Annotated in this window: 51 protein-coding genes, 4 tRNA genes and 1 pseudogene (1 of these 56 cut by a window edge); 17 read left to right on the plus strand and 39 right to left on the minus strand. The window is 61.7% G+C overall.

The window, feature by feature from the left end; translation table 11 throughout:
- The 5 genes and pseudogenes from DBR44_RS19480 to DBR44_RS08140 all read left to right on the plus strand — a co-directional run.
- A partial coding sequence (locus DBR44_RS19480) for a hypothetical protein (RefSeq protein ID WP_199730999.1) occupies positions 1–450 on the plus strand: 450 nt, incomplete at its 5' end.
- A gap of 3 nt (positions 451–453) precedes the next feature.
- Complete coding sequence (locus tag DBR44_RS08130) at positions 454–969, plus strand: hypothetical protein (RefSeq protein WP_124643590.1); 516 nt, start codon at positions 454–456, stop codon at positions 967–969.
- Between the two features lie 119 nt (positions 970–1,088).
- Positions 1,089–1,205: pseudogene (locus tag DBR44_RS20070) on the plus strand (RHS repeat domain-containing protein); the annotation flags it as partial.
- A gap of 3 nt (positions 1,206–1,208) precedes the next feature.
- Positions 1,209–1,673, plus strand: coding sequence for an RHS repeat domain-containing protein (locus DBR44_RS08135; protein WP_148090020.1), 465 nt, complete (start codon positions 1,209–1,211; stop codon positions 1,671–1,673).
- A gap of 106 nt (positions 1,674–1,779) precedes the next feature.
- Positions 1,780–3,102: a hypothetical protein gene (locus tag DBR44_RS08140; RefSeq protein ID WP_124643591.1), complete on the plus strand. Its 1,323-nt coding sequence runs from the start codon at positions 1,780–1,782 to the stop codon at positions 3,100–3,102.
- A 347-nt stretch (positions 3,103–3,449) separates the two neighbouring features.
- On the opposite strand, the gene DBR44_RS08145 is transcribed toward DBR44_RS08140, so the two are convergent.
- Together DBR44_RS08145 and DBR44_RS08150 are read right to left on the minus strand one after the other, a co-directional pair.
- Positions 3,450–4,058, minus strand: coding sequence for a response regulator transcription factor (locus DBR44_RS08145; protein WP_124643592.1), 609 nt, complete (start codon positions 4,056–4,058; stop codon positions 3,450–3,452).
- A complete protein-coding gene (locus tag DBR44_RS08150; protein ID WP_124643593.1) occupies positions 4,055–6,700 on the minus strand; it encodes a PAS domain S-box protein in 2,646 nt (881 codons plus the stop codon). The genes DBR44_RS08145 and DBR44_RS08150 overlap by 4 nt, the downstream gene beginning before the upstream one ends.
- Positions 6,701–6,909: 209 nt before the next feature.
- Here DBR44_RS08150 and DBR44_RS08155 point away from each other — a divergent pair, with 209 nt between their 5' ends.
- Positions 6,910–8,091, plus strand: a complete 1,182-nt coding sequence (locus tag DBR44_RS08155; protein ID WP_124643594.1) for an ABC transporter substrate-binding protein — start codon at positions 6,910–6,912, stop codon at positions 8,089–8,091.
- Between the two features lie 70 nt (positions 8,092–8,161).
- On the opposite strand, the gene DBR44_RS08160 is transcribed toward DBR44_RS08155, so the two are convergent.
- The 3 genes from DBR44_RS08160 to DBR44_RS08170 all read right to left on the minus strand — a co-directional run bounded on the left by DBR44_RS08160 (position 8,162) and on the right by DBR44_RS08170 (position 11,503).
- The gene (locus tag DBR44_RS08160) at positions 8,162–9,487 is read right to left on the minus strand and encodes a PAS domain-containing methyl-accepting chemotaxis protein (protein ID WP_124643595.1); all 1,326 of its coding nucleotides are present in this window, start codon (positions 9,485–9,487) and stop codon (positions 8,162–8,164) included.
- Between the two features lie 221 nt (positions 9,488–9,708).
- A complete protein-coding gene (locus DBR44_RS08165) occupies positions 9,709–10,584 on the minus strand; it encodes a pirin family protein (RefSeq protein ID WP_124643596.1) in 876 nt (291 codons plus the stop codon).
- Between the two features lie 64 nt (positions 10,585–10,648).
- Positions 10,649–11,503, minus strand: a complete 855-nt coding sequence (locus DBR44_RS08170) for a pirin family protein (protein ID WP_124643597.1) — start codon at positions 11,501–11,503, stop codon at positions 10,649–10,651.
- A gap of 124 nt (positions 11,504–11,627) precedes the next feature.
- On the opposite strand from DBR44_RS08170, the gene DBR44_RS08175 reads away from it, so the two are divergent.
- Positions 11,628–12,560 (plus strand): LysR family transcriptional regulator, encoded by a 933-nt coding sequence (locus tag DBR44_RS08175; RefSeq protein WP_124643598.1) that lies wholly within the window; start codon positions 11,628–11,630, stop codon positions 12,558–12,560.
- Between the two features lie 45 nt (positions 12,561–12,605).
- On the opposite strand, the gene DBR44_RS08180 is transcribed toward DBR44_RS08175, so the two are convergent.
- From DBR44_RS08180 to DBR44_RS08200, 5 genes are all read right to left on the minus strand, one after another.
- Positions 12,606–13,277, minus strand: coding sequence for a GntR family transcriptional regulator (locus tag DBR44_RS08180; RefSeq protein WP_124643599.1), 672 nt, complete (start codon positions 13,275–13,277; stop codon positions 12,606–12,608).
- A gap of 166 nt (positions 13,278–13,443) precedes the next feature.
- Positions 13,444–13,519: transfer RNA gene (locus DBR44_RS08185), tRNA-His, on the minus strand.
- A 49-nt stretch (positions 13,520–13,568) separates the two neighbouring features.
- Positions 13,569–13,644: transfer RNA gene (locus DBR44_RS08190), tRNA-His, on the minus strand.
- A 35-nt stretch (positions 13,645–13,679) separates the two neighbouring features.
- Positions 13,680–13,756 (minus strand) — tRNA-Arg (locus DBR44_RS08195).
- A gap of 19 nt (positions 13,757–13,775) precedes the next feature.
- Positions 13,776–13,852: transfer RNA gene (locus DBR44_RS08200), tRNA-Pro, on the minus strand.
- Positions 13,853–14,113: 261 nt separating this feature from the next.
- Between DBR44_RS08200 and folD the strand changes: the two genes are divergently transcribed.
- The 3 genes from folD (at position 14,114) to DBR44_RS08215 (ending at position 16,593) form a co-directional block, all read left to right on the plus strand.
- A complete protein-coding gene (folD, locus tag DBR44_RS08205) occupies positions 14,114–14,965 on the plus strand; it encodes a bifunctional methylenetetrahydrofolate dehydrogenase/methenyltetrahydrofolate cyclohydrolase FolD (protein WP_124643600.1) in 852 nt (283 codons plus the stop codon).
- A gap of 152 nt (positions 14,966–15,117) precedes the next feature.
- Positions 15,118–15,981 carry a formyltetrahydrofolate deformylase gene (gene purU / locus DBR44_RS08210; protein WP_124643601.1) on the plus strand — a complete coding sequence of 288 codons (864 nt, stop codon included), beginning with the start codon at positions 15,118–15,120 and terminating at the stop codon, positions 15,979–15,981.
- 9 nt (positions 15,982–15,990) lie between these two features.
- Positions 15,991–16,593, plus strand: a complete 603-nt coding sequence (locus DBR44_RS08215; RefSeq protein ID WP_199731000.1) for a hypothetical protein — start codon at positions 15,991–15,993, stop codon at positions 16,591–16,593.
- Positions 16,594–16,729: 136 nt separating this feature from the next.
- On the opposite strand, the gene DBR44_RS08220 is transcribed toward DBR44_RS08215, so the two are convergent.
- The 3 genes from DBR44_RS08220 to DBR44_RS08230 are packed head-to-tail and all read right to left on the minus strand — an operon-like array spanning position 16,730 to position 20,701.
- The gene (locus DBR44_RS08220) at positions 16,730–18,163 is read right to left on the minus strand and encodes an amidase (protein ID WP_124643602.1); all 1,434 of its coding nucleotides are present in this window, start codon (positions 18,161–18,163) and stop codon (positions 16,730–16,732) included.
- Between the two features lie 17 nt (positions 18,164–18,180).
- Positions 18,181–19,584 (minus strand): DUF3138 family protein, encoded by a 1,404-nt coding sequence (locus DBR44_RS08225; protein ID WP_124643603.1) that lies wholly within the window; start codon positions 19,582–19,584, stop codon positions 18,181–18,183.
- 22 nt (positions 19,585–19,606) lie between these two features.
- A complete protein-coding gene (locus tag DBR44_RS08230; RefSeq protein WP_124643604.1) occupies positions 19,607–20,701 on the minus strand; it encodes a polyamine ABC transporter substrate-binding protein in 1,095 nt (364 codons plus the stop codon).
- 107 nt (positions 20,702–20,808) lie between these two features.
- Between DBR44_RS08230 and DBR44_RS08235 the strand changes: the two genes are divergently transcribed.
- Positions 20,809–21,597, plus strand: coding sequence for a helix-turn-helix transcriptional regulator (locus DBR44_RS08235; protein ID WP_158613579.1), 789 nt, complete (start codon positions 20,809–20,811; stop codon positions 21,595–21,597).
- A gap of 17 nt (positions 21,598–21,614) precedes the next feature.
- On the opposite strand, the gene DBR44_RS08240 is transcribed toward DBR44_RS08235, so the two are convergent.
- The 18 genes from DBR44_RS08240 to recA all read right to left on the minus strand — a co-directional run bounded on the left by DBR44_RS08240 (position 21,615) and on the right by recA (position 39,950).
- Positions 21,615–21,968, minus strand: a complete 354-nt coding sequence (locus DBR44_RS08240; RefSeq protein WP_124643606.1) for a co-chaperone YbbN — start codon at positions 21,966–21,968, stop codon at positions 21,615–21,617.
- 8 nt (positions 21,969–21,976) lie between these two features.
- Positions 21,977–22,450: an NUDIX hydrolase gene (locus tag DBR44_RS08245; RefSeq protein WP_059284509.1), complete on the minus strand. Its 474-nt coding sequence runs from the start codon at positions 22,448–22,450 to the stop codon at positions 21,977–21,979.
- A gap of 433 nt (positions 22,451–22,883) precedes the next feature.
- Positions 22,884–23,939: an alginate lyase family protein gene (locus DBR44_RS08250; protein ID WP_124643607.1), complete on the minus strand. Its 1,056-nt coding sequence runs from the start codon at positions 23,937–23,939 to the stop codon at positions 22,884–22,886.
- 161 nt (positions 23,940–24,100) lie between these two features.
- Positions 24,101–24,724 (minus strand): YecA family protein, encoded by a 624-nt coding sequence (locus DBR44_RS08255; RefSeq protein WP_124643608.1) that lies wholly within the window; start codon positions 24,722–24,724, stop codon positions 24,101–24,103.
- A gap of 77 nt (positions 24,725–24,801) precedes the next feature.
- On the minus strand, positions 24,802–25,536 hold the full coding sequence (locus DBR44_RS08260) for a proteasome-type protease (RefSeq protein WP_103523430.1): 735 nt from the start codon (positions 25,534–25,536) through the stop codon (positions 24,802–24,804).
- 47 nt (positions 25,537–25,583) lie between these two features.
- Positions 25,584–26,372: a transglutaminase family protein gene (locus DBR44_RS08265; protein WP_124643609.1), complete on the minus strand. Its 789-nt coding sequence runs from the start codon at positions 26,370–26,372 to the stop codon at positions 25,584–25,586.
- A gap of 27 nt (positions 26,373–26,399) precedes the next feature.
- On the minus strand, positions 26,400–27,332 hold the full coding sequence (locus tag DBR44_RS08270; protein WP_124643610.1) for an alpha-E domain-containing protein: 933 nt from the start codon (positions 27,330–27,332) through the stop codon (positions 26,400–26,402).
- Complete coding sequence (locus DBR44_RS08275) at positions 27,326–28,771, minus strand: circularly permuted type 2 ATP-grasp protein (protein WP_124643611.1); 1,446 nt, start codon at positions 28,769–28,771, stop codon at positions 27,326–27,328. The genes DBR44_RS08270 and DBR44_RS08275 overlap by 7 nt, the downstream gene beginning before the upstream one ends.
- A 378-nt stretch (positions 28,772–29,149) precedes the next feature.
- On the minus strand, positions 29,150–29,512 hold the full coding sequence (locus tag DBR44_RS08280) for a roadblock/LC7 domain-containing protein (RefSeq protein ID WP_059284502.1): 363 nt from the start codon (positions 29,510–29,512) through the stop codon (positions 29,150–29,152).
- A gap of 49 nt (positions 29,513–29,561) precedes the next feature.
- Positions 29,562–30,194: a roadblock/LC7 domain-containing protein gene (locus tag DBR44_RS08285; RefSeq protein WP_124643612.1), complete on the minus strand. Its 633-nt coding sequence runs from the start codon at positions 30,192–30,194 to the stop codon at positions 29,562–29,564.
- 2 nt (positions 30,195–30,196) lie between these two features.
- Complete coding sequence (locus DBR44_RS08290) at positions 30,197–30,739, minus strand: ATP/GTP-binding protein (protein WP_124643613.1); 543 nt, start codon at positions 30,737–30,739, stop codon at positions 30,197–30,199.
- Positions 30,740–30,757: 18 nt separating this feature from the next.
- Positions 30,758–32,194 (minus strand): hypothetical protein, encoded by a 1,437-nt coding sequence (locus DBR44_RS08295; protein ID WP_124643614.1) that lies wholly within the window; start codon positions 32,192–32,194, stop codon positions 30,758–30,760.
- 11 nt (positions 32,195–32,205) lie between these two features.
- Positions 32,206–33,681, minus strand: a complete 1,476-nt coding sequence (locus DBR44_RS08300) for a hypothetical protein (RefSeq protein ID WP_124643615.1) — start codon at positions 33,679–33,681, stop codon at positions 32,206–32,208.
- Positions 33,682–33,693: 12 nt separating this feature from the next.
- Positions 33,694–34,461 (minus strand): MBL fold metallo-hydrolase, encoded by a 768-nt coding sequence (locus DBR44_RS08305; protein ID WP_103523438.1) that lies wholly within the window; start codon positions 34,459–34,461, stop codon positions 33,694–33,696.
- Between the two features lie 291 nt (positions 34,462–34,752).
- Complete coding sequence (locus DBR44_RS08310; RefSeq protein ID WP_124643616.1) at positions 34,753–35,490, minus strand: ABC transporter substrate-binding protein; 738 nt, start codon at positions 35,488–35,490, stop codon at positions 34,753–34,755.
- 188 nt (positions 35,491–35,678) lie between these two features.
- Complete coding sequence (gene alaS / locus DBR44_RS08315) at positions 35,679–38,312, minus strand: alanine--tRNA ligase (protein WP_124644019.1); 2,634 nt, start codon at positions 38,310–38,312, stop codon at positions 35,679–35,681.
- A 112-nt stretch (positions 38,313–38,424) separates the two neighbouring features.
- Positions 38,425–38,886 (minus strand): recombination regulator RecX, encoded by a 462-nt coding sequence (recX, locus tag DBR44_RS08320; RefSeq protein WP_124643617.1) that lies wholly within the window; start codon positions 38,884–38,886, stop codon positions 38,425–38,427.
- A gap of 17 nt (positions 38,887–38,903) precedes the next feature.
- Entirely contained in the window at positions 38,904–39,950 is a 1,047-nt protein-coding gene (gene recA, locus DBR44_RS08325) for a recombinase RecA (RefSeq protein ID WP_124643618.1), read from the minus strand.
- Between the two features lie 160 nt (positions 39,951–40,110).
- On the opposite strand from recA, the gene hrcA reads away from it, so the two are divergent.
- The 6 genes from hrcA to recR all read left to right on the plus strand — a co-directional run bounded on the left by hrcA (position 40,111) and on the right by recR (position 45,725).
- Positions 40,111–41,127 (plus strand): heat-inducible transcriptional repressor HrcA, encoded by a 1,017-nt coding sequence (gene hrcA / locus DBR44_RS08330; RefSeq protein WP_124643619.1) that lies wholly within the window; start codon positions 40,111–40,113, stop codon positions 41,125–41,127.
- A 32-nt stretch (positions 41,128–41,159) separates the two neighbouring features.
- Positions 41,160–42,209 carry a lytic murein transglycosylase B gene (gene mltB / locus DBR44_RS08335; RefSeq protein WP_124643620.1) on the plus strand — a complete coding sequence of 350 codons (1,050 nt, stop codon included), beginning with the start codon at positions 41,160–41,162 and terminating at the stop codon, positions 42,207–42,209.
- A gap of 75 nt (positions 42,210–42,284) precedes the next feature.
- Positions 42,285–44,255 (plus strand): DNA polymerase III subunit gamma/tau, encoded by a 1,971-nt coding sequence (gene dnaX / locus DBR44_RS08340; RefSeq protein WP_124643621.1) that lies wholly within the window; start codon positions 42,285–42,287, stop codon positions 44,253–44,255.
- Position 44,256: 1 nt separating this feature from the next.
- Entirely contained in the window at positions 44,257–44,595 is a 339-nt protein-coding gene (locus DBR44_RS08345; RefSeq protein ID WP_103523444.1) for a YbaB/EbfC family nucleoid-associated protein, read from the plus strand.
- 156 nt (positions 44,596–44,751) lie between these two features.
- Positions 44,752–45,081 (plus strand): GFA family protein, encoded by a 330-nt coding sequence (locus DBR44_RS08350; protein WP_158613580.1) that lies wholly within the window; start codon positions 44,752–44,754, stop codon positions 45,079–45,081.
- 41 nt (positions 45,082–45,122) lie between these two features.
- Positions 45,123–45,725 carry a recombination mediator RecR gene (gene recR, locus DBR44_RS08355; protein WP_124643623.1) on the plus strand — a complete coding sequence of 201 codons (603 nt, stop codon included), beginning with the start codon at positions 45,123–45,125 and terminating at the stop codon, positions 45,723–45,725.
- Positions 45,726–45,734: 9 nt separating this feature from the next.
- Here recR and DBR44_RS08360 read toward each other — a convergent pair whose 3' ends face one another.
- The 8 genes from DBR44_RS08360 to dapE form a co-directional block, all read right to left on the minus strand.
- Positions 45,735–47,111, minus strand: a complete 1,377-nt coding sequence (locus DBR44_RS08360) for a PLP-dependent aminotransferase family protein (protein ID WP_124643624.1) — start codon at positions 47,109–47,111, stop codon at positions 45,735–45,737.
- 27 nt (positions 47,112–47,138) lie between these two features.
- Positions 47,139–48,479 (minus strand): cytochrome c oxidase accessory protein CcoG, encoded by a 1,341-nt coding sequence (ccoG, locus tag DBR44_RS08365; protein WP_124643625.1) that lies wholly within the window; start codon positions 48,477–48,479, stop codon positions 47,139–47,141.
- A 223-nt stretch (positions 48,480–48,702) separates the two neighbouring features.
- On the minus strand, positions 48,703–49,332 hold the full coding sequence (locus DBR44_RS08370; protein ID WP_124643626.1) for a MarC family protein: 630 nt from the start codon (positions 49,330–49,332) through the stop codon (positions 48,703–48,705).
- Positions 49,333–49,431: 99 nt separating this feature from the next.
- On the minus strand, positions 49,432–51,357 hold the full coding sequence (locus DBR44_RS08375) for a cation-translocating P-type ATPase (protein ID WP_124643627.1): 1,926 nt from the start codon (positions 51,355–51,357) through the stop codon (positions 49,432–49,434).
- On the minus strand, positions 51,354–52,394 hold the full coding sequence (locus DBR44_RS08380) for an SPFH domain-containing protein (RefSeq protein ID WP_124643628.1): 1,041 nt from the start codon (positions 52,392–52,394) through the stop codon (positions 51,354–51,356). The genes DBR44_RS08375 and DBR44_RS08380 overlap by 4 nt, the downstream gene beginning before the upstream one ends.
- Positions 52,394–53,374 carry an SPFH domain-containing protein gene (locus tag DBR44_RS08385; RefSeq protein ID WP_199731001.1) on the minus strand — a complete coding sequence of 327 codons (981 nt, stop codon included), beginning with the start codon at positions 53,372–53,374 and terminating at the stop codon, positions 52,394–52,396. The genes DBR44_RS08380 and DBR44_RS08385 overlap by 1 nt, the downstream gene beginning before the upstream one ends.
- A gap of 10 nt (positions 53,375–53,384) precedes the next feature.
- Positions 53,385–55,364 carry an SPFH domain-containing protein gene (locus DBR44_RS08390; protein ID WP_124643630.1) on the minus strand — a complete coding sequence of 660 codons (1,980 nt, stop codon included), beginning with the start codon at positions 55,362–55,364 and terminating at the stop codon, positions 53,385–53,387.
- Positions 55,365–55,710: 346 nt separating this feature from the next.
- On the minus strand, positions 55,711–56,341 hold the 3' portion of the coding sequence (gene dapE, locus DBR44_RS08395; RefSeq protein WP_124643631.1) for a succinyl-diaminopimelate desuccinylase. 500 nt of this gene lie beyond the right edge of the window; the window shows 631 of its 1,131 coding nt (coding positions 501–1,131); its start codon lies beyond the right edge, outside the window; it ends in the stop codon at positions 55,711–55,713.

Genomic DNA, 56,341 nt, shown 5'->3' on the forward strand with positions numbered 1-56,341 from the left:
CCGATTGGGTTGCTGGGTGGGATTAATATTCATAACTATGCGCCGAATCCTGTTGAGCGGATGGATCCGTTTGGTCTAACAAAGAAAAGTAGTGCAACGAAATCGGCGGCATGTAAACAATGCGATGATAATCCATGTGGCAACCTTGGCTCTGCAAAAGCAGCGCGGCGAAAAGCTATGAGGCAAACAGGTGTCCCTGTTGCCTCTCAGCCGAAAGCCTCCAGAAATGTTTTAAACTGGGAGCAATATTTATATGAAGTAAAAGTGCCATCGAATGGTGGGCGTACGACTACGATCGTAGTCTCTCATCATCCTGCGGATAAAGATCATGAATGTCCACACTGGCATGCGGCTCCAGCAAAACTTGATGATAATGGTGAAGTTATATCTAGACAGAATGGTTTGTGGAAGTATGAGGCAGGTGGCCCAGTTGTGCAGCATAAAGGATAGGTTATGAATAAAATCGAAGAGTTAAAAATTAAAAATTTCTGGAAAATAAATATAAAAAAATTTGCATTATCAGTGGGTGGTGGCATTGGTGATGCATTGGGGAGTGTAGAAAAATTAAATGTGAGAGAGGGGGCTGACTGGTTAAGTCGCATCCTTGTTAATAAAAAGGTGATTAAGCCGTTTTTTTTTACTAAGTGGAATTTAGTTAAGCTAGAAATATTGGATGAAATAAAAAAAGAAAAATATTTTCAAGAAGGTTCGATAGTGTCTTTTTCGAACTATCAGAAGCACAAATCTGATGATGGGACAACTTGTTTGGTGTCTGATCTGCCCATTGTGAATAATATTAAAAGTACATTCAACAATGAACTGTATGAAGTGGTTGAGTGTGCGCTGCCATTCTTCGCCTTCAGTAATCCGGATGCATCATCAGGTATAATTGTCACTTGTTGTGCCGCACTACCAACTAAAGAAAATGGCATGTACGATGGGGTTGAGTATGAAGTTTACAAATGGTGATTCGACCTTCAATTTGGTCGATCCCTGACACGTTTAGTGAAACAAAACCAGCCTAGAGCGCAGCAAGCGGAACCGCGAAATCCAACGCATACTGGGTAAGTGGTACCGCCCAGTGGAGCTGCCAGTACCAGTACGATGCCGCCGGCCAGCTCACCGGCATTGCCGACAATCGCAGCGGCCAGATCAACTACCGTTACGATCCGGTAGGCCGCCTGCTGGAGGCCGCCACCCCCAAAGGTGTGGAAAGCTTCCGCTTCGATCCGGCCGGCAACCTGCTGGACAACACCCCGACAGCCGATGGCCATCAGGAAAACAGCCTGCTGGGCAATCTGCTGAGCCACTACGCTGGCCGTCACTACCGCTACGACAGCCGTGGCAATCTCATCGAAAAGCGCGTCAACGGCAGTCTCACCCAGCTGGAGTGGGACGGTTATAACCGCCTGAGCCGGCTGACAGCGCCGGGTGGCGACAGCACCGAATACTACTATGACCCGCTGGGCCGCCGCATCGCCAAGCTCAGTCAGGGCAAGACAACCCTGCACGGCTGGGATGGCGACGTGCTGGCGTTTGCAACCCAAGACGACGCAGTGCATTACCTGTTCGAACCCGGTAGCTTCATCCCGCTGGCGCAGGTGGACACCGACGCCATTCAAGGCGTGAAAGTGCCGGCATGGAATCAGTGCGGAAAGAATGGGATCGGTTAAGTTTTCTGTAGTAGATAAATATAAAGTTTATAATAATGATGTTTTATATATTTATAAATTATAGCGAATAAGTTGGTTTATTTAAATTCTTGTCAATGGATTGTTGATGATGCTATTTGTATTTTTTCGTATTGTGCTTAAATGGTTGGTGATCATAATTATTGGCCTTGTCTTGCTGGTGGTGGGAGCTTATGGGGTTTATAGGATGTTAAGCATGTGGACATACGAAACTGATCTGATGGAGCATGACAAGCCTTATGGTGGTGGTGATATTCGCATTCGCGACAGGCAAGTTGTTGTCTTCAAGCCTATTGGGCCAGAATTTAAATTAAAGCCCACTGCTGAATTAAAAAATCCTGAAGTGGCAGAGTTTACAGAAGAGTGGATGAATCATGTCGATGAAATAGGGAATAGGGCTTCTGTCCGCTTGTTACGGGGCGATATGGATAAAGGAGTTCATCGCATATTTGAAAAGCCCGGTCAAAATGGTACCTGGTGGCTTTCACCTGATTGGAAAACTATTTATGTGAGTACTGACTGGACAAATTACAAGCTACCCAATGGCCCTGATGGTTATGGGCAGCGCTGGCATACACTATGGAAATCAATAGATGGTGGGCAGAGCTGGCAGCAGTTGCAATGGCCAGAACATGTTCAACCAGGCCAGCCCTTGTTCATGCCAGACGGCAAGCGCGGTTACTTGGTTGCCGATGGCATGCGCATATGGCGTACCTTTGATGGGGGGCAGAGTTGGCAGGAAATTACTCTGCCTTCATGGGCGAATCAGCAGCTTACCGGCCATCCGAGTGGAAATGGTTTGTTACCTATGATTAAAGACAGTCGAGCCACTTTTAGCGCTTTCGATCTGGCTGATGATGGGACATTACGGGTGGCATTTTATGTACGCAAGGCAAAACTGGCTGCTGGTATCGGTGATGTGGCTGAAAGTACATTATTGTATCGTATTCCCTTATCTACATCACTAGATGAATTGGCTCGTAAGTGGATGCAGCCAGAGATCGTTCTTCAACAACAATCAGTAATAGATATCAAGACATCACACGATGGCAGCTTGAATCTGATTACGCTATTGGGACAATTAAAATCTGAAAAAATCGCTGAAACCCAACAGCGTCCTGCGGCTTATATTCGATGGAAAGATGGAAAGGAAAACTTCCGCCATCAGTTTGACGAACACGTTGTCCCTGGTGCGCTATTTGTTGGGCCACAAGATCAATTGGTACTTGCCGGGGAAAGTTTAAATGCCGAGCAAACCACTTCTGACTCCATCACCCTGGTCAGTACCGACAGAGGCCTAACCTGGAAAGAAACTAACGATGGCATGGCCTATGCGTGGTACTACGAAGCGGATAAAAATCGTATCTGGAAGTATCAGTACCGCTCTTTATATTGGAGAAAATTTAATTAAAAAATAGTAATTGAATTAGCTTGGCTGGCGTCCTGAGCATGGGCAAAAAACACCCCGCCAGCGGGGCTGGTCGGGGTCTGCAATGTCAGAGCCAGGCTCCGACGGAGGGTTAACTTTCACCCCATGTCATCGCCGTGCGCGAATTGCTGTTGGTCGGGGTCAAGAAAACGACCAGCAGCAGGGTGAACACACATCATACTGATCAGAACTATCTGTTTCTATTAGGGATAGTCCTGATCCATCGCTAAGCTGCGGTTGCGGACAGTGTCGGATTGCACCTGGTCGCGGCGGCCTGCCGTGTGCGGCCAGGCTACTGAGATGGCCGATGGGATGGCCGATGGCAGCGTTCAGCGATGCGCCATCACGGCCTGTACCAGGTCGGCGATGGAGCGCACTTTCATTTTGTCCATCATCTTGCCGCGGTGGGCTTCCACTGTCTTGATGCTGATGCCCAGCTCGTCGGCAATCACCTTGTTCATCTTGCCTTCCACTACCTTGTCCAGTACTTCGCGTTCGCGGCTGGTGAGCGAGGCCAGGCATTCGGCCAGGCGGTCGCGGGCGGCGCTGCTGGCTTGCTGCTGCTGGCTGAGCGATAGTGCGCTGTCGACGGCCGTGAGCAGGGCTTGCTGGTTGAACGGTTTTTCCAGGAAGTCGTGCGCGCCGCGTTTGACGGCCTGCACCGCCATGGGTACATCGCCGTGGCCGGTGATGAAGATGACCGGCCAGGGGTTGTGGCGGGCGCTGAGTTCGTCGAACAGTTCCAGCCCGCTCATGCCGGGCATGCGGATATCGACAATCAGGCAGCCGGCACCCTGTGGTTGGAAGTTTTCCAGCAGGGCTTCGGCACTGGCATGGCAGGAGATGGCGTAGTCGTGGCTTTCCAGCAGGAAAACCAGCGAATCGCGAAAGGCTTCGTCGTCGTCGACGATGTGAACGTGAGGAGAGCTGGCACTCATGTTTCGGACACCGGTAGCGTGAATCGGAAAATACTACCACCACTGGGATTGTCTTCCACCCACAATTGGCCTTCGTGGAATTCGATGATGGTGCGGCAGATGTTCAGGCCCATGCCCATGCCTTCGGCCTTGGTGGTGAAGAAGGCGTCGAACAGGCGTTCTTTCAGGTCTAGCGGCACGCCGTGGCCGTGGTCGCTGATGGCGATTTCGATACGGCGCGGGTTGAGCTGGCGGGCTTCGACATGCAGTACCCGCTCGCTGGCCGGGCAGTCCTGCATGGCTTCGATGCCGTTCTTGATCAGGTTGAGCAGTACTTGCTCCACCAGGATGGGATCGACATACAGGGCAGGCAGTGCCGGGGCCAGTTTCACGTCGATGGTGGCGGCCTGGCGGCGCGCTTCGATGTCGGCAATGGCCAGCGAAGCTTCGATGATGTCGGTGAGCAGGCAGGTTTTGCGGTCTGGCTCGCTCTGTTTGACGAATTCGCGAATGCGCCGCACCACGGTGCCGGCGCGCTCGGCCTGGGCGGTAATCTTTTCCATGACGGGCAGCAGCGTTTCCGGCGTGGCCTTGCCCTGGCGGATGCGTTCGATGCAGCCAGCCTGGTAGTTGGCAATGGCCGATAGTGGCTGGTTCAGCTCGTGTGCCAGGGTGGAGGCCATTTCGCCCATGGTGACCAGGCGCGAGGTGGATTGCAGCTGCTGCATCTGCTGCTGGTAGCGCTCTTCGGCATCGTGCTGCTGGGTGGTGTCGGTGAGAATGGTCATGGACACGATGCGGCCGTTCACCCAGCGTATGCTGCGCCGGCGCATGGAGATCCAGCGGGCTGGCGGGTCCATCCATACTTCCATGTCGACATCGCGGGCGCTGCGCATCAGCTCGACCAGGCGCAGGTCGCAATAGCCCAGCTGGCTGTTGGCCGGCTGGTCCGGGGTAAACCATTGCTGGTAGCGCTGATTGCAGAACAGCAGCTCCAGCGTGGCCGGGTCGACCACCGCCACCGCGGCATCCAGCCCTTCGATGACGGTGACAAAGCGGTCGTGCGAGGCTTCCAGCCGGCGCTGGGCTTCCAGCCGCTCGGTGATGTCGGTCAGCACGGCCATCCAGCCGGTGTGCCGGCCACGGGCGTCGATCAGGGGCGAAGCCAGGATGTGGGCGTCGAATTCTTCGCCGTTCTTGCGCTGCAAGATGGACTGGAAACCTTCGGGCGGAGCATTGCCGGCCAGGGTGTCATCCAGATCGCGCCGATTGCCCTCGCTGAGCGGGCCTTGCCGCCAGTAGGGGTAGGGCGCCCCCTGGCCGATCAGTTCTTGCTCGCTATAGCCGGTGAGGGCGCAGAAGGAAGGGTTGACGTAGCTGATGCGGCCTTGCAGGTCGATGGCGCGGATGCCCACCACCAGCGAGTCTTCCATGGCCTTGCGGAAGGCCGATTCCTGACGCAGTGCCTGTTCGGCCTGCTTTTCGGCGGTGATGTCGCGGCCGGACACATAGGCTACGCCGCTGTCGGCCAGCGGGCTGAGTGCCCAGACAATCCAGCGCACTTCGCCTTGCTTGGTGAGGATGCGTGTCTGCACGAAGCGGTCGGTGCCGCCGGTGTCGAACAGGCGCTCGAAGCTGTCGCGGGTGCCTTCCCTTTCCTCGGGCAGCAGGTAGTTGAGGAAGGAGGTGCCCAGCAATTCGTCGGCGCTATAGCCCAGCCCCTGCTCGAAGGCGGGGTTGAGCTGCAGGATGGTGGTGTCGCGCCGCACCACGCCCAGCATTTCCTGCGACAGCTTGTAGACGCGGTCGCGTTCGCGCTCGGCCTCAACTCGGCCGCGAATATGGCGGTTGAGGCTGAGCAGGCTGAGCAGGGTCAGCAGGGCCATGCCGCCGATCAGCCCCAGTTGCAGCAGGCGGGCCTGGGTCATGGCACCGCGCACCGGGCGGGCGCTGATGCTCAGGCCGGTGCCGGGCAGTTCCAGTTTTTCCGCCGGGCCGCTGCGCAGGCGGTTCTGTGCGTTGCGGGCGATGGTGTTGCCGTCGCGGGTTTGCAGTTCCAACTGGTATTTTTCGCTGAACCAGGCCGGTGGCAGGCGGCGAATGACATTGTCGGCATCGAAAATGGCCACCAGCGTGCCATTGAACTGGCCTGCCTGATACAGCGGGATGTGCAGCTCATAGCGCCAGCTGCCCTTGCCGTGCTGAAACGGCGGGCTATAGGAAAAGCGGCCATTCTGCTGTGCCTGGGTGAAGGCCGGGCGCGACTGGATGCTGCCGCCGGGCGAGAGCGGCCCTTCTTCATAGGGTGCGGTCCAGCGCAGCAGGCCATGGCTGTCGCTGCGCGCCACCGCCAGCATCTCCGGTGTGTTGGCCAGTAATTGCGAGGCCTGGGTCTGGAAGCCGGCTTCGTCGGTTTCGCCGCTGCCCAGGCTGCGTGCCAGATCGGTCAGCTGGGCCAGATTGTCTTCCAGCTTCAGTTGCAGGGTTTGTTCGGCCCACAGAGCATCACGGGCCAGATTGCTTTTTTGCTGTTCTGCCTCGCGGGCGTCCAGCGTCCACAGCATCACCCCCATGGTGAGGAAGAACAGCACGATGGTGGTGTTGGGAAACAGCTGGTACCAGCCACTGCGTTTGCGAAACTCGTAAAAGCGGGGTGTGCGCATAGAGGGCGGGAGCGGGTGGGTGGCGAAGAACCGGGTCGCAGGCGAGCCGGAATGATTTGCTCCAGTTTACGACAAGCAGCGGCAGCTGGCAGTAAGGGTTGGCCCCCGGTTGTGGCCTGCCGGCAAGTCAATGCGCATGGCACTTGAGTCCATGCCCGTGCCGGGGGTAATCTCGCGGCTGGTTTCAGTCAGGCGGGAAGACGGGCAGCATGCGCGGGATCAGCTTAGTGGGTGGGGCTTTATTGTGCCTGGCGTGCAGCCTGGCAGTGGCTGCGGTGCAGCCCATCCGCATTGGTGTGCCCGGGGCCTTTACCGGAGGCTCTGCGCCGATGGGCCTGAGCATGCGTAATGGCATCCGGCTGGCGGCAGCGGAAATCAACCGCAGCGGCGGGCTGCTGGGCCGGCCGATCGAGCTGGTGGAGCGTGACGACGCTGGCTTGCCGGCGCGCGGCCTGAAGGTGGCGCAGCAGCTGCTGACTCAGGACCGGGTGGTGGCGGTGGTGGGCTTCGTCAATACCGGGGTGGCACTGGCTGCCAGCAAGAACTATCAGGATGCGCGGGTGCCGGTGATGCTGGCGGTGGCGACGGCGGCCATTCTGACCCGCCAGTTTCCCTTGCATGGCAATAGCGACAATTTCATTTTCCGGGTGGCTGCCGCCGATGACTTGCAGGCACCGCTGATCGTACGCGAGGCAGTGCAGCGTTCCGGCTATCGCAAGCTGGCCATTTTTGCCGACAACACCAACTACGGTTACCAGGGGCTGATGGAGCTGGAGCGCGCACTGGGGCAGAACGGCCTCAAGCCCAGCTATGTGGCGCGCTTCAATCTGCAGGAGCGGGACATGGCCAATTTCCTGCTGCAGGCACGCAATGCCGGCAGCCAGGCCATTCTGACTTATGCCATCGGCCCGGAACTGGCCGAACTGGCCAACACCATGGCACGCATGGACTGGAAAGTACCCATCATCGGCAGCTGGACGCTATCGATGTCCAACTTCATCGACAATGCCGGCCCCAATGGCGAGGGCGCGCGCATGGTGCAAAGCTATATTCCGGACGAGGACGACACCCCGCGCCGGCGCGATTTTCTCGATGGTTACCAGTGGCTGTTTCACACCCGGCGCATTCCGTCGCCGCCTTCGGCCGCGCAAGGCTATGACGGCATGAAGCTGCTGGCCGAAGCCATCCGCCAGGCCGGTTCGCTGGATGGCGTGGCCATCGTGCGGGCGCTGGAAAACCTCAAACAGCCGGTGTCCGGGGTGATCACCACTTACAAGCAGCCTTTCAGCCAGACGGATCACGAGGCACTGGAGCTGAGCGTGCCGGTGATCGGCAAGGTGGAGCGTGGCCGGGTGGTGTATGCCTACCCGGCCGACAAGCCGCGACGTTAGCACCTGCTTACGCTCTGCGATATTGCGTTGGCTAGAGCGTGAGCAGGCGCTTAAGCGTGGCGCTGCTTGCTCAGGTGTTAACGCCGCGTTCGCTGGCGATTTGCTGGATAGCTGTCACCACGGAATCTGCCCCGCTACGGATCTGGGTGATGATTTCACCCACCTTGCCGACATTGCCGACGCTGGAGCGTGCCTTGACGCCAATCACGCTCATGCTGTCCACTGCTGCGCCGGTGCTGGTCTGGATGGATGACACCATGTGCGAGATTTCCGCGGTGGAGGCGCTGGTGCGCTCCGCCAGCTTGCGCACTTCATCGGCCACCACGGCAAAGCCGCGTCCCATTTCACCGGCGCGTGCGGCTTCGATGGCGGCGTTCAGTGCCAGCAGATTGGTCTGATCCGCGATGTCCTTGATGGTCTGCACAATGCTGCCGATGCGCTCGGAGTTGGTCCCCAGCAGCTGCACATTGTCGCCTGCCTTGCCGATATCTACCGCCATATCTTCGATTTGGTGCACCGCCTGCTGCACGCTGCTGACGCCCTCGTCAGCCCAGTGGCGGGTCTGCTGTGAAGTATTGAAGGCGAACACGGCGCTATCCTGCTCTTGCTGCTGCCGTTTCACAGCCTCGGTGACATCGGTGGCGAACTTGATGATGGAGATCACCTTGCCTTCGGCGTCGAACACCGGATTGTAAGTGGCTTCCAGCCAGCGTTCGCTGCCATCGCGGGTGATACGGACGATGCGGCCGGCAAAGAACTGTCCGCCACGCAGATTGTTCCACAGGCGCTGGTAGCTTTCGCTTTGCACCAGTTCGCTTGCGCACAGCTGACGGTGATTGCGCCCGATCAGCTCTTCCTTGCCATAGCCCATGGTGCTGAGGAAATTGGCGTTGGCGCTGATAATGGTGCCGTCGGGCTGGAATTCGATGACGGCCATCGAGCGGTCGATGGCATTGAGTGCCGCCTGGTTTTTCTGCGCGGCCAATACCTTGTCGGTCACGTCGCAGGCGAACTTGATGAAGCCGATCAGCTTGCCGGCGCCATCGCGCACCGGGTTGTAACTGGCTTCCAGCCAGACCGGCGTGCCATCCTTCTTCAGACGCTTGATCTGGCCGGTAAAGGGCTGGCCGCGCTGCAGGCTTTCCCAGAAGCTGCTGTAGTCGCGGGAGTTGGCGTAGGCGACATCGCAGAAGCTGCGGTGATTCAGGCCAAGCAGTTCTGCCGCACTGGCATACCCCATGGTGCGGGCAAAGTTTTCGTTGGCATGCACCACCTTGCAGTCCAGATCGAAACGGATGATGGCGGTGGAGGCGCTGACGGCATCCAGCAAGCCCTGCAGCTCCTGATTGATGGTGGCCTGAGCTTCCAGCTGTGCATGCAACTTGCGGTTGAACATCGTCTTCTCCGTCGGATAATCCTGCTGGCAGCCGGCAGACGCCGGTAATGGCGTCTGCTGACACTATGGTTGGGCGTTATGGAAAATACTTAAATGTGCTGAGGAAATATCTTCCATATATCAAGATTATTCAACTAATAGCGGTTCGGAATTGCCGGTCAGCGCAGTGCACTGCGGTGTCCCAACCACAGTGCCAGGCTTGAGCTGGCCGGATGACGGCATCAGCGCCGTGGCGGCAAGGGGATGAACTCGGTTTCTCCGGGCACGCTCGCAAAGCGTCCCTGCTGCCAGTCGTCCCTTGCCTGGCGGATGCGCTCCATGCGGCTGGAAACGAAGTTCCAGTCCAGAATGCGGTGGGCATCCGGTGTGGGACCGGCCAGCAAGGCCAGCCGGCTGGCTTGTTCGGCGTGGATGCTGACTTCGCGCGACTCTGCTGCCAGCAGTCCCAGTTCGCCAGCTTGTAATGACTCGCCGCCCTGGCTGATGCTGCCACTGGCAAGATAAATACCGCGCTCGGCAAAGCCTTCGGGAATGGCCAGCTCGGCACCGGCAGCCATCTCGATCACGGCATACAGCGCTTCACCAGGAAAGGCGACCGGCGAGCGGTATCCCCAGGCCTGGCCCAATACCAGCTGCACCTGGCTGCCATTTTCTTGCCATCGCGGCAGGTCGGCGCTGGCATAGTGCATGAAGGCCGGTTCGCACTCTTCCAGATCCAGTGGCAGCGCCAGCCATAATTGCAGGCCTTCCACCGCCTGGCCGCTGCTGCGGATGTCGTCCGGAATGCGCTCTGAATGCACGATGCCACGGCCGGCCACCATCAGGTTGGCTGCGCCTGGCTCAATGCGCTGCATGCTGCCCAGGCTGTCACGGTGCTGCATGGCTCCGCTGAACAGATAGGTGAGGGTGGCCAGGCCAATATGCGGGTGCGGCCGCACGTCATTGCTGCGCTCGCTCAGGTTGAAGTGGGCTGGCCCCATGTGATCCAGAAAAATGAAGGGGCCGATGTGGCGGGCCTGCCCGCTGGGTAGCAGGCGGCGTACCGGAAAGCCGATATCACTGGTTTTGGCGCTGATGCGCGCGCTCCATGTAGTCATCTGTCTACCCTCCGTTCTTCATCAAAAAGCGGGCCAGCCGGTGGGCTGGCCCTGTTATGCCGCGTTAAAAGCGACCGTTGCGGAAGTCGTCGGCAGCGGCTTCCAGTTCTGCACGGGTATTCATCACGAATGGCCCCCACTGCGCAATCGGCTCGTTCAGCGGTTTGCCAGCCAGTAGCAGGAAGCGGGCGGGCTGTGTGCTGTTAACCCGGATGCCGCTGGCTGCGCCGTCATTGGCCAGAATGGCCATCTGGCGCTGGCCGACCACTTGTTCATGACTGCCAGCCTGCACTTCGCCCTGATACACATAGAGGAAGGCATTGTGTCCGGCCGGGATGGCGAAAAATTCACTTTGCCCACCTGCCAGATGCACGTCCAGGTACAGCGGTTCGGTATCCAGGCGCTGGATGGCGGCAGCCTGGCCATCTACTTCACCGGCAATCAGCCGCAGATGGCTGCCGGCAGCGGTGTCGCGCTCCGGAATCTCGGCGCTGGGGATGTCGCGATACCAGGGGTCTATCATCTTGTTTTTTGCCGGCAGGTTCACCCACAGTTGGAAACCGTGCATCAGGCCGTCTTGCTGCTCGGGGATTTCCGAGTGCACCAGGCCGCGACCGGCGGTCATCCACTGCACCCCGCCCGGCCCCAGCAGACCTTCCTGGCCGGTGCTGTCGCGGTGGCGCATGCGGCCATCCAGCATATAGGTGACGGTTTCAAAGCCACGATGCGGGTGGTCCGGGAAGCCGGCGATATAGTCGTCCGGATTGTCCGAGCGGAATTCGTCCAGCATCAGGAAGGGGTCCAGCCGGCGTTGCAGATCGTGGGTCAGCACCCGCAGCAGGCGTACACCGGCACCGTCTGACACTTCCATGCCGTTTACCAGGCGTTCCACTTCACGGCTGATGGCTTGCTTGCTCATTGCGATTCTCCTTGCTCGTGGGCGGACAGGATGTCAGGCCCTGCTTGATGTCTGGTATTATTGCAGCGAAAATTATGATAAAAAAGCGCAAAAATCAGCATAAATATATCGGAAAATCAAATCAATGAAGCAGGCAAAAACCACCTGGGAGCAGTGGCAGGTATTGCAGAGCATTGTCAGTGAAGGCGGCTTCGCCCAGGCGGCCGCGCAGCTGCACCGCAGCCAGTCTTCGGTCAGCTATATGGTGGCACGGCTGCAGGAGCAACTGGGCGTGGAGCTGCTCAGCCCGCAGGGGCGGCGCATGCAGTTGACGCCAGCTGGCGAGGTGCTGCTGCGCGATGCGCAAAATGTGCTGGCGGCTGCCCTGCGGCTGGAGGACAAGGCGCGCTCCTTGCAGCAGGGGTGGGAAGCCGAAGTACGGCTGGCGGTGGACAGCCTGTTTCCCACGCCGGCACTGTTACCGGCGCTGGGGCAGTTTGCCGCGCATTGCGCCAATACCCGCTTGCAAATGCATGAGGTGGTGATGTCCGGTGCCGATGATGCCCTGCATGGCAGGCAGGTCGAGCTGGCCGTGGCGGGGCGGGTGCCGCAGGGATTTCTGGGCGACTGGCTGCTGGACGCCGAATTTGTTGCCTGTGCCGCGCCACATCATCCGCTGCATGCGCTTGGCCGGCCACTGGAGATGGACGATCTGCAACAGCAGGTGCAAGTGGTGTTGCGCGATTCCGGCCAGCGCCAACCGCGTGACGAGGGCTGGCTCGGGGCCTGGCAGCGCTGGACGGTATCGCAGCCGGAAACGGCCATTGCAGCAGTGGAGCAGGGCTTTGCCTTTGGCTGGCTGGCCTGGCACCGCATTGCCGATAGCGTGGCAGCGGGCCGGCTCAAGCCCTTGCCGCTGGCGCATGGTGCCTTGCGCAAGGCTGGTTTGTATCTGGTGTTGGCCGATCCACCGGCAGCCGGGCCGGCCACCTTGCAGCTGGCGGCCTGTCTGCGTGCCGAAGCCGAGCGCTGGCGCGCGCAGTATCAGGCTTATCCCGGCGCGGATGGCCCAAAGTAAGACGACCAGCGTGGCTGGTCGTCTATTGGGTGCGGCGCAGTCGGCTCAATGGCCTTGCTGGCCTTGCAGATAATGCTCCAGCGCATGTCCTGCGGACAGGATGTGGAAGCGGATGAATTCGGCGGCCTCTTCGGCAGCGCCCTGCTTGCACAATTCCAGCAGCCGGGTGTGCTCCTCGTGGGCGCGTTCCATGGTGCGGGTAAACAGGATTTGCATGCGGGTGTAGCGATCGGTCTTGTTGTGCAGCTGTTCGATCAGGGCCAGGGTGTTGGGCCGTTTGGCCGCACGATACAGCGCCAGGTGAAAGCGCGAGTTGAGTTCGCCCCAGTGGCGGACATCGTTTTTTTGCAGCGCCACTTCGAATTCGTGCAGGGTCTGTTCGGCCAGCGTGATGTCGGCCGAGGTCTGACAGGGAATGGAAGCCTTCAGCACCGAGCTTTCCAGCATGGCGCGGATTTCCAGCAGTTCCAGCACATCATCCAGCGATAGCTTGGAGACGATGGCACCCTTGTGGTCGATGATCTGGATCAGCCCTTCGGCCTCCAGCTGGCGCAGTGCTTCACGCACCGGCACCCGGCTGACGCCGTATTCATTGGATAGCGCTTCCTGGCGCAATTGCTGGCCGTCGACGAATTCTCCCGAGAGAAGGCGCTGGCGAAGCGATTCGGTTACGGCACTGGTCAGCGTCTGGCGCTTGATCGGCTGCAGGGTAGTCATGGTTTTTAGGGTCTGTCAGTCAATCGGATAAATGCAAATGTATTCGATTATACGGGGCTTGTACTGCCAGACAAGAGGACATTGCGGTGGTTTTTGTCGCAAATGTGAAAGAATTTGCCAAAGACAAAAGAAAAACCCGGCCGAGGCCGGGTTTTTCTTTTCAGACTGGGGTGGATGATGGGGCTCGAACCCACGACAACAGGAATCACAATCCTGGACTCTACCAACTGAGCTACATCCACCGCTGAAGCGGTGCGACACATCAGCACAAGGCTGACTGTCTGAATAGGGTGGGGTGGATGATGGGGCTCGAACCCACGACAACAGGAATCACAATCCTGGACTCTACCAACTGAGCTACATCCACCACAGGGTACAACATTCTACAGCAACTTCGGCTACTGGTGCGCCCGACAGGAATCGAACCTGTAACCCCCGGCTTAGAAGGCCGGTGCTCTATCCGGTTGAGCTACGGGCACTCACATATCGGGCTTTGTCTGGTCGGGGCGGCGGGATTCGAACTCGCGACCCCCTGATCCCAAATCAGGTGCGCTACCAGGCTGCGCTACGCCCCGACGACAGAGAACGAAAATATACGGATTGGACTGAAAGCTGTCAACACCGTGTTGCAATTTTTTTTGCAGGGCGGCTGGCTGGCCTTGGCCGGGTGCGCTAGCCGGCTGTCACGGGCTGGCTAGTAACTACATGATATATAGATGCTTATTTTGTGAATTTTGCTTTACGTGAAATTATTCCTAATGTATTTTTGTGGTTTCGTAAAAACCCAAAAAATGAGAAAATTGCCGCCTCTTTTCAAGTTCCATACGGAATCAGGCATGGCAGCGCAACTCATTGATGGTAAGGCAGTAGCAGAACAACTCATCGCCAAGGTTGGCGAAGGAGTGCAGGCCCGTGTGGCAGCAGGCAAGCGGGCACCGGCCCTGGCGGTGATTCTGGTGGGCAGCGATCCTGCTTCCAGCGTTTATGTAGGCAGCAAGAAGCGCTCCTGCGAAAAGGCCGGCATCCGTTCGGTGGCTTATGATCTGCCGGCTGAAACCAGCCAGCAGGCGCTGCTGGACATTATCGATACCCTGAATGCCGATGCCACGGTAGACGGCATCCTGGTGCAGTTGCCGCTGCCCAAGCAGATCGACCCGCAAGCGGTGATCGAGCGTATCGATCCGAAAAAGGATGTCGACGGCTTCCATCCCTACAATATGGGCCGTCTGGCCATCAAGATGCCGCTGCTGCGTCCCTGCACGCCGCGTGGCGTGATGACGTTGCTGGAAGAATATGGCATCGACCCCAAGGGCAAGAAGGCGGTGATTGTCGGCGCATCCAATATCGTTGGCCGCCCGCAGGCGCTGGAAATGCTGCTGGCTCGCGCAACGGTGACGGTGTGCCACAGTGCCACCCAGGATCTGGCGCGCGAAGTGGGCGAGGCGGACATCGTGGTGGCTGCCGTGGGCATGCCCGGCTTTATCAAGGGTGAATGGATCAAGCCGGGGGCGGTGGTGATCGATGTGGGCATCAATCGTCTGGACACCGGCAAGCTGGTGGGCGATGTGGAATTCGCTGCTGCAGCCGAACGCGCCAGCTTCATTACCCCGGTGCCGGGTGGCGTGGGCCCGATGACCGTGGCAACGCTGTTGCAGAATACGCTGGATTCGGCCAATCTGAACGCCTGATCCCGATTACCGGCAAGCAGCGCCACAGGCGGCAGGGGTAGTTTTCCTGCGGCGTGTGGCGTTTGTCATTTTGCGGGTGGCGCGCACAAGCCGTATTGGCAAGTGGCGGCCAGTTGGCCGCCGTTGATTATGTAAAGAAAAGAGACTGGACAATGAGCAATACCCGACAATCGGCCACGCTGCTGATCAGCGCACCGGACAAGAAGGGCCTGGTAGCGGCCCTGGCCAATTTCCTGATGACCTATAACGCCAACATCATGCATGCCGACCAGCATCAGGATGCGAGCGAAAACCTGTTCCTGATGCGCATCCAGTGGGAGCTGGATGGCTTCACGCTGCCGATGGAGGCTTTTGCGGCAGCGTTTCAGCCGATTGCCGCCGAGCACAACATGACCTGGAAGGTGTCGCTGTCCAGCCGCAAGCCGCGCATGGCCATTTTTGTGTCCAAGTACGAGCACTGCCTGGTGGATCTGCTGCACCGCTGGCGCATTGGCGAGCTGAATTGCGATATCCCGCTGGTGATTGCCAACCATGAAGACTGCCGCCGCCTGGTGGAATTCAACGGCATTCCCTTCCACGTCGTGCCGGTGACGCGCGACAACAAGGCCGAGGCCGAGGCCGAGCAATTCCGCCTGCTGGAAGAGGCCGGTGTCGATTTCATCGTGCTGGCGCGTTATATGCAGGTGCTGTCCGGTGAGTTCGTCAAACGCTATCCGGACCGTGTCATCAATATCCACCACAGCTTTTTGCCGGCATTCGATGGCGCCAAGCCTTATCACCGCGCCTTTGCCCGTGGCGTGAAGCTGATTGGTGCCACCAGTCACTATGTCACCGAGGATCTGGACGAAGGTCCGATCATCGAGCAGGAAGTCACGCGCATTTCGCATCGCGACGATGTGGAAGACCTGATCCAGAAAGGCCGCGATCTGGAAAAAGTGGTGTTGTCACGCGCCGTGCGCTGGCATGTGGACGACCGCATCCTGTCCTACTCCAATAAAACCGTCGTTTTCGACTGAGCCGGCATCATGCATCGTCTGATTGATGATTTCATCAGCCTGCTGCGCTTCCGTGTCGGCCCGCTGGAGCAATACCAGTACCCGCGCTGGCTGCCGGCACTGCTGCTGACCGTGCTGGGGCTGGTGGCCAGCGGCGGCACCGGTGAGCTGGGCAATAATATTGCCGGGCGCATGGGTTTCATGCTGCTGTTTACCTGGCTGGAAACGCTGCTGTTCACCCAGTTCATGACCATCTGGCTGCGGCTGGCCAAATGGCAGCCTACGGCCCCGCTGTTCGGGCTGATCGTGCTGTGCAACAGCCTGCAGTTTTTCGAACCGCTCACCAGCTGGCTGCCGGATGATGCCGCGCTGGGGGCTGATCTGGCGCTGTCGTTGCTGACCATTGCCTTGCTGGTCAACAGTCTGGCGGTGGTGTCGGGGGTAAGGCGGATACGGGTGCTGCTGGGCGTGATGCTGTTTGCACCGGTGGCCATGCTGACGCTGGCCATGTGTTTGCAGCTGTCCAGTTCGCTGGGCTGGGTGAGCATTCCGCAAGACATGCTGAACCCGGTCAGCGAGGCGACGGCACCGGTGACGGACGCGCCGGCTGCCGGCGGCAAGAGCGATCTGTAACGCCCGCTCTGCTCGGGTGAGTATCAACAACAAGGGCAGCCCGCGGGCTGCCCTTGTTGCGTGGCAGCTAGGGCCTGCCCTGCGGCGCGCATCCCCTCAACATCCGCCGCCGTGAAAAAAATAGCGTTAACAGGCCCTAGTCGGCCAGCGGCGGGAAGTGCTGGCGATACAGGCCGTGCCGGGCCGCCTGTTCGTGGTTATATGCCACTTGAAAAGCGACCTCATCCTGGAATGGCGGCGCAATGATCTGCATGCCGGTGGGCACGCCGTTTGCCGCCAGGCCGGTCGGCACGGACAGCGCCGGGTAGCGGCTGAGCAGATTGAACGGTGGCGTGGCCGCCCAGCCCAGATAGCTATCCAGTGCCACTCCGTCTACCAGGATGCTGTTTTGCAGCGTGGGGTCCAGATCGGCCTCCAGTTCGGTGGTGAAGCTGGTTGGGCAGAGGAAGGCCTGATAGCCCTGGCCCCATACCTTTTGCTGCATGTCCTGATGCAGCCGGCCTGCCAGTTCTGCCGCACGGGATACCGAGGCGGGCTTGCCACGGAAATCGCGCCACAGCTGTTGTATATAGCTGCTGAGTTGCGGATAGGCCGTATCTGGCAGCGCCTGCAGGTATTCGCTGAAAAACAGCCCGAAGATGCCTTCCAGCAGCACTTGAGAAATTTCCAGCATGTCCCAGCAGATGTCGACTTGTTCCACCACCGCGCCACGCCGGCGTAGCCCGGCTACGGCCTGTTCCAGATTGTGCCGTACCTGCGGGCAGAGTGCCGGGCTGCCCAGCGTGGGGTGCCAGGCGATTTTCCAGCCCGTCAGGTCGGCATACTGGCTGGGTAGCGGCTGATAGGGCAGGGTGGCATAGCTGTCCGGGTGCGGACCGGCCAGAATGTTCTGCATCAGCACCAGATCATCGAAGTGGCGTGCCAGCGGTCCCTCTGCGGCAAAGGCAAACAGCTCCTCGCCAGCGGCGCTGGGCAGCCGGCCAAACGGCGGTTTGTAGCCATATAGTCCCTGAAAGGCGGCGGGCAGTCGGGTGGAGCCGGCCATATCGCTGCCGGTGGCTAGCGGGGCCAGGCCGGCGGCCAGAGCGGCGGCGCTGCCACCACTGGAGCCGGAGCAGGTGTAGCGTGGATTCCACGGATTGCGCGTTACCCCCCAGCGCCGGCTCCAGGTTTGGCCCAGGCAGCAGAATTCCGGATTGGTGGTCTGCAGATGCAGAATGGCTCCGGCTTGTAGCAGCTTGTCGATGATGGGGTGGTTGTGCTCGGGAATATAGTCGTCGATGGCCAGCGAGCCTACGGTGTTCTGCCAGCCGGCGACATCGGTTTCTTCTTTTACCGCCACCGGGATGCCCTCCAGCGGACGCGCAGTGCCCAGGCGGTAACGCTCGGCCGCTTGCTCGGCCTGGTGCATGGCGCTGTCGTGCAGGATGCGGGTGGTGGCGTTGATGGTGTGCTGTTGCCGGCTTGCCCGTTCCAGCAGGGCCTGCATCAGGGTGACCGGTGACAGGCTGCCGTTGCGGAACTGGCGCAGGGCATCGCTGGCCGACAGATAGTAGAGATCTTGTTTCATGTGGATGGCTTTCGGCGTTAGAAACTGTAGACAGCCTGGGCGCTCAGCACATCGTTGTGCTTGCTGGTGCCGCCGTTGCTGTTATCAAAAGTGGGCTGGCTGGCAATATCGTGGCGGTATTCCAGCTTCAGTTGCAGTTGCTCGCTGGGGTAGAACAGCAAGGCGGCGGTAATGTCCTGCCGTTTCGCTCCGCTACAGCTGGCCGCACCGTTGGCCGCGACACAGGCCGGGTCGCTGCCAAAGCCGTTGGCACCATCATTGCCGCTACTGCCCAAGGCCAGATCGGGGGTGCCGCCACCGTTCTTGCTGTTGTCCAGATAGTCGTAGCGCAGTGTCCAGCCCATCTTGCCCAGCCAGGCAGAGTTGAAGCGGTGATGCCGCAACAAGGACAGGCCCCACCATTGGGCACGGTCGCCATTGAGCGCGCTGCCGCCGGCACTGCCGTAATCGAGCTGGGCATTGACGGTATCGTTGAGATTGCTGCTGCTGATATCCAGCTCGGTGTAGAACACCGGCTGGAAGGCTGCGGCATTGCCGCTGTAATTGGCGGCGGTGCCACGGCCGATCAGGCCGGACCAGCCGATGTCGATGTTATTGGTGTACTGGTAATCCATGCGCCAGCTGAACGATGGGGTGTTGTTGCGACGCTGCCCGACCTGTGCGGCCTCGGTGCGGCCGGCTTCATTGCCCAGCATGCCCTTCCACAGCCACGGGCCGGAAATCCACTGCGCACCGCCACCGACAAAGAAGGCTGGTTCGCTGAAGTCGTACAGCAGATTGTGGCTGATGGTCAGCGTCTGCGGGCTGGTGGCGTATTCATAGCCGGCAAAGGAGGGAATCTGCCCGGCAAATACCTGCCAGTGCTGGTCTAGCGGAACAACTAGCTGGGCGCTGTTGATGATGCTGTCGTTGGCGCTGCTGGCATTCCACGAGGTGGTGACGCCGCTGCCCCGATTGGGCTGTATGGTGACTTCGGCGTAAGCGGCCATCGGGCCGCTGCCAAAGCTTTTCTTGATGTCCAGATAGACATCTCCCAGGTTGGCGTTGTCATAGGCGTAGTGCGCGTCGTGGTTGACGAAGCTGAAGCCGCTGCGGTGCTGCTGGCGATTGAATACATAGAGTGGGTCCAGATAACCGCTGATGGACAGATTGGCCAGTGGGCCGTTTTCGGCGGCATCGCTCAGCTTGTCCAGCTTCATTTCCATCTTGCTCAGTTGCTGGCGTGTCTCGGTGGTGGAGTCGTCAGCTACCGCTGCAGGCTGGGCTGTTGGGGCCTGCCGCAGTTGCTGTTGCAGTTGCTGCAATTGCTGCTGCATGGTTTCGATGCTGGCTTTCAGCGTGTCCAGCTCGTCGGCTTGTGCCAGCAAGGGCAGGCCGCCCAGCAGGCTGGCTCCCAGCCAGCAGGTGGTGATGGTGCGCATGGTGTGGTCCCCGATATGCTGTTTAACGGCCGGTCTTGAAGTTGGCCCACAGGCGATTGAGCTGGCGCATCAGTTCTGGCGGCAGGCCTTGTACTGCCGTCAGCCGCTGCAGTGTGGCGCTATCCGGATTGACCACGGGGTCGTCACGAATCTCGCTCTTGACCAGGGCGTTGGCCGGCTTGTTGGCGCTCAGATAAAAGGTGTTGTTGCTGATGTCGGCGTGTACGTCGGGCTTTTCGATGTAATTGAGCCACTTGTAGGCGGCGTTCAGGTTGGGTGCGTCCTTGGGGATGGCCATGACATCGAACCAGATCGCCGAGCCTTCTTTGGGGATGATGTAGTCGATCTGGAAGGGCTTCTTGCTGCTGCGGGCTTGCAGCCTGGCTTGCTGCACATCGCCGGACCAGCCGACAGCGAGGCACAGGTCGCCCAATGCCAGATCGCTGACATAGCTGTTGCTGTTGAACTGGGTGATGTAGGGGCGAATGCCCTTGAGCAGTTCGAAGGCCTCTTGCAGGTCTTTGCTGCTGGCCTTGTTGATGTCCTTGTGCAGATAGCGCAGGGCGATGGCGGCGATGTCGGCGGGGGAGTCCAGCATGCCCACACCACAGCTTTGCAGCCGTGACAGGTATTGCGGATTCAGCAGCACGGCCCAGCTGTCCAGTGGTGCGCCCGGGCCCAGCAACTGGCGTGCCTTGCTGTTGATGGCCAGGCCGGTCGTGCCCCAGGTCCAGGGAATGGCATACTGGTTGCCCGGGTCCACGCTTTCCAGTTTCTGCATCAACTGCGGATCAAGGTTTTTCCAGTTGGGAAGACGGCTCTTGTCCAGCTTCTGGTACAGCCCGGCCTGCAGCTGATTGCGCAGGAAACCGGAGGACGGCACGACGACGTCGTAGGCGGAATGCCCCACCAGCATTTTCGCTTGCAGGGTTTCCTCGCTGTCGAACGGGTCGTAGCGTACCTTGATGCCGGTTTCCCGTTCAAAACCGCTGACGGTGTTTTTGCCGGCATAATCTGCCCAGTTGAAGAAATTGAGTGTTTCGCTTGCCGAGGCGCTGGCGGCACCCAGGGTGCAGGCGGCGATGAGTAGTGCGCGTGGCAGTATGGCGTGCGACATGTTTGCTCCATGACAGCTTGATGACGGGCTTACTGTCGCAGAGCGGGCGAGGGCTGGCTGTCCTCGCTTGGGGGGACAAGAACAACAACAGCACAGGGGGAGGCAGCATGACCGAGGGGATGCACATACCGCTGGAGACCGCCGCAGAGCTGGTGGCCAGCTTGGGTGGGGCGGATTTTCCGCACCGGCTATGGCAATGGTTGCATGCACGGATACCCCTGTGCCATCTGAGTGCGGCCCGCTTCAATCAGCACGGGGCTGATGCGGTGGTGCAGTCGGTGGACTGGCTGTTTTCCCGTAGCGCGGATGGCGCGCAGGACAGCGAACCGGCACTGCTAAGCTATCTGGAAAAGCACTGGCGGCAGGACCCGCTGCTATCCCACATAACGCCCTTGCAGGATCCGCAGCTGGTGTTGATCCGGCATGAGGATATCGCGGCCCAGGATTATGTCGATGATGTGTTTCGCCGGCATCAGATCAGTGCCGAGTGCAATCTGCTGGGGCGGGCGGCTGATGGCGTGTATGCCCTGGCGCTATACCGGCAGCGCGATCAGGCCCCGTTTGCCCTGGAGGAACTGGCCTTGCTACGACGGCTGGTGGTCTTGCTGCTGCCGCTCTTGGTGCAGCATGCGCGCCTGACGGTATCGTTGCGCCGCTCCCAGCTGCCATCCTTGCCCCACCTGTTTGACAAGCGGCTGGCCACTGCCGGCATTCGCCTGTCGCCGCGCGAACAGGCAATGTGTCATTGCCTGCTGCAGGGCATGTCGGCGCAGGGCGCAGCAGCACAACTGGGCGTCAAGGAGTCCAGCTGCAAAACCTATATTGATCGTGCTTTTCTCAAGCTGGGGGTCAAAAGCAAGGCACAGCTGTATGGCTGGTGTCTGGCTTGTGTCTAGGCTCAGTGCTCTTGGGTTCAGGGCTCTTCTGCGGCCGGGGCGGCCAGCAGCGTGTCCAGCGCGAGGTTGATGGCTTGTGCTTGCAGCGGGCTGTGCAGCTGGCCGTGGTAGTGGCCATCCACAAACAGCAGCAAGGTGGGCAGGTGGAAGATGTCGTACTGGTGCGCCAGCGCCATGCATTGCTGCACATCGACATAGGCCAGTTGCTGCAGCGCAGCCGGCTGCCACTGGCTCAATGTCTGCCGCCAGCTGCGACAGGCGGCGCAGCCCGGCTGGCCGAACAGGACCAGCGTATTGCCGGGCAGTGCCGGCAGGCGGTGATGAAAGTCGAATTCGTCCAGCGTCAGCCAGACGGGTGTGCTGGCTGGCATGGCCGTGTTCAGTCTACCTTGGCGATGTAGCGCGCCAGCCCCAGGATGGCACGCAGTGCCTGACCCTTGGCGGTTTCCTCGCCGCGCAGGCGTGCGTAGCGCCGCAGGATGGCGCGGCCTTCGACAAACAGGTCGACATCGGTATCCGGAGAGGACACCAGGGCGATCCGTTCGATTTCCCCTTGCGGCTTGGGCTGGCCCTGTGCAATGCACAGGTAAACCTTGTGGGCGTTATGCGGGGTGATGTGGTCAAACAGGTAAAGCATGGAGTTGATGCGCAGGCCGGTTTCTTCGCGGATTTCGCGAATCAGGGCCTGGGAGCGCAGTTCGCCCCGACTGGCCTTGCCACCGGGCAGATTGTAGCGACCGCCGCGTGCCGCCGTGACCAGAACGCCATCCGGCAGCTCAATGATGGCGGTAGCGCGTCTTGCCAGATCAGCCGGCAGCCGTTGATCCGGTTTTTTGTCGTCCAAAGTTCTCATTCGTCTCTATTAACAGATACGGGCCGCAAAATGGCGGCCCTTTTCTACAATCTATTCTAATTGAAGGAACTGGCAGGAACAAACAGTCAATGCTTCTTTATGTCAGATGGCAGTCAAATAGTCGATCTTCATACCAAAACATGTTTTTTCTTTAATTTATTACGGTAATAGTTTAAATCAAAAAAATTATTCGTAGACAGCCAATTCCCAGTAGTTGGCATGGGTATAGTAATTAGCAGCATGACATATGCAAAAGTGCCGGATTATTAAAGTCCCTGGCTGTTAATGGCAGACCGTCTGCTGCTGTCTTGGATGAAGGCAAATAAACCGGCACCAATTGGTTTCATGGGTGTGGACGGGTGGCTGATAAAGAATAACAGCAGCGCTTGATCACGACCGAATGCAATTTAATGAGCTGGCATTGCCCCTGCCTTCATGGCCAGCATTGGGTGATCCAGTCCGGGGTGGTGTCGCCGGTCAGCACCGGGCTGCGGTAGGCGGGTGACAGGCGGGCTGCCAGTGCGTAGAGATGACGGCTGGTGGCCGGCTGCCAGCTACCGGCGAAACCGGGCAGGCCGGCTTCGCGGCGGACATAGTCGAAGCGGACGCGTGAGTGGCCAAACTCCTGATGTTGCAGTTGGCCCTCGGCATACGGTCGCAGCCAGTCCAGGGCCTGCTGCAGGCTGCCACCTTGACGGCCTTTGCGCTCCAGCCATTGTTCTCCGGCCTGGCGGGCGGCAATGGCGGCGCGTACCAGCGCTTCCAGATCGTAGGTGACGTAGTGCAGGGCGTCCCTTTCCTGGAAGTCCCAGGTTTCGCCCTGGGCGCTGATATTGTTGGCGATGTGCTGCAGATAAAGCTCGCCGGCGGTTTTCAGCATGGCCTCATCCTGCAGGGCCACGGCGCTGAGGGTGATCAGCTTGATGCGGTGGCTGTTCCAGTTATTGATGAAGGTGCCGCTGAGCGGTGTCTTGGCCTGGCGGATGCGCAGGATGTAGCCCTTGGCCATGTTGCGCAGAAAAGTGGCAGTCTGCTGCTGGGTGGTGGCGGGCAGGCTGCGCGCAGTAATGGCATAGCTGTCGATCAGCGCGTCGAGGTCGGTTTCGTCGATGGGGTTGAACGAGATCTGATAGCTTTCGGTCCAGGCATCCAGATAGCGGGCCAGGGCGGCCAGCAAGCGCGGGTCGGCGCTGGCATACCAGGCGAGGGCAAAGTCACGCATGCGCGGCCAGTCACGTTTGGCCTTGACGCTCCGGTCGAATATGCCCTGATGCGGCAGGCTGCCTTCGGTATGGATGTGGGCGAGTGGTGCTGGCGGCACGCCCAGTTGCCGGATGGCGCGCTGTTGCAGTGAGTCGACAGCGGGGAGTCCAGGCTGGGGGCGGCACCAGTTGCCCATGTCGCGGGCTGGTAGGGTGGCGCTCCAGCTCAGGCCCAGCACAAGCATGAGTAGCAACCTGACTGGCAGGTGCAGCAGCGTGGTCAACATGGTGCAGATGTCCGGCACGCCAACAAGAGCAGGCTGGTCGGCGTGGTAGGGTGAGCCGTGGCGGGGTGAACGAAATGAAGCAGCCTATCCATTGAGTCTACTTCAAATCAAACCCGTTTGCCGTCTTGCCATTTGCTTGATAATGCCGGACCTTGTGCGGCCTAGTGCTGGCCGTCGGCTTCGTCCTGTTCCAGCTCGGCTTCCATTTGCGCACGGATGGCGGCAAAGAACTGGTGGATTTCCTGCACGTCAGGAGAAATGGCGGCCAGCCATTGTTCGCGCTGGCTGCTGTCGCTGTTGTCGATGTAGGGGCGCATTTCCGGGTCGGGGTGGCGTTCGAAAGCCAGCGCCATGATGGCCGTCAGGGCGCCGGCATGCTCGGCATCGTCAAACAGCAGGTTCCAGTCGTCCTGTTGCAGCTGCATGCCTTCGACAAAGCCTTCGGCCCAGTCGTTGCCGTGTACCACGCCACTGGCGTCGGCATCCAGCCAAGGTTGGAACTCGCTGCCTTGCTGCAGGGTGTGGGCGATGTCCAGCCAGTGGCCCATCAGCAGCGCCACGAATTTTTCCAGATCCTTTTCGCTGCGGAAGGCCTGTTCGTCATCGAAGGCCTCGCCCAGAATCAGCGGCAGGCATTCGGTGGGCTTGATGGCCTCCGGCCCGCACAGCAGGGCGGTGAAGAAGCCATCCAGTTTTTCCAGGTTCATGCACTGCAGGCGCTGGAAGCGTTGCAGGGTATCGGACAGGCGTTGGTAGTCGTTATCCGTCAGCGGTGCGTGTTTCATCGGCGGGCATCTTTCAGTGGCAATGGCGCATTATCGCCGATAGGCCATGTGGCTGACCAATCTCAATTCTTGCCGGCTCATTCCTTCCAGCGCATCGGCGGCAAGGCGGCGAAGGCTTCGCGCAAGGCCTGGCCCCAGCCGGTATGCAGTTGCTGGAAATAGGGATCTTGCTCGGTGATGCGCTGGTGGATGCCGGGGCCGAAGTCGTCCTTGTCATACACCAGCATGTCGATGGGCAGGCCCACCGACAGATTGCTCTTCATGGTGGAGTCAAAGCTGATCAGCGCGCATTTGGCGGCGTCTTCCACCGGGGTGTGGTAGTTGACCACGCGGTCGATGATGGGCTTGCCGTATTTGGCTTCGCCGATCTGGAAGTAGGGCGTGTCCTGGGTGGCTTCGATGAAATTGCCCTGCGGGTAGATATTGAACAGCCGGGGTGCCTCGCCCCGGATTTGCCCGCCCAAGAGGAAGGAACAGCCCACTTCGATCTTGGACTGGCTCAGCGCCGGGCCGTCGCGCTCGGCGATTTCGCGCAGGGTATCGCCCACCAGACAGGCGGCATCGTACATGGAGGGGACGTTGAGGATGTTCTGCTCGTCCCGTCCGGCACTGGCGCGCTGACGCAGCAGGCTGACCACGCTCTGGGTGGTGGCCAGGTTGCCGGCGGACAGCAGCACCAAGAGCCGCTCGTCCGGCTGCTGGAAAAACTGCATTTTGCGGAAGGTGGACACATGGTCCACCCCGGCATTGGTGCGGGAGTCCGACGCAAACAGCATGCCGGATGCCAGATTCATGGCGACGCAGTAAGTCATGATGCGGCTACTTGTGTGGTGGAGTTAAAGGCAATCTAGCCGGCTTGTTACTGGCCGTCCAGCCAGACGCGCGCCTGGGCGCTCATGCTTTCGGTGCCGCCGCCAAAGCGTACGCCGCGTACCGGGCAGGCATCCAGATAGTCCATGCCGATGGCCAGCTTGAGGTGATGCTCGTTGGCGGCCACCGCATTGGCCACGTCAAAGCTGTGCCAGGCACCGTCTACCCAGGCTTCGGCCCAGGCATGGCTGGAAACGTGGTCGGCGGCGTGGGCCGGCGAGTAGACATAGCCACTGACATAGCGCGCCGGGATGCCCAGCTGGCGGGCGCAGCTGAGAAAGACGTGGGTGTGGTCCTGGCAGACGCCAGCCCCCTTGGCAAAGGCATCGGCCGCCGGCGTGTGGCTCTGGGTTTCGCCGGGCAGGAAGGGCATGTGTTCGCGTATGCCCTCGACCAGGCTCTGCAACTGGCCCAGGCTGGGGGTTGGCTGGCGATAGCCGGCGGCAAACTTGCGCAGTGCTTCGTCCGGGGTGGTCAGCTCGGTCTGGCGCAGGAAAAACAGTGGCGGCAGGGTGTCGCACACCGGCGCGGTATCCTCGGTTTCCACCGTGCCGCTGACCTTGATGCGGATTTCCTGATGCGGGTAGTCCAGTGTCAGCACGTGCAAGATATTGCCGTAGCTGTCGGTGCTGCGATGGGCGGATTCTGGCAATTCCAGTTGCCAGTCCAGAATGCGCAGGCCATTGCCACCCTGTGGAGTCAGGCGCAAATACTGGGTGCTGTGGCGCACCGGGCTGTCGTAGCGGTACAGCGTTTCATGACTGATGGCGAGTCTCATGACCATATCCTTTGGCGTTGCCTGGTATCAGGCGGTTTCCAGATAGCTGTGATGAATTGCGCTGCCCAGCAGATTGATGTCGTCGATCAGGCTGTCCAGCGTCTGTTCCAGCCCATCGGCAAAGATGTCCTCGATGCTGCTGTAGGTGAGCCGGGCCTGGATTTCGCTGGCGCGGCGGCGCGCGGCGCGGCCGGCCTGGCCTTCGATGCGTGCCAGTACCTTGTTGATTTCACCAAAGCAGGCGCGCAGGCTGCGCGGCATGTCGTTGCGCAGGATCAGCAGCTCGGCGACCCGCTGCGGGGTGATGCTGTCGCGGTAGATGTCGCGGTAGGCTTCAAAGCCGGACACCGAGCGCAGCAGCGCGGCCCACTGGTAGTAGTCGAGGATGTTTTCCGCTTCCGGCTCGTTGTCGCTGATCTGCTTGGTTTTCACGTTGAGGATGCGCGCGGTGTTGTCGGCACGCTCCAGAAACGTCCCCAGCCGGGAGAAATGGAAGGTGTCGTTGCGCAGCATGGTGCCGTAGCCGGCACCGCGAAACAGGTGCGAGCGTTCGCGTACCCATTCCAGAAAGGTTGATGCGCTGCGGGTATCCAGCCCGCGCCGTTGCCACTCGCGCATTTCCAGCCAGGTGCCGTTGACCTGTTCCCACATTTCCGAGGTGATCTTTACCCGCACCACGTGGGCGTTTTCGCGGGCGCTGCGCATGCAGTTGTAGATGCTGCCGGGGTTGTCGCCATCCAGCGCCAGATAGTGCAATACGGTCTGCGGGGTGGGGGTGCGGTGACGCTGCAGAAAATTGGCGGTGCTGCCGGTGACATCCAGCGGCACCAGCAAGTCGTCCTGCGATGAGGCATGCAGCAGCGACATCTGCAGGCTGACATCCAGCAAGCGCGCGGTGTTCTCGGCGCGTTCCATATCACGTGCCATCCAGTACAGGCACCCTGCCATTCGGCTCAGCATGTGATGTCCTCCTTCAGAATCCAGGTGTCCTTGGTACCGCCGCCTTGGGATGAATTGACCACCAGCGAGCCTTCACGCAGGGCGACGCGGGTGAGGCCGCCGGCCACCAGCTGCACTTTCTTGCCGGACAGTACGAAGGGGCGCAGGTCGATGTGGCGCGGGGCAATGCCGGCCTCGACAAAAGTGGGGCAGGTCGACAGCGACAGCGTGGGCTGGGCGATGAAGTTGGCCGGGTCTTGCAGAATGCGCAGCCGGTAGGCGGCGATTTCCTCCTGCGTAGCTGCCGGGCCGACCAGCATGCCGTAGCCGCCGGCACCGTGGACTTCCTTCACCACCAGCTCGGGCAGGTGGTCCAGCACGTAGGCCAGATCTTCCGGCTTGCGCAGCTGCCAGGTGGGCACATTGTGCAGGATGGGTTCTTCGCCCAGATAAAAGCGGATCATGTCCGGCACATAGGGGTAGATGGACTTGTCGTCCGCCACGCCGGTCCCCACGGCATTGCACACGCTGACCCGGCCTTCACGATAGACCGACATCAGCCCCGGCACGCCCAGCATGGAACCGGCGTTGAAGGCCAGCGGGTCCAGATAGGCATCGTCCAGCCGGCGGTAGATCACATCCACCCGCTGCGGGCCGGAGGTGGTGCGCATGTAGACATGGCCGTTCTTGACGAACAGATCCTGCCCTTCCACCAGTTCCACCCCCATCTGGCTGGCGAGGAAGGCGTGTTCGAAATAGGCGCTGTTGTACTGGCCGGGGGTGAGCACCACCACGGTGGGGTTGTCCACCTCGGGCGGTGCCACGGCACGCAGGGTGTCCAGCAGCATATTGGGGTAGTGCTCGACCGGGGTGATGTCGTGGCTGGCGAACAGCTCGGGGAACAGCCGCATCATCATCTTGCGGTTTTCCAGCATGTAGCTGACGCCGGACGGGGTGCGCAGATTGTCTTCCAGCACGTAAAAGCCGCCATCGCTGTGGCGGATGATGTCCACCCCGGCGATGTGCGCGTACACCTGGCGCGGCAGGTCTATGCCCTGCATGGCCAGCTGGTAGCCGGCATTGGTGAGGATCTGCTCTGGCGGAATGATGCCGGCCTTGAGGATGTCCTGCTCGTGGTAGATGTCATGCAAAAAGCGGTTGAGTGCGGTGACGCGCTGGATGCAGCCGGCTTCCAGGGTTTTCCATTCGGCGGCGGAAATGATGCGTGGGATGGTGTCGAAAGGGATCAGCCGTTCGGCTCCGCTTTCGTCGCCGTAGACGGCAAAAGTGATGCCGACGCGGCGAAACAGGGTGTCGGCCTCGGCCTGCTTGTTGCGCAGCCAGTCGGGTGCTGCCTGGTTCAGCCAGCTGGCAAAATGCTGGTAGGACGGACGGACATCCTGTCCGGCAGCCAGCATCTCGTCGTAGTGGGTGTGATCTAGCGGTGTGATCTGGTGCATCGCGCATTCCCCCTTGGTGGCTTGTGATGAACACTACGCAATAAGCATGCCCAGCCCGTGGCAACAGGCTGGCGGCGGACGGTTGCGCACGGCGGTGCAAGCGGGGGCGGGCAGGAAGGAGGCGAGGTGGGGCTGTGCGCAGCAGTGTGCAGCAGTGTGCAGCACATGGGCAGGGCCGCTTATTTTATAGGGATTGCTTAAGACAGGGTTGACGCACTACATAAACTGCCGCGTATGCACCGGATTGAACCGGGCCGATCTGCGCTGGTGCGTGGCGGGCTTGAGAATGGTGCAGGCTGATTGGCCGCTAGCAGGGGAGGCCGGGCAGGCGGCGCGTGAGAACCGCCTGCCGTGGTACTGCTGCCGTGACGGCGGGGCTTACAGGATTTCGGCGATATTGCGCGCGGCGCGCTTGGCATCGAGGAAAATCAGCCCCAGCTTGGCTTCGCGGCGGGCAATCACGGTGAGTACGGCATCACGGCCGGCATAGCTCATCAGGATGTAGCCGTTGTCGCCCTTCACCATCACCTGTTCCAGTTCGCCGCGTGCCAGTTCCTTGGCGGTGCGTTCGCCCAGCGACAGCATGGCAGCCGCCATGGCACCGACACGGTCTTCGTCCACATCCTGCGGCAGCAGGGCGGCCATGGTCAGGCCGTCGGATGAGATGATGGCCGACGCTTCGATGTCGGCGGATGCACCGTTAAGGTCACTCAGGATGGACTTGAGCATCTGTTCACGCATGGTTTTCTCCAGTGGGTATTCTTGGCCCGCGCCGCGGGCTGCTTCTTGTTCAAGCGTAACGACGACTGAGTAGCTCGATCAGCGTCACGAAATGTTCGTCCTGCAGGCGTGGTGTGCCACCAATCACCAGCACGAAGGATTGCTGCCCGACATGCAGCGGGTAAAACCCCAGCTCGCTGTGGCCGGCCGGATTGCTGATGGCCCAGGCCAGGTTGCTGATGTTGAGGTTGTTTTTCAGCAGCAGGGCGTGGCGGCGGTTCAGCGAAATGATGTCGCCGGCCAGGGCGGCGATTTCCTCGGCCGACTCATGATGAAAGCCGGCGGTGGCGTAATACAGGCCGTTGTCGTCGGCCAGCAGGGCGCGCCCGTTGCCGGACAGCGCCGCCAGCAGCGAGGGCAGCTGGTTTTCCAGGTTGATGGCCAGCGGCGGGCGCGGCTGTTCGGTGCCGTGCACGAACTCCAGCCGCTGCAGCCGGTACAGTGTTTCCAGCCCTTTGCCCAGGTCGTTGCCACTCCATTCTTCCAGCAGGGCCTCGGTCAGCGGTACGGAATGGCCCAGCCGCAGGATCTGGGTCAGCAGAATGCGCGCGGCATCCTGCTCCGGACTTGACACGGCATAGTAGGCACCGGCAGGGCTGGCGATGGGGTAGAGCGTGTCCTTGAGCGAAAGGTGGTCTGACATAATCAGCTTTCCAGCCCGGGGTCGATGGAGAACAGCAAGGCCAGTACCAGCTTTTTCACGTCCTCGCGCGAGCGGGCATCGATTTCGAAAATGGGTGGCCGCATGTCGAATTTTTCCAGCAGGGCGGCATAGGTTTCAATGCTGGGGGTGGCGCGCAGATCGGTCTTGGTGACGCCGATCACCAGCGGTGCCGCCTTGAGCATGTCGCGGAAGGCATTGAGGAAAAACTGCAAATCCTTCACCGGATTGGCGCGGGTATTGTCCAGCAACAGGATCAGGCCGATGCCGCCCTGGCTGAGGATGTCCCACATGAAGTCGAAGCGCTCTTGCCCCGGCGTGCCGTACAGGTGCACCTTGGTGCTCTCGTCAAGCATCAGTACGCCGTAGTCCAGTGCCACCGTGGTGGTGTCCTTGCGGTTCAGCGTCATGTCGGAGGCGCGGGCATCGGTGGTGACCGGTGCGATATCGCTGATGGCACCGATGGCGGTGGTTTTGCCGGCGCCAACCGGGCCGGCGAAGATGATCTTGTTATCGTAAGCGCGCATGGGATTCCGTATTCCTGGTTACAGGCCAATGACCTTTTTCAGCAGGCGCGACAGCAATCTGCCGCTGCTCTGCGCCGGCTTGGCCGGACTGGGTGCCGGTGCCGGGCTGCTGTTCTGCGGGCTGCTGGGGGCTGCCACCGTTTCCACTTTGCCGCCGGGGCGGACCGGCTCGGTGGAAATGACCGACAGCTGGGGGCTGCGGCTGGGCAGATCCAGAATGCCGATGCCGTAGGCAGCCGCCAGATAGTTGAACAGATCTTCCGGCGGTACTTTGAGCAGGCGGGTAATCAGTTTCAGATTGACCGGCGTGCGGGTCAGAAAAGCCGTGATGCGCATGGCCTCCGGAATGGGAGGCAGCCGCGTCAGATTGGGCCAGTAGCGCAGCCGGATCGGGGTGTCGGTGGCGATGCCGCGCATCAGCCGGCCTCGGCAAGTCCAGATGGCCAGCTGCCAGGCCAGGGTTTGCGGGCGGATTTCCAGCGGCGACGGGGTGACCGCACTGTTGGCATAAGGCTGCTGGTCGACCTCATGGCTGGGGGCACTGCACAGCGACTGCAGGGTTCCCAGTGGTTGCAGCAGCAGCGCCTTGTCCTGCGCCGGCAGCAATACCAGCACCGGGACTTCGCGCACCCGGATCACCGCGGCGGTGCGCTGGCGCAGCAGGCGTGCCACCAGGCCGAACAGGCCGGCGCTGGGGTCGAAACGTTCGAAGCTGATCTTGCCGCCCGCGCTGGCCGGGCTGCTCTGGCCCTCCGGCAGCATGCTGCGCACCACTTCCGCGGTGGCGGTGTCTGCACTGTGCTCCGCCTCGGGGACAGGGTCGGGCAGATCCATCAGTTGCGGCAGGTCGGACGGGGCCGGGCTTTGCTGTTGTTGCTGGGCGGCCGCGGCGGCTCGGTGGGCCTGCTGCGACAGGGTAATGACCTCGTCCAGGGTTGGTGCCACGCTGGCCACATAGGCGGCAGCCGCGCTGTGGTCGCTGGCGGAACTGACGGGACTTGGGGAGCTGGCAGAACTGGCCGGCACCACCACGGCGGCTGGCGTGACGGCAGCTGCTTGCGCTGCCTGTGACACGGCGGTGCTGAGCCGGATGGCTGGTGTGCGGTCATTGGCCAGTAGTTCGCGCATTTGCGGGAACAGGGTTTCGATGCGCACCGGCTTGCGCAACACGGCAGCCGGTGCTTCGCCGGCACGGGGCGGGGTGGTGGTGACAATCAGCGCCGGCAGATGCGGGTGGCTGGCGCGGAAATCATGCCAGGCATTCCAGCCGTCCACGCTGTCGACATCGACAATCGCCAGGTCGGGCGCATGGCCGGGGGCTTCGTCCAGCAACTGGTATAGCTGGTGCGAATGGTGCATGCGAAAGGCCATGCGGAAGACCGATAGCTTGCGCGGGTCCATGCCCACCGGCATGACGGTGATGAGCTGGGGTTGGGGTGCGTTGCTGAGCATCATGATCCGGGTTCTCAGGCCGCAAGCCGGTGCTGGTTGAGGCGTTGTTGCATGGTCTGGACGAAGCGGCCGAGCATGCCGGTGATTTCTTCCGGCGGCGTGGCGAGTCGGTCTCTTATCTGTTTGGCCAGCCAGGTGAAGCGGGCCAGGTCGCCCAGGTGTTCGTACAGGTTCAGCAGTGGCGGATAAAGCTGGGCCTCGGCCGGACTGGCGAGAATGGCGGTTTCCAGGGTCTGGATGGCCATGTCGATCTGGCCGAATTCGATGAACTGTTCGGCCTCGCTCAGGGCGTTGTCGAGCGGGCTGGCAGTAGCCGGCGAGTGATCCGCCGTCACCAGTTGCCGCCACTGCGGCGGCGTGCTCACCGGCTGGATGTAGGCGAAGCGGCGGCCCAGTTCTTCCAGTGCCAGCCGGTCGGGCTGGGATTCCAGCGCGAGCAGCAGCGGGTGCTGACCCAGCTGGCAGCCCAGCTGCAGCAGCTGCTGCTTCAGTTGATGACCGAAATTGCCCACGCTGACATGAAACTGCCACAGGTAGCGGCAGAACAGCGGCAGGTTGCGCGTCATATAACAGGCGCGCAGGGTGTCGATCAGCCGTGTCAGTGCCGCGTCCGGTGCGCTGGCCAGCTGTTGCAGGGCCGGCAGGGCCGCGGCGGGCTGGTGGCAGGCCAGCAGGATGCGCGCTTGCCGCTCCGCTGGCAGCAAGCTGGTCAGCAGATCGATTTCGCGCTGGCTGAGCGGTGCCAGTTCGGCCTGGCCGACCAGCAGCGGTACCCGCTGCATCTGGCTGGCCAATTGCACGGCCTCATCCGCACTCACGGCCGGCTGGCCCGGGGTTTGCATCACGGTGCGCAGCAGCAGGTCTTCATTGTTCGTCGCCGGCAGCTGATCGCCCAGTTGCCGGTTCACTTCTTCGATGCCCAAGCCCAGCCGGCTTTCGGCCAGTACGCGCAAGGCCAGGTTTTGCGGGTCCTGCTGCAGGCCGGCGAATACCGCCTCGGTCAGTTGCTGGCGGTCCAGCAGGCTGCGTTCGTGCAGGCGCTCCAGCATGTCGCTGTAGTCGTCTATCCAGTCCAGTTGCAGATAGAGTTCGGCCAGGCGGCGGACATGCGCCGGTGCATTGCTGGACGGGCCATCGACATAGGTGCGCAGGGCGAGGGCGGCCTGTTCCAGATAGCCGAACTCAAGGAAAACCTCGATTTCCGCCAGGGCGTCCAGATCGTCCACCTCGTAGGACAAGGTCTGGTCTTCGCTGTCTTCCGGCGCTGTCTCATCCGCTACTGCAGGTTCTGGGGGGCTGGCCGGGCGTGCCGGCTGGCGGATGACGGCTTCGGGCAGCAGATCCGGGCGGCGCGGCATGCTGTTGCTGCCGGGCTGGCGACGCAGCAGGGTGCGCAGCGTCATGCCGATGAGCAGCAACAACACGGCCACGGCGGCCAGCGCCTCGGGCGAAGCGCTCAGTTGATCAAGCAGGGGGGCGAAACTGTTCATGCGCGGTGCCGCTCAATCCAGGGTGAAGTCGGCGGCGGTGATCAGGTCCGTGCCACACTCCAGGGTTTCAAACCAGTCGAGGAAGCGCTTGACCATGTCCTTGCCTTTGAACGAGCCGCCGTGCTGCGGCACGATCCACTCCACGTCCAGCTGGCGCACCATTTGCACCCACAGCCGGCAGGCCTTGTTATTGGTCATGTAGCGCTTGTGAAAGCCCAGCATGTGGCTGTCGATCAGATGGGCGTCGAAGTCGCTTACCGGTTTGCCGGCTTCGTGGCCATCCATCAGCGAAGCGCCGATGTCGCCGGAGAACAGGATTTTGCTGATGGGGTCGTACACCTGGAAGAAGCCGACGGTATGCAGATAGTGCGCCGGTACCACCTTGAGGGTGGATTCGCCCAACGTGACATTCATGCCGCGCGGCGGAATGGGAATCAGCCGGCCTTCGGTCACACCGCGAATACAGAAGTGGGGCAGAAAGCGCACCCATTCCTGGGCGATGATGATCTGGGCATCGGTGATCAGCAGCCAGCCATTGGCCGAGGCGATGATGTCCGGGTCCTGGTGCGAAGCAAAAATATAGCGGGTGTGCGAGGGCAGGAAGTAATCGGCCAGTTCGGCGATCAGATGCTTGTAGGTGAGGTTGCCACCGGGGTCCAGCAGCATGCCGTCACCCTTGTCGATGATGGCAAACTGGTTGGACTGGATGCCTTCACCCTGTACCAGTTCGGTAAAGGCGACGCATTTGTGATTGCCATCATCGTAAAGCACCAGAGCCATGGCTGTTCCTTGCGTGAAAATTGCCGTCAGAGGGGAAATCCGGCAGGCAATTCTGCTGACGCGGCCCGACCCGGCTAGAGTCTGCTGTCCGCCGTCATCAATACTTGTGAGAAGGTGTTTATTATTTTCATTTCGATATAAATCGTTTTGATATGAGTCAAGGATGGCGGAAATGCAGGCTGAATATTCAATCGGAATATAAGTTTTGCGTGCCACAGGGAATGTGCATTGAATATCAGGGACTTCTGACGCGGCGGCCCACCGCGCCCCGCAGGGTGGCTTTGCCGCTGGCTAATGGGCTTTCAGTTGGCGCATGGCCTCGGTGATGGCCCGGACGATGGTTGGGTCGGTTTGCGGGTTGGCCGCCAGGTAGAGTTCCTCGCCTTGCGGCATGTTCAGCACGGGCTGGAACTGCTCATCCGGCATTTTCAAGCGCGCCAGCTGGCTGCGTAGCTGCTCGGGATCGGCAATCAGCAGCTGTGCGGCACCGCTCAGCAAGAGTCGCGGGCATTCCTGTGGGCTATTGGTGGTGAGGAACTGGCTGTTTTGCACGAAACCGGCTTTGATCAGGAATTCTTCCTGCACGTCGTGGTTGCCAACACAGACCTTGCAACAGCTTTTCACTTGCTCCAGCGACTGGGGCTCCGCCGTGGTGTCGCTGCTCAGCCGATAGAAAACCCGCTGCATGTGGCCAAGCGGCCCCAGCCAGACAAACTGCTTTTCGCGTGTGCTGGTGCGGGCAATGGAGTAGATCAGGGTATTGGGACGGGTGGCGGCGATGCGATAGGCCCTGGCCCAGGGCAGGACCTGGATATCGGCCTTCAGCCCGGCATGCGCCAGAATGTCTTTGACCAGCTGGGTATTGCGCCCGGCGACATTGCCCTGGGCGTCGATGGTGCTGAGCCAGGAAGAGTTTTCTGTCACCACCAGCAGCTTGCCGTCGGCCACGGCAGCGTCAGGCAGACAGAAGCACAGCGCCAGCAGCAGCGCGTGGCCTAGCCGGGCAAGGGGTGAGCGGCAGCTAGTCATGATCAGGCTCTCCGGTGATGGCTCATTTAGAGCTAACAAAAACCTGGCGCGGCGTTGCGCCTGCTTGTCCCAGGGGCGCTGCGCTATATTGTTCGCCGCGTTCGGTCTGTAACAAAGTATAAACGCTGCAAATGACAAAAGCCGCAGGGTATGCCCCCGCGGCTTTATCCTTGCCAACAGTCAGCTGTTTACAGCTTGCCGTCCAGCCAGGCCGGCAGGCTGGCGAGCGCCGCTGCCAGGTTTTCCGGCTGGGTGCCGCCTGCTTGTGCCATGTCCGGACGACCACCGCCCTTGCCACCCACTTGCAGGGCGACCTGGTTGACCAGCTCGCCGGCCTTGACCTTGCCGGTCAGGTCCTTCGAGACGCGGGCAATCAGGCTGACCTTGCCGTCGGCCACGCAGGACAGCAGCGCCAGGCCGCTTTCCAGCTTGTCCATCACCTTGTCGCTCATGTCGCGCAGGGTGGCGGCGTCGATGTCCTCGATCTTGCAGATCAGACAAGCCACGCCCTTGATGCTTTGCTGCTGGCTGGCCAGCAACTGGTCGAGCTGGCCCAGTGCCAGTTGGCCCTTCAGCTGCTGCGCCTGTTTCTGCGCGGCTTTCAGTTCGGCCTGCAGTTTTTCCAGCTTGGACAGCAGTTCGCCCGGTTGGGCCTGAGCGATGGCAGCGGCAGCTTTCAGTTCGCCATCCTGTGCTTGTACCAGTGCCACGGCACCTTCGCCGGTCACGGCTTCGATACGGCGCACGCCAGCAGCCACGCCGGTTTCGGCGATGATCTTGAACAGGCCGATGTCACCGGTGCGCTTGACGTGGGTACCGCCGCACAGTTCGGTGGAGAAGTCGCCCATCTTCAGTACGCGTACGGTGTCGCCGTACTTTTCGCCGAACAGGGCAATCGCCCCGGCCTTGATGGCGTCGTCGTAGGACATGTGGCCGACGCTGACTTCCACGTTATGGATGACCACGCGGTTGACGATGCGCTCCACTTCCGCCAGTTGTTCGGCCGATACCGGCTCGTTGTGCGCGAAGTCGAAGCGGGCACGTTCCGGGTTCACCAGCGAACCCTTCTGGGCGACATGCTCGCCCAGTACATGGCGCAGGGCGGCATGCAGCAGGTGGGTAGCCGAGTGGTTGCGTGCAGTGGCTGCGCGCTGGTGCAGGTCGATGGTGGCGCTCACGCTGTCGCCCACCTTCAGGCTGCCACGGGCCAGACGGCCCTTGTGGCCGAATACTGCGGCTTGCACCTTCTGGGTGTCGGCCACGTCGAACAGTGCAGCCACGCCGCCCTGGGCAGAGATTTCACCCACATCGCCCACCTGACCGCCGCCTTCGGCGTAGAAGGCGGTGTTGTCCAGCACCACGATGCCTTCGTCGCCGGCCTCCAGCTGCTGTACGGCTTCATTGCCCTTGTACAGCGCCAGCACTTTGGCATCCACGCTGGTGGATTCGTAGCCGTTGAACACGGTATCGGCACCGCTATAGTCGACATTGCCGGCCATCTTGAAGGACGAGGCAGCACGGGCGCGTTCGCGCTGGGCTTCCATCGCCTTGTCAAAACCGGCCTGATCCACTTCCACTTCGCGTTCGCGGCAGATGTCGGCGGTCAGGTCCAGCGGGAAGCCGAAGGTGTCGTACAGTTTGAAGGCGGTTTCGCCGTCCAGTACCTTGCTGTTGGCGGCCAGTGCGGTTTCCAGCAGTGCCATGCCCTTGTCCAGGGTTTCGGCAAAGCGCAGTTCTTCCTGGCGCAGGCTGTCTTCGATCTCGGCCTGCTTCTGGCGCAGTTCCGGATAGGCATCGCCCATTTCGGCGGCCAGATCAGCCACCAGCTTATGGAAGAACAGACCCTTCTGACCCAGCTTGTAACCGTGGCGGATGGCGCGGCGGATAATGCGACGCAGCACATAGCCACGGCCGTCGTTGGACGGAATCACGCCATCGGCAATCAGGAAGGAACAGGCGCGAATGTGGTCGGCAATCACCTTGAGCGAGGGAATGTCCATGCTGAAAGGCACGCCGGTTTCACGGGCAGCGGCTTTCAGCAGGTTCTGGAACAGGTCGATCTCGTAGTTGGCGTGTACGTGTTGCAGCACGGCCGAGATGCGTTCCAGGCCCATGCCGGTGTCAACCGACGGCTTGGGCAGCGGGTTCATCGCGCCGGTTTCGTCGCGATTGAACTGCATGAACACGTTGTTCCAGATTTCGATGAAGCGGTCGCCGTCTTCTTCCGGGCTTCCCGGAGGGCCGCCCCAGATGTGGTCGCCGTGATCGTAGAAAATTTCGGTACACGGGCCGCAGGGGCCGGTGTCGCCCATCTGCCAGAAGTTGTCCGAGGCGTAGGGTGCGCCCTTGTTGTCGCCGATGCGGACAATCTTGTCGGCCGGTACGCCGATTTCCTTGTTCCAGATATCAAAGGCTTCGTCGTCGGTGGCGTACACCGTCACCATCAGCTTGTCCTTGGGCAGTGCCAGCCATTGCTCGCCGGTGAGGAATTCCCAGGCGAAGTGGATGGCATCACGCTTGAAGTAGTCGCCGAAGCTGAAGTTGCCCAGCATTTCGAAGAAAGTATGGTGGCGCGCGGTGTAGCCGACGTTTTCCAGGTCGTTGTGCTTGCCGCCGGCGCGTACGCATTTCTGGCTGGTGGTGGCGCGGCTGTAGGGGCGCTTGTCAAAGCCGAGAAACACGTCCTTGAACTGGTTCATGCCGGCATTGGTAAACAGCAGGGTGGGGTCTTCCCACGGTACCAGCGAACTGGAGGCTACTACCTGGTGGCCTTTGGAGGCGAAGAAATCCAGGAATTTCTGGCGAATTTCTGAGGTTTTCATGTCGTTTTCGTCGAGATTGAATTCGTTGGCATCGGCGTGGGGGCTGATGCTGAGCATGCTGGATTGTGTCAAGCCACAACAAGGCTGGCAAGGGCTTCGGCTCCGGCCGCGCTCAGTCTGCGCTGTCCGGCGGGAAATCTTCATCCATGGGGCTGCCTGCCATCACCTTGCGGATGATGTCCATGCCAAAGCCGCGCGCGGCCAGAAAGCGCATCTGGCGGGCTCTTTCCTGCGGGGTGTCGGCTACGCTGCCGAATTTTCTTTCCCACTGGCTGCGGGCCAGGCTCAGGTCGTCGCGATCTTCCAGTACCTGGGCGATGTCTTCCTTGCCCACACCACGCTGACGCATTTCCTGTTGCAGGCGGCGGCTACCGTATTTCTGACCCTTGATATCGGCAAACTGCTGGGCAAAACGGCTATCGGACTGCCAGTTACGCTCGGCCAGTTCGTCCAGCAGGGTGGCCAGTTGCTCTGGGCTTTCGGCAAACGGCGCGAGCCGCCGCTCCAGTTCCCGCCGGGTGTATTCCCGGCGGGACAGGAGATCGACGGCTCGCGCCTTCAGGCTTTTTTCCATCGACAAGCCGGTGCGTTTCACACGTCCAGCGTATCGTCGGCCAGCTCTTCGTCGTTCTCGGTAATTTCTACCTTGATGCCGACGGCGTCACGGATCTTGGCTTCGATTTCCTGGGCAATGGCCGGATTGGATTTCAGCCATTCGCGGGTATTGTCCTTGCCCTGGCCGATTTTCTGGCCGTTGTAGGCATACCAGGCACCGGACTTGTCAACAAAGCCATGCTTGACGCCCAGCTCGATGATTTCACCTTCGCGGCTGATGCCTTCGCCGTACAGGATGTCGAAATCAGCCTGGCGGAACGGCGGCGATACCTTGTTTTTCACTACCTTGACGCGGGTCTCGTTACCGATGACTTCGTCACCCTTCTTGATGCCGCCAACGCGACGGATGTCCAGGCGCACCGAGGCGTAGAACTTCAGTGCGTTACCACCGGTGGTGGTTTCCGGGTTGCCGAACATCACGCCGATCTTCATGCGGATCTGGTTGATGAAGATCACCAGGGTGTTGGTGCGCTTGATGTTGGCGGTCAGCTTGCGCAGGGCCTGGCTCATCAGGCGGGCTTGCAGGCCAACGTGGCTGTCGCCCATTTCGCCTTCGATTTCCGCCTTGGGGACCAGGGCAGCCACCGAGTCGATCACGATCACGTCCACGCCGCTGGAACGGACCAGCATGTCGCAGATTTCCAGTGCCTGCTCGCCGGTATCCGGCTGGGAAATCAGCAGGTCTTCCACCTTTACCCCCAGCTTCTGGGCGTAGATCGGGTCCAGTGCGTTTTCGGCATCGATATAGGCGCAGGTGCCGCCCAGCTTCTGTGCTTCGGCCACGGCCTGCAGACACAGCGTGGTTTTACCGGAAGATTCCGGGCCGTAGATTTCCACGACACGGCCACGCGGCAGACCGCCGATACCCAGCGCCAGGTCCAGGCCCAGCGAGCCGGTGGAAACCACCTGCAGGTTTTCATTGATCTGGTTGTCGCTCATCCGCATGATCGACCCCTTGCCGAACTGCTTTTCGATCTGGGCAAGGGCAGCCGCCAATGCGCGGCTCTTGTCTTCTGACGCCATGCTGTCTCCAATTGCGTGTAGTGGGACCAATAGATGGGGGATTATCGCACAAAGCCAAGAGCCGACAAATGCGAATGGCAGCTTGAAATGACGCCAACACGCGCAACATGGTATTGATGGAGAGGCTGGCCGGAATCGCCCGGTCAGGTAAAATGAGAGCATGATGAACGAGCGCGCACAACGTCTGCTGAAAACGCTGATCGAACGCTATATCGCCGATGGTCAGCCGGTGGGATCGAAAACCCTGTCCATGCTGTCTGGCATGGAGCTGTCGTCCGCGTCCATCCGCAACATTCTGGCCGATCTGGAAGGCATGGGGCTGATTGCCTCGCCGCACACTTCGGCCGGACGCATTCCCACGGCCAAGGGCTATCGCCTGTTTGTCGATCACCTGCTCACCATCCAGCCGCTGGAAGAACTGGCCATGCGCGAGCTGCAAAGCAGCCTGCAGCCGGACAGTCCGCAGCGCATTGCCCAGGCGGCGTCCACCCTGTTGTCCGACCTCACTCATTTTGCCGGGGTGGTGGTGACGCCGCAGCGTTCCGACGTGGCCTTCCGCCAGATCGAATTCCTGCGCCTGTCCGAGCGGCGCATCCTGATGATTCTGGTGACGCTGGATGGCGATGTGCAGAACCACTTGCTGTCCACCGAGCGCGATTACAGCCCCAGCGAGCTGATCGAAGCCGGCAATTTCATCAGCCAGCATTACGCCGGCCAGGGCCTGAGCGCCATTGCCAGCCTGGTGGCTACCGAACTGCGCGAACTGCAGGGCAATATCACCGAGCTGATGTCGGCCGCAGTACGTTTTGGCCAGAGCTCACTGGGCAGCCCCAGTGATGCGGTGGTGATTGCCGGCGGCATGAATCTGCTGAATGTGCGCGACCTGTCGGAAGACCTGTCGCGGCTGCGTGAGCTGTTTGCCACTTTCGAGCGCAAGACCGAACTGCTGAAGCTGCTCAACCAGGGCCAGGAAGCCCAGGGTGTGAACATTTTCATCGGCGAAGAGTCTGGTGTGATGACGCTGGACGAGTGTTCGGTGGTGACTGCGCCTTATCGCATCAACGGCCTGGTGGTCGGTACACTGGGTGTGGTCGGCCCCACCCGCATGGCCTATGAGCGGGTGATTCCCATCGTGGACATCACCGCCAGACTGGTCTCCAGCGCGCTCTCCTACTAAGCCGCCACGACGGCACCAAACGGAACCCCCTGATGAAACGATTGTTGATGGCTGCCGCCCTTGCCGGCGGCGTGATGTCTTCCCTGGCGCAAGCCGATGCGGCTTTTCTGGCCCGCCCCGATGTACAGCGCTATATCGACGAGCAGGTCGCCAGTGGCGTGTTCAATCGCCCGGAGCTGGAGGCGGTGTTTGCCAATGTGGAAATCAAGCCCAATATCATCGCCATTCTCGACAAGCCTTCCACTTCGCGGCCGTGGTATCAGTTCCGCTCCAGCTTTTATAACGAGCGCCTGCTGAAGAGCGGCGTGGCCTTCTGGCAGCAGCATGCCGCCGCCTTGCAGCGTGCCGAGCAGGTATACGGCGTGCCGCCGGAAATGGTGGTGGCCATTCTGGGCATCGAAACCAATTACGGCCGCAATACCGGCAGCTTTCGTCTGGCGGATGCGTTGTCCACCATCGCCTTCAACTACCCGCGCCGCGCCGAGTATTTCCGTGGCGAGCTGACCGAATTCCTCAAGCTGGCCAAGGAAGAGCGCATCGACCCGCTGTCGCTGAAAGGCTCTTACGCCGGCGCGATGGGCCTGCCGCAATTCATGCCGTCCAGCTTCCGCAAATGGGCGGTGGATTTTGATGGCAGCGGTCATCGCGATATCTGGAACAACGTCGACGATGCCATCGGCAGCGTGGCGCATTACTTCCAGCTGCAAGGCTGGCGTCATGGCGACGACGTGATCGTGCCGGCAGCCGTGCAACCCGGTGTGGATGTCAGTGCACTGGTGGCCGACAAATTCAATCTGCACCTGACGGTGGGCGAACTCAAGGCACGTGGCGTGTTGCCGCAGGCCCAGGTGGCCGACCAGGTGCCAGCCGTGCTGGTGCCGCTGGAAACCGCGCCCGGGGTCACCGAATACTGGCTGGGGCTGAACAATTTCTACGTCATCACCCGCTATAACAAGAGCACCTTGTATGCCAAGGTGGCACAGGAACTGGCCGCCGAACTGCGCCTGCGTTATCTGAATGCCCAGGCGCTGCAGGCGGCCCAGCCGGCCGCCACGGCAGCCGAGCCGACCCCGGCCCAGTAAGGCCGGGCCAGCCGGCAGGCGGCTCCAGCCAAAAGGAGTCGCCTTGCCGGCCAATTGCCATTAAAATCCGCCCCCATGAGCTATCAAGTCCTTGCCCGCAAGTGGCGCCCCAAACGCTTTGCCGATCTGGTCGGTCAGGAGCATGTGGTGCGCGCCCTCTCCAATGCCCTGAATGAAGAGCGGCTGCACCACGCCTATCTGCTGACCGGCACGCGCGGGGTGGGCAAGACCACCATCGCACGCATTCTGGCCAAGAGCCTCAACTGCGAAACCGGCACCACCGCCGAGCCTTGCGGCGAGTGTTCCGCCTGTCGCCAGATCGACGCCGGCCGCTTTGTCGACTTGCTGGAAATCGACGCTGCCTCCAATACCGGCATCGACAATATCCGCGAAGTGCTGGAAAACGCCCAGTACGCGCCCACTTCTGGCCGCTTCAAGGTCTACATCATCGACGAAGTGCACATGCTGTCGAAGAGTGCCTTCAACGCCATGCTGAAGACGCTGGAAGAGCCGCCGGCCCACGTCAAGTTCATCCTGGCTACCACCGATCCGCAAAAAGTGCCGGTCACGGTATTGTCGCGTTGCCTGCAGTTCTCGCTGCGCAATATGACGCCACAGCAGGTGGCAGGCCATCTGGCACATGTGCTGGAGGTGGAGCAGCAAAGCTTCGAACCGGCCGCGCTGGCCTTGCTCGGCCGTGCTGCTGCCGGCTCGATGCGCGATGCACTGTCGCTGCTGGATCAGGCCATTGCCTATGGCATGGGCGAGGTGAAAGAAGAGGGCGTGCGCGCCATGCTGGGCGCGGTGGATCGCCGCTACCTGTTTGTCTTGCTGGATGCGCTGGCGGCAGGTGATGGCCCGCGTCTGATGGCCGAGGCCGAACAGCTGGCACAGCGCGGTATCGGTTTTGACAGCGTATTGGCCGAAATGGCCGTCTTGCTGCAGCAACTGGCCATGGCGCAGACCGTGCCTGCGGCCATTGCCGATGACGAGCCAGAGCGCGAAGCGCTGTTTGCACTGGCCAGCCTGATCGCACCGCAAGATGTGCAGCTTTACTATCAGATCGCCATTCATGGCCGCAAGGACTTGGCACTGGCACCAGATGAGCACGCGGGCTTCAATATGACCCTGCTGCGCATGCTGGCCTTCCATCCGGCCCATGCCCAGCCCGACAGCGTGGCCGCGCCACGCAGTAACGCTGCAGCGGCTGTCACCCGGCCGGCACCGGCAGCGATGCCGGCCCAGTCCGATGCCGGGGCTGACGGTTCGGCTGCTGCCCGCGCCTTGCTGGCTGGTCTGGGTAATCGTAAGCCAGCCAGCCGACCGGCTGCGCAAGAGCCTGCCGCGGCGGCTGACGCCGAACCCGAACCTGCCCCCGCGCCGCTAGCCGCGCCGGCGCCACTGCCGTCTGTCACGCCTGCTGCACCTGTTGCGCCAGTGGTGCCAGTGGTGCCAGCCGAGCCCGTTGTGACTGCGCTAGCTCCGGCAGCCATTGCACAGCCCGCCCAGCTTGCCGTCGCAGACGATGAGCGCGACGACGAGGATGAGGCCGAGCCTGACAACACCGCACCGTGGGACGAGGCCGAGGCGGAAGAGGCCATGCCGGCCTATGCCATGGCCGAAGAGTCGGTCACGGTGGATACAGCGCCTTATCAGTTTGATGGCGACTGGGGTGCGCTGGTCACCCTGCTGGGCACCCGTCTGGGCGCTTCGCGCATGCTGGCGCACAATGCCGTGCTCAAGGGCTGGAGCCAGTCGCGGCTGGAGCTGGCGGTGCCGGACAGCTTCCGCCACATGGCCACCCGCGATTATCAGGAAAAACTCAAGGCTGCGCTGGCCGAGCAGTTCGGTCAGCCGGTAGAACTGGTGGTGACGATAGAGGAACTGGGGCTGGAAACACCGGCCATGCAGGGCGCTCGCCACCGCCAGGAACAATTGGCCCAGGCCCGGATTTGCCTGGAAAACGATCCGGTGATTCAGCAACTGGTGCGCGATATGGGCGCTACGCTGATCGCCGAAACGATTCAACCTGTTCAGGAGTTGTGAAATGTTCGGTAAAAACGGTATCGCTGGTCTGATGAAGCAAGCCCAGCAAATGCAGGAAAACATGAAAAAGGCCCAGGAAGAGCTGGCCACGGTGGAAGTGGAAGGCCAATCCGGTGCCGGCCTGGTGAAAATCGTCATGACCTGCGGCCACGATGTAAAGCGCGTGTCCATCGACGACAGCCTGCTGGACGATGCCAAGGAAGACAAGGAAATGCTGGAAGACCTGATCGCCGCCGCCGTCAACGACGCCGTGCGCAAGGTGGAAGCCACTTCCCAGGAAAAGATGTCCGGTTTCACCAATGGCCTGAATCTGCCGGCCGGTATGAAACTACCCTTCTAATCCAGCCTGCACGGCCAGCCGCGTTGCGGCCCGGTCGTGACGCATGGCGGGGCTTGATGGCGCCGCAGACACCAGAGAGCTGCTATGGAGCAGGTATTGCACGGTCATTGCCTGTGTGGCGCGGTACGGTATCAGTGCCAGGGCCGGCCTCTTGGTGTGTCTTACTGCTATTGCAAGACCTGTCAGCTGGCTGCCGGTGCACCGGTTTATCTGGGGGCGCTGTTTGCCCGCCACGCCGTCAGCTGGCAAGGTGCCACCACGGCCTATCGCTCGTCACCACTGGGGCTGCGGCATTTCTGCCCGGTCTGTGGCAGCACCCTGTTTTATGAATGTACCGATGGCAGCCAGCGGCTGGAAATTACCGTCGCCACGCTGGAACAGCCGGAGCAGCTGCCACCCGATTGCCATGAGTGGATGGACAGCGCCATTCCCTGGTTTCACCTCGACGATGCCTTGCCGCGTTATGCGCAGGGCGGGCCGGACTGAAGCCGGTTTACCTTCCCTTATCCTTTCCTGCCTGTTTGCCGATGAAAAACCCACCCGCGCTTGACCAGTTGATTGCCGCCCTCAAGGTATTACCCGGTGTCGGCCCCAAAACCGCCCAGCGCATGGCCTTCCATTTGCTGCAACGGGACAAGACCGGTGCCGACAAGCTGGCGCGGGCGCTGGACCGGGCCTTGACCAAGCTGACCCATTGCGAACGCTGCAATACCTTCAGTGAAACCCCGCTGTGCAGTATTTGCGCCGACCCGGAACGCCGGCCGGATCAACTATGCGTGGTGGAAATGCCGGCTGATCTGATGACGCTGGAGCAGGCCAAGTGTTATCAGGGCCTGTATTTCGTGCTGATGGGCCGTATATCGCCGCTGGACAATGTCGGCCCCAAGGACGTCAATCTGGACAAGCTGATGGTGCGGGCGCTGGATGACGTAGTGGAGGAGGTGGTGATCGCCACCAACTTTACTGCCGAGGGTGAGGTCACCGCCCACATGATTGCCGAGCTGCTGAAAGAGCGCGGCCCCAAGGTGTCACGCATCGCCCGTGGCATGCCGGTGGGCGGCGAGCTGGAATATGTCGACCTGAGCACGCTTGCGCAGGCGGTGTACGAGCGCAAACCGGTGGCCGAGTAGCCGACCGGTTCAACTGGCCTGACGCAGCAGTTCGCCCAGCAGCGCGATGCCCTCGCGCTGGTGCAGCGGATCGAAAAAGCTGAAGTTCAGCCGCAGTGCATTGGCCGGCCCGTGTTGCGGATAGAACAGCGTCGATGGCGCGTAGTGAATGCCTTGCTCGATGGCCATGGGCAAGAGCGCCGCACAATCCAGCCCCTCGGGCAGGATCACCCACTGAAAATAACCGCCTTCCGGCTGCAATAGCCGGCTGCCTGGCGGAAAACTCTCCCTGATCTGTTCCTGCAGGGCATCGCGCCGGCTGCGCAAGCTGGCCCGCAGCCGTGTCAGCATGTCGCCGTGCTGGCCGGAAGTCAGCAGCCGCGCCAGCGCCATCTGGCTGGGCAGCGGCGTGCCGAGCGAGCTGCACAGTTTCAGCCCGCGCACGGTATTGCTCAGCCGCCCGGCGGCGATCCAGCCCACCCGGTAGCCGGGAGCCAGCGATTTACTGAAGGACGAGCAGTGCAGCACCGTGCCGTGGCGGTCGTAAGCCTTTAACGGCGGTACGCCCTGTGTGCCGAAATACAGCTCGCGGTAGGTGTCGTCCTCGATGATGCAGACACGGTGGCGCTCGGCCAGTGCCACCAGTGCGCGCTTTTGTGCTTCCGGCAGCAACAGACCAGTCGGGTGCTGGAAATTGGCCATCAGCACGATGCCGGCCGGGCGTTCTTCTTGCAGCAGTGCCTCCAGTGCCTCCAGATCCAGGCTGCCCTGCTCGGACAACGCCAGTGGCAGCATGCTGATGCCCAGATGGCGCAACTGGTCCAGCGCCGCCGGAAAGGCCGGTGTCACCACCACCATGCTGTGGCTGCCAGAGGCGCTGACCGCCGCACGCATGGCCAGCGTCAGCGCTTCCATGCCGCCGCAAGTAATCAGCAGTTCGTCGCCGGCCAGGGTGATGCCCTGGCTCAGATAATGCAGGCCCAGTTCGCGGCGCAAGCCTTCGAAGCCTTCTATCGGCGTGCTGGACAGCGCGGCGCGGTAGTCTTGCAGCGCCCGGCTGAGGGCACGGTTCATCTGGGTGGTGTTGATCAGCGCCGGATTGATGAAGGGGCAGCCCCAGGGCATGGGCAGGGCGGTGGTCAGGTGCTCCATGCGCAGCACGCCGTCGGTTGCCGGTTCGGCCGGGCGCAAGGAGGCTGCCGGTGTGCAGACGCGAAAACCGGAGCGTGGCAGGGCTTGCAGCAAGCCCTGCCTTTCCAGTTCGGCATAGGCGCGCTGGGCCGTGGTGAGGCTGACGCCGTGGTCCTGGCACAGCCGGCGCAGCGAGGGCAGGCGGTCGCCGGCGCGCAGCTGGCCCTGTTCGATGGCATGGCGGAACAATTGTGCCAGCTGCAGGGTTTTGCTCATGAATGAATGACTCGCATGGTGTGGGGCTCAGTCGCCGATAAAGCTGCTTTTTTCCTGCAGCACATGGCCGGGCTGGTCGAGCGAGCGGATGACAAAACGGATGTCATGCGCGCCCTTGGCAGCGTACTGCGGCTCCACCTGCACCCGCAAGCCTATGGTTTCGGTGGCGGTAGCCGCCAGTGCCACCGGCCGGTTGGCAGTCGCCAGCCGGATGCCCGGCAGGCCTTCCACGCTGATGACGAAGCGCTGTGGCAGCTCGCTGCTGTTGATCAGCCGCACACTGTAACTGTTTTCCAGCCAGCCATCGTCGGTTTCCCGCACCAGGGTGGCGCGGTCGCGCAGGATGTCGGCCTTGAACGGAATGCGGTTGAGAAAGCTCACCACGGACAGCACGCTGATGCCCAGCAGCAGGCTGCTGTAAAACAGTACACGCGGGCGACGCCAGGCCGGTTTGATGTCCGGCTGGCCTTCCAGTGCCGCAGCGCTGGTGTAGCGGATCAGCCCGCGTGGGGCATGCAGCTGGTCCATCACCTGATCGCAGGCATCGATGCAGGCGGCGCAGCCGATGCACTCGTATTGCAGGCCGTTGCGAATGTCGATGCCGGTGGGGCAAACCTGCACGCAGATGCCGCAGTCGATGCAGCCGCCGCCGGATTTGTCAGCCTGCTTGCCACGCGGTTCGCCGCGCTGGCCATCGTAGGAAATGATCAGCGTGTCGCGGTCGAACATGGCACCCTGGAAGCGGGCATAAGGGCACATATGCGTGCACACTTTTTCCCGCAGCAGCCCGGCCAGGGTGTAGGTGAAGACAGCATAAAACAGCAGCCAGAAGCTTTCCCACGGTCCCAGTTGCCCCTGCCACAGGCTACTGGCCAGCTCGGTGGCCGGGGTGAAGTAGGCAACCAGGGTAAAGCCGGTCCACAGCGAAAACAGCAGCATCAGGCCGTGGGCCAGGCCCTTTTTCAGCAGTTTGCCCGCACTGTTGGGCGCGGCATCCAGCTTGCGCCTGGCCTTGTGGTCGCCCAATACCAGCCGCTCTATCCACAGCATGATCTGGGTGTAGACGGTTTGCGGACAGGAATAGCCGCACCACAGTCGCCCGGCTAGCGTGGTCCACCAGAACAAGCCCAGCGCGCACAGCACCAGCAAGGCTGCCAGATAAACAAAGTCTTGCGGCCAGAAACTGGCACCAAAGATGAAAAACTGGTGGCGATCCAGATCAAACAGCACCGCCTGGCGCTCATTCCAGCGCAGCCAGGGCAGGCCGAGGAAAACCAGCTGGGTAAGGATGACCAGCAACACCCGCAGGTTGTTGAAGCGGCCACTGGTGAGACGGGGATAAATCTTGACGGGAATGGACGGAGTCATGGCGCAGGCACCGAGAAGTTAACCCGCACTTTGTAGGCGCTGTCACCATGACAGACAATGCACAGTTGTCTGTCTGTTTGTATGTACAGATGCCAGATATTCTTTGTATATCAATGATTTGATCTGTCATGTCAAAGGCTTGTCATGGCCGGGTAATGACAGATTCGATACAGATGGTTTGCGCCAGATCAAGCCGGCCAAGGGCCGGAATCTGGCGGGTGCTTTAGCGCGACAGCTGCGGAAACAGCCGGTACAGCCCGTCGACAATGATCTCCACCGACACCGCCGCCAGCAGCATGCCCATCACCCGGTTGACGATATTGATGCCGGTCTGACCCAGCAGACGGCTGATGGGCGAAGCCAGTACCAGTGCGCCATAACAGGTCACCGCCACCAGCAGGCTGCTGATCAGCAGATACACCACCTGCACCCAGGAGTGGGCGGTGGAGGCATAAATGATGACGGTGGAAATGGTGCCGGGGCCGGTCAGCAGCGGAATGGCCAGTGGCACGACCGCGATATTGGTCTTGGCTTCGGCTTCCGATCGTTCTTCCTGGGTGGTTTTGGTTGGTGCTGGCTGGGCGTTCATCAGGGCGATGGCAATCAGCATCACCAGCAAGCCGCCACCTACCTGGAAAGAACCAATGCTGATACCCAGAAAGTGCAGCAGGGTTTCGCCCACCACGGCAAACAGGCAGAGCACCACCGCCACGGCCAGCGTGGTGGTTTTGGCAATGCGCTTGCGCTCCAGCTGGCTGGCGTTGGGCGTCAGGCTGATGAAGATGGGAATGGCCCCGAGCGGATTGACCAGCACCAGCAGGGCGATAAAGATTTTGGCGATTTCGAGTTCCATGGTGGCCTTATGGTAAGTCAGCGGGAGCCGCTTGGCATTCATGCCGGGGACGCAAAGCTGCAGGCTTGCGCCAGTGAAGGTGTGCGGTGTGGTCTGTCTTCATATTGTGCCGGGCGGGGCGGCCAGTGTTGGCAGCCTGTCCTGAAAACGCAGCAGCCGTCCGGCATTGGCCATCACCAGCAGGCTGCTCAGGTTATGCAGCAGTGCCGCCAGCAATACCCCGGCCGAACCGAGCAGGCCCAGCGCCGCCAGTAGGGTGAGCAGGCCGGTCCAGCCCAGGCCGAGTGCCACATTGAACGTCAGGGTGCGGCGACACTGCCGGCTCAGGCGGATGGCGGTGGCCAGCCGGCGCAGATCCTTGCTGATCAACACCACGTCGGCGGCGGCCACCGCGATATCGGCAGCATTCGCCCCCATGGCAATGCCGACGGCACCGGCCTTGAGCGCCAGCGAGTCATTGATGCCATCGCCCACCACCAGCGGGCGGTAAGCAGCGCTGATTTCAGCCTGTACCGCGGCCAGCTTGCCTGCCGGCAATACCTGGGCGACTACGCGTTCTATACCCAGCGCCTGTGCCAGCGGCTCGGCCGCTGCGGCGTGGTCTCCGGTCAGCAGGAGCTGGCGCTGCAGGCCCAGCTGCCGCAGCTGGCGCATGGCCTCTGCTGCTTCCGGGCGTGGGGTGTCTGCCAGATGAAACCAGGCCAGCAAGCGGCCATTGAGCGCCAGCCCGACCAGCGAAGCCGCCCCACGCGCCGGTGGCAGATGGCTGATGCCCATCTGCTGCAGCAGGGCAGGCCGGCCCAGCACGGCCTGCCCCCATGCGGTATCGGCCTGCAAGCCCATGCCGGCCATCTCCTGCACGGCAGTCAGCGGCAGCAGCGGCTGGGTGCCGGCCAGCGCGGCCAGTGCCCGGCTGACCGGATGGCTGCTGCTGGCCCCCAGGCTGGCGGCCAGCAGGTGGATGTCCGGCCCCGGAGTGGCGTCAAGCACCTCCACCCGCTGCAGGCTGAGCTGGCCGCTGGTGAGGGTGCCGGTTTTGTCGATGACCAGCGAGGAGACATCGGCCAGTTCTTCCAGAAAAGCCGTGCCGCGAATCAGGATGCCATGGCGTGCTGCCACCGCCACGCCAGCGACGGCTGCTGCCGGTGTCGCCAGCACCAGCGCGCAGGGGCAGGCGGCCACCAGTACGGCCAGCATGGCCTGGGTATCGCGGCTGATAAACCAGCTGAGTGCGGCCAGCGCCAGTACCAGGCCCAGATAAGCGCCGGCATGGCCTTCCACCAGCCGGGTAATCGGCGGCTTGGCCATTTCGGCCTCGCGCATCAAGGCAGTGATGCGGCCCAGCGCCGACTGCTCGCCCACCTGGCTGATTTCCACTAGCAGCAGGCCCTGCAGATTCACCGCCCCGGCATAGACCTGGCTGCCGGCAGTCACATCCTGTGGCAAGGATTCGCCGGTGATGGCCGAGGTATCCAGGCTGGACTGCCCCTGACGCACCATGCCGTCGGCCGGAATGCGGTCGCCGGCGCGGACTTCGACACAGTCGCCGCTATGCAGCTGGTTGTTGTCGATGTCCTCGTAGCTGCCATCGGCCAGCAGGCGGCGGCTGCGGCTGCGGGTCAGCGTGGACAGCGCCTGGATGGCCTCTTGCGAACCCAGCAGGCTGCGTTCTTCCAGTACGTGGCCCAGCACCATCAGGATGGGGAGCAGGGCGGCGCTGAGCAGATCGCCGCTGGCCCAGGCACCGATGATGGCCAGGGCCACCAGCAGGTCGGTCATGCCATGCAGGTCGGGGTGTTGCAGGCTGCGCCAGGCTGCACGCAAGGCTGGCCCGGCCATCAGCAGGGCGGCGGCGGCGGTCAGCCATTGCGCTAGGGCGCTGCCATTGTCCAGGCCGAACTGCCAGCAGGCGGCCAGCAGCAACAGGCCGACGGCGCTCATGGCCAGCAGCAGTTGCCGGCGCAGCCCCTGTTGTTCGGTCGGGCTGAGCAGGTCTTTGCCGCCGGGTGTGCAGCACAAGCTCATGGCCGTACTCCGGGCAGGATCAGCCGGCCACTGCTGTCCGGGGCAATGGTGGTGAGCTGGCCGGCCTTGGCCAGCACACCCTGAATCCGGTTGCGGTAGAGCTGGCGCAGCAGCTCCGGGCCATCGGGCTGTTGCATGTGGCTGGCCAGTGCGCTGATCTCGCTGGTTTCGCTGCGTGCCAGTGCCAGCCGTTCATTGGCATGGGCGTGGGCGCTGTTGAGAATGCTGCTGACGGCGGCACTGGCCTGTTGCTGTTGCTGGGCGGCGGCGGTGCGCGCCAGGGCCAGTTGCCGCTCCACGGTCTGGTCGGCGGTCAGTACCGCATCAAAAGCGGCTTGGGCCTGGTGTGGCAGAACGGATAGCAGGTCGATGCGCACGATGCGGATACCCAGCGCCACGCCACGCTGGCGCAGCGACTGCAGGCGCTGGTTGGCGGCAGCCACCAGTTCGGCGCGCAGCCGTTCCCGTTGCATGGCCAGTTGGCCGGATGCGGTACTGCCACGGCTGACCAGAATGCTGTCCAGGTCACGTCCGGCACTCAGTTGCAGCGCGGCGGCACTGACCAGCCGGTCCAGCGCCGGCAGCGCCTGTTCGCCCTGCACGGCATAGGCCATGGCATCGTCAATCTGGTAGTAGACCGTGGCATTCAGCTGCACCACACCCAGATCGCCGCTCAGCAGATAGCCCGAGCCAGCCAGCGCGTCGCCCATCTGGCGCAGCGAGGTGCCGGCACCATCCAGTGCCAGCGCATGTGCGTTGCGGGCCAGCCCGCTGATCTGGCGCTGTTGCAGCCGCTCGCCGGCGGGCAGCAGCAGGATTTCCTCGATCGGGCTGGGCCAGGCCAGCAATAGCCCGGCACGCTGCACCCGCTCGACCGCGCCAAAGCGCATTACCACGGCCTGGCTGTCGGCTGCTATCGGCCGTACATGGCCAAACAGCCAGGCCAGGCCGGCCAGCAGGGTGATGGCCAGCAGCAGGCGGTAGCTCAGGCGCAGTGATTGTTCCAGCGGGCTGGCGGTGTGTTCGGCGGTCGGCATCAGCGCCCCTTTGCACTCTTGCTGGCAGCCAGCCCCGGCGGGCCGTCCACCAGCGCGCGGAAGGGGGCGGCATCGGTGCGCAATACCAGCTGGGTCGAGCTGTTGACCACGTTGTTAAGGGTATCCAGTGAGCGCAGTGTCTTGTACAGATCCGGTGCGCGCTGGTAGGCATCGGCGTAGATGCGGGCGGCCTCCACCCGTGAGCCAGCTTCGATCTGGGCGGCGGCCACGCTGGCATCGGCCTGGCGGATGCGCGCATCGCGTGCGGCATTGGCGCGGATGGCGGCGGCTTCTTCATTGCCGCTGGCCGTGCGCTCCGCTGCGATGGTGTCGCGCTCGGCGCGCATGCGCGCCACGGTGGCGTCCAGCGTGACGGCTGGCAGCGTCAGCCGTTCCAGCCCGACATCCACCACCCGCAAGCCATAACTGGCCAGCAGTTGCGGGGCCAGTTGCTGGCGCAGCCGCTGTTCTAACTGGCTGATGCGCAACTGGCTGGCATCGGTATTCACCAGGCTGGACAGGGCAAAACCGCTGCTGCCGGTTTCCATGGCTGAGCCAGCAAAGGTGGCAATCTGGCGCGAGGCTTCTTCCGGCTGGTTTTGTACCGCCCGCAAGAAGCGGGTGATGTGGGTGGCATCGGCCGGCACTTGCCAGGCCACATAGCTTTGCATGATGACGCGCAGGCCGTCGCGGGTGCCGACATCCTGCAGACCGCTGGATGTGGTGCGCAGGCGCAGGTCGACAGTGATGGCGCTTTCCAGCGGCGGCGGCAGCCGCCATGCCAGGCCCGGTTGCAGCAGCACGCGTACCGGATCGCCAAAACGGGTGATGACGACGGCTTCGCCGGAATGCACTTGCAGCAGGCAGCAGGACAGGGCGGCCAGCAGCAGCACGGCCAGGCCGGCCAGTTGTCGCCACAGCAGGCTGCGGCGTGGCAGGGGCGGCGTGGTGGGGTGATGATGGTGAGCGGAATGGTCCAATTCGGACTCCTCAGGGGCGCGGCACCGCCGCACGGGCGGCAGGCTCGGTAGCAATGGGCGGCGGCTTGAGTGCGGCATCGGGCAGGGCCAGCGTGCTGCCGGGCGGCCGCAGGTCGATGGTGGGCAGCTCGGCGGCCTGAATGCGGTGGTCGATGATCAGCGGTCGGGTGTGGCTCAGCCCATGCGCCAGTGCATGCAGATAGCGTTCCAGCAAAAAGGTTTGGCCGTCCAGCTGGTAAGCCTGCCGGTCGGCCTGAAAAGCAATGGCATCGGCGCGGCTGGTGGCTAGTTGCTCGGCAGCGGCGGCACTGGCAGCGGCGCTCTGGTGCAGGGCGGCCTGCACGGCGGCACTATGGCTGCGCACCGCCTGGGCGCGCTCGGCCGCCACATTGGCCTGGGCCAGAATCTGCGCGGCCTGCACGCCATGATAGGCATTGGCGGCGGCGGCCGGTGGGTGAATGGCCTGAATCACCACCGCCAGCAGCTCGATGCCGGCGGCGGAGCGGTCCAGTTGCTGCTGTATCCGGTTTCGCAGTTGCACGGCGGTGGCCGATAGCCCTTCACCCAGCAGCTGATCCAGTTGCTGGCCGGCAAAGTAATGCAGCATGGTCTGCTCGGCCAGGCTGTGCAGCAGGGCCGGGGCATCAGCCAGCCGGTACAGCGCCAGCGCGTCCTCATCGCGCAGCCCCTGGCGGTAGACCAGCCGCACATCCAGCCCCATCAGCTGGATGGACTGGCTGCTGCCACGGCCACTGGCAATCAGCTGCATGCTCTCGGCGCGGTGTTGGTCATCCCACAGACGGTTATTGCTGGCGGGGCTGTTTTGTCCGCCATCGTCTTCGTTCTGCAGCAGGGTGCTGGCCTGCTGATGGACCTGACCATTCTCGATATAGCTGACACGGCCCAGCGGCCACGGCAGGCCCAGGTGCAGGCCGGGCTGCCATACGGCCACGGCGGCACCAAAGCGCTGATAGATGCCGCGCTGGTCGGTGCCGATGATGCTGAGGCTGCTCAGCAGCCAGCCGCATAACAGCAAGCCGGCGGCCAGCGGACGCAGGGCGCTGCCGAGAAAACGCAGTGCCCAGCTATGGCGCAATTCCAGCCCCAGTCCCTGTTGCAGCTGCTGACGCAGCCGCTGAGCCGGGTTGCTGCGCTGCATGAGCGAGGCCAGCAGGCTATTGAAGGCGGGCGGCGCTGCCTGCTGCCGGTGATAGGGGCGAAATCCGCTCAGCAGGGCGCGCAGCAGCAGTTCGGCGCTGAGCAGCAAGGTCCAGTAGCCGGCTAGCTGCAGGCCGGGCAATAGCCAGTCCAGGCCCAGCATGAGGCCGAATCCGCATAGCGCAGGCAGCAGCAGGGCGAGAATGATGGCGCGTGACAGCTTGAGCAGCAGCGGGGCTTCCGGCCAGTCGGCAGCGCTTTGCTGTGCCAGCTTGCGCTCCAGCAGCAGGCAGGCGAAGGCAGCCAGCAGTCCGCACAGCCCCGGCATTAACAAGGACTGACGGCTGATGCCGCTGCTTGTGCCGACACTCAGCTCGGCCTGCACCAGCAGCACAGACAGCAATACAGCCAGCAGGCTGCCCAGCGCCTGCCAGATCACCGGCCAGCCAGTGTGACGGCCGATCAGCCGCCGCAGTCGCGGCCACAGCAACAAGCGGCGCAGTGGCTGGTTTTGTTGCTTGGCGGCAGCCGTGCGGAGCGGACGCATGCCAAGCCAGGAGGGCCAGGTGAAAGCCAGCAGCGGCAGCGCGGCAGCACCCTGCCGGCGACGGCGCCAGCCTGCCCGGCTGGCAGCCGCATTGAGCAGACCGGCCAGCAGACCTAGTGTGGCGGCATGGCTCAGCCACAACAGGCGTGCCGGCCACTCGGCCAGCAACAGGCTGCACAGCAGGCAGCCCAGAGCCGCCAGCATGGCCAGCAGGCTGCTTGCACGACTTTGCCGCTCGCGACGGCGGTCGGCAGAAACAGGTGGGAGAGTGGCTGGCGTTTTCATATTCCGGGGTCGGGGCGATCAGGGCGGCTGGCGGTGTCGGCAATGCTACACTGGCCGGGATGATGGGCCGAAACAAGGTGAGCAAATCATGACACAAGCGAATGACTACGGCGTGTCATTCCTGCTGCTGCTTGCTGGCACGCAAGCGGCCAGCCTGGCCGCCACAGCAGGCAGAGCCCGCTGCGGTGGTGCAGCCGGCCGCCTTCGGGCAATACCAACGTCTCGATGCTTCCGGCCAGTTGCACCGCCTGCTTAACAAGTACGCGCTGAAATGCGCTAATCCGGCTTGCCCGCTGTGCTATCCGGCCAGGTCGCAGCCATAGGCCGGTGCTGGCCGGGGGAGGTTTCAGTCTGGCAGCAGCTGTTCCAGCGTGCGCTGGTAGATTTCCGCCAATGGTTCCAGGTGGGCCACTTCCACACACTCGTTCAGTTTGTGGATGGTGGCATTGACCGGGCCGAATTCCACCAGCTCGCGCGCGATGCGCTTGATGAAGCGGCCATCTGATGTGCCGCCGGTGGTGGAGAGCGTTGCAGTCTGCCCGGTGACCTGCCGGATGGCGCTGCTCAGGGCATCGGTCAGTGCGCCAGGGGCGGTGATGAAAGGCATGCCGGACAGCGACCAGTGCAGTTCATAGCCCAGGCCGTGGCGATCCAGAATGGCGTGCACGCGGTCTTTCAGCGACTCCACCGTGCTTTCCGGGCTGAAACGGAAATTGAAGCGGATTTCACACAGGCCGGGAATGATGTTCACCGCGCCAGTGCCGGCGTGGATGTTGGATACCTGCCAGCTGGTGGGTGGGAAGAAATCATTGCCCTGGTCCCACTCGGTGCTGGCCAGCTCGGCCAGTGCCGGGGCCATCAGGTGTACCGGGTTCTTGGCCAGGTGCGGATAGGCAATGTGGCCCTGGATGCCGTGGATCACCAGCCGGCCGGACAGCGAGCCACGGCGGCCATTCTTGATGGTGTCGCCCAGCAGC

This window comes from Aquitalea sp. FJL05 (genome assembly GCF_003852595.1).
In the GTDB taxonomy this organism is placed as follows: domain Bacteria; phylum Pseudomonadota; class Gammaproteobacteria; order Burkholderiales; family Chromobacteriaceae; genus Aquitalea; species Aquitalea aquatilis.

Bases quoted from the DNA above. Each gene is read 5' to 3' on its own strand.
- DBR44_RS08265 (WP_124643609.1), bottom strand. From the start codon at position 26,372: ATGAGACTCGCCATCAGTCATGAAACGCTGTACCGCTACGACAGCCCG.
- DBR44_RS08175 (WP_124643598.1), top strand. From the start codon at position 11,628: ATGAAGCAGGCAAAAACCACCTGGGAGCAGTGGCAGGTATTGCAGAGC.
- DBR44_RS08180 (WP_124643599.1), bottom strand. From the start codon at position 13,277: ATGACTACCCTGCAGCCGATCAAGCGCCAGACGCTGACCAGTGCCGTA.
- DBR44_RS08145 (WP_124643592.1), bottom strand. From the start codon at position 4,058: ATGAGTGCCAGCTCTCCTCACGTTCACATCGTCGACGACGACGAAGCC.
- DBR44_RS08235 (WP_158613579.1), top strand. From the start codon at position 20,809: ATGACCGAGGGGATGCACATACCGCTGGAGACCGCCGCAGAGCTGGTG.
- DBR44_RS08300 (WP_124643615.1), bottom strand. From the start codon at position 33,681: ATGAACAGTTTCGCCCCCCTGCTTGATCAACTGAGCGCTTCGCCCGAG.
- mltB (WP_124643620.1), top strand. From the start codon at position 41,160: ATGAAACGATTGTTGATGGCTGCCGCCCTTGCCGGCGGCGTGATGTCT.
- DBR44_RS08380 (WP_124643628.1), bottom strand. From the start codon at position 52,394: ATGCCGACCGCCGAACACACCGCCAGCCCGCTGGAACAATCACTGCGC.
- DBR44_RS08240 (WP_124643606.1), bottom strand. From the start codon at position 21,968: ATGCCAGCCAGCACACCCGTCTGGCTGACGCTGGACGAATTCGACTTT.
- DBR44_RS08230 (WP_124643604.1), bottom strand. From the start codon at position 20,701: ATGTCGCACGCCATACTGCCACGCGCACTACTCATCGCCGCCTGCACC.
- DBR44_RS08390 (WP_124643630.1), bottom strand. From the start codon at position 55,364: ATGAAAACGCCAGCCACTCTCCCACCTGTTTCTGCCGACCGCCGTCGC.
- DBR44_RS08270 (WP_124643610.1), bottom strand. From the start codon at position 27,332: ATGCTGAGCCGAATGGCAGGGTGCCTGTACTGGATGGCACGTGATATG.
- hrcA (WP_124643619.1), top strand. From the start codon at position 40,111: ATGATGAACGAGCGCGCACAACGTCTGCTGAAAACGCTGATCGAACGC.
- DBR44_RS08310 (WP_124643616.1), bottom strand. From the start codon at position 35,490: ATGACTAGCTGCCGCTCACCCCTTGCCCGGCTAGGCCACGCGCTGCTG.
- alaS (WP_124644019.1), bottom strand. From the start codon at position 38,312: ATGAAAACCTCAGAAATTCGCCAGAAATTCCTGGATTTCTTCGCCTCC.
- DBR44_RS08285 (WP_124643612.1), bottom strand. From the start codon at position 30,194: ATGTCAGACCACCTTTCGCTCAAGGACACGCTCTACCCCATCGCCAGC.
- DBR44_RS08140 (WP_124643591.1), top strand. From the start codon at position 1,780: ATGATGCTATTTGTATTTTTTCGTATTGTGCTTAAATGGTTGGTGATC.
- recX (WP_124643617.1), bottom strand. From the start codon at position 38,886: ATGGAAAAAAGCCTGAAGGCGCGAGCCGTCGATCTCCTGTCCCGCCGG.
- DBR44_RS08150 (WP_124643593.1), bottom strand. From the start codon at position 6,700: ATGCGCACACCCCGCTTTTACGAGTTTCGCAAACGCAGTGGCTGGTAC.
- dnaX (WP_124643621.1), top strand. From the start codon at position 42,285: ATGAGCTATCAAGTCCTTGCCCGCAAGTGGCGCCCCAAACGCTTTGCC.
- folD (WP_124643600.1), top strand. From the start codon at position 14,114: ATGGCAGCGCAACTCATTGATGGTAAGGCAGTAGCAGAACAACTCATC.
- DBR44_RS08215 (WP_199731000.1), top strand. From the start codon at position 15,991: ATGCATCGTCTGATTGATGATTTCATCAGCCTGCTGCGCTTCCGTGTC.
- ccoG (WP_124643625.1), bottom strand. From the start codon at position 48,479: ATGACTCCGTCCATTCCCGTCAAGATTTATCCCCGTCTCACCAGTGGC.
- DBR44_RS08220 (WP_124643602.1), bottom strand. From the start codon at position 18,163: ATGAAACAAGATCTCTACTATCTGTCGGCCAGCGATGCCCTGCGCCAG.
- DBR44_RS08375 (WP_124643627.1), bottom strand. From the start codon at position 51,357: ATGAGCTTGTGCTGCACACCCGGCGGCAAAGACCTGCTCAGCCCGACC.
- DBR44_RS08345 (WP_103523444.1), top strand. From the start codon at position 44,257: ATGTTCGGTAAAAACGGTATCGCTGGTCTGATGAAGCAAGCCCAGCAA.
- purU (WP_124643601.1), top strand. From the start codon at position 15,118: ATGAGCAATACCCGACAATCGGCCACGCTGCTGATCAGCGCACCGGAC.
- DBR44_RS08170 (WP_124643597.1), bottom strand. From the start codon at position 11,503: ATGAGCAAGCAAGCCATCAGCCGTGAAGTGGAACGCCTGGTAAACGGC.
- DBR44_RS08160 (WP_124643595.1), bottom strand. From the start codon at position 9,487: ATGTTCAACCGCAAGTTGCATGCACAGCTGGAAGCTCAGGCCACCATC.
- DBR44_RS08245 (WP_059284509.1), bottom strand. From the start codon at position 22,450: ATGAGAACTTTGGACGACAAAAAACCGGATCAACGGCTGCCGGCTGAT.
- DBR44_RS08280 (WP_059284502.1), bottom strand. From the start codon at position 29,512: ATGCGTGAACAGATGCTCAAGTCCATCCTGAGTGACCTTAACGGTGCA.
- DBR44_RS08305 (WP_103523438.1), bottom strand. From the start codon at position 34,461: ATGGCTCTGGTGCTTTACGATGATGGCAATCACAAATGCGTCGCCTTT.
- DBR44_RS08165 (WP_124643596.1), bottom strand. From the start codon at position 10,584: ATGACTACATGGAGCGCGCGCATCAGCGCCAAAACCAGTGATATCGGC.
- DBR44_RS08155 (WP_124643594.1), top strand. From the start codon at position 6,910: ATGCGCGGGATCAGCTTAGTGGGTGGGGCTTTATTGTGCCTGGCGTGC.
- DBR44_RS08295 (WP_124643614.1), bottom strand. From the start codon at position 32,194: ATGATGCTCAGCAACGCACCCCAACCCCAGCTCATCACCGTCATGCCG.
- DBR44_RS08275 (WP_124643611.1), bottom strand. From the start codon at position 28,771: ATGCACCAGATCACACCGCTAGATCACACCCACTACGACGAGATGCTG.
- DBR44_RS08225 (WP_124643603.1), bottom strand. From the start codon at position 19,584: ATGCGCACCATCACCACCTGCTGGCTGGGAGCCAGCCTGCTGGGCGGC.
- DBR44_RS08370 (WP_124643626.1), bottom strand. From the start codon at position 49,332: ATGGAACTCGAAATCGCCAAAATCTTTATCGCCCTGCTGGTGCTGGTC.
- DBR44_RS08130 (WP_124643590.1), top strand. From the start codon at position 454: ATGAATAAAATCGAAGAGTTAAAAATTAAAAATTTCTGGAAAATAAAT.
- DBR44_RS08260 (WP_103523430.1), bottom strand. From the start codon at position 25,536: ATGACTTACTGCGTCGCCATGAATCTGGCATCCGGCATGCTGTTTGCG.
- recR (WP_124643623.1), top strand. From the start codon at position 45,123: ATGAAAAACCCACCCGCGCTTGACCAGTTGATTGCCGCCCTCAAGGTA.
- DBR44_RS08290 (WP_124643613.1), bottom strand. From the start codon at position 30,739: ATGCGCGCTTACGATAACAAGATCATCTTCGCCGGCCCGGTTGGCGCC.
- recA (WP_124643618.1), bottom strand. From the start codon at position 39,950: ATGGCGTCAGAAGACAAGAGCCGCGCATTGGCGGCTGCCCTTGCCCAG.
- DBR44_RS08255 (WP_124643608.1), bottom strand. From the start codon at position 24,724: ATGAAACACGCACCGCTGACGGATAACGACTACCAACGCCTGTCCGAT.
- DBR44_RS08360 (WP_124643624.1), bottom strand. From the start codon at position 47,111: ATGAGCAAAACCCTGCAGCTGGCACAATTGTTCCGCCATGCCATCGAA.
- DBR44_RS08250 (WP_124643607.1), bottom strand. From the start codon at position 23,939: ATGTTGACCACGCTGCTGCACCTGCCAGTCAGGTTGCTACTCATGCTT.